This window comes from Mesorhizobium sp. ES1-6 (assembly GCF_020164775.1).
In the GTDB taxonomy this organism is placed as follows: Bacteria; Pseudomonadota; Alphaproteobacteria; order Rhizobiales; family Rhizobiaceae; genus Mesorhizobium.
This window is the reverse complement of the sequence record NZ_JAIUGU010000003.1, coordinates 556,128-610,937: the sequence shown is the minus strand read 5'-3', so window position 1 is coordinate 610,937 and position 54,810 is coordinate 556,128. Positions and strand designations below refer to the sequence as shown.

The following is a 54,810-nucleotide window of genomic DNA, read 5'->3' as shown; positions in this document are numbered from 1 at the left end:
GCTTCTGGAACACCATGCCGATCTTGGTGCGCAGCAGGTTGAGGTCCTGCGAGCGGTCAAGAACGTTCTGGCCATCGAGCAGCACCTGGCCCTCGGCGGTCTGCTTGGGATAGAGCTCGTAGATGCGGTTGAAGACGCGCAGCAGCGTCGACTTTCCGCAACCCGAAGGGCCGATGAAGGCTGTGACGCTGCGCTCGGGCAGCGACAAGGTGATATCCTTCAGGGCCTTCGACTGCCCGTAATAGAAATTGAGGTTCTTGACCTCGATCTTGGATTTGGCGGCTGCCTCTGTGGCGATCGTCATGTCTGGAGACAACATCTGGCTCATTTGTCCTCTCTGCGTCCGGTCAGGCTGCGCGCAAAGATGCTGAGCGCAAGAACCGTCAATGTGATGATGAGTGCACCGGTCCAGGCCAGTTGCTGCCATTCCTCATAGGGGCTGAGAGCGAACTGGAAGATGGTGACAGGCAGGCTGGCCATCGGCGCGTTGAGATTGCTCGACCAGAACTGGTTGTTGAGCGCGGTGAACAAGAGCGGCGCCGTCTCGCCGGAGATGCGGGCGATGGCCAGCAATATGCCGGTGACGATGCCCGACATCGCGGCGCGATAGGCAACCGAGCGGATGACCACCCAGCGCGGCGCCCCGATCGCGGTGCCGGCTTCGCGCAAGGCGTTGGGCACCAGGTTGAGCATGTCCTCCGTGGTGCGCACCACAACCGGGATGACCAGGATGGCAAGCGCTACGGCGCCGGCGATCGCCGAGAAATGCCCCATCGGCCGCACCATCAGTTCGTAGACGAATAGGCCGATGATGATCGACGGCGCAGACAGAAGGATGTCATTGATGAAGCGCACCACGGTGGTTAGCTTCGAAAAGCGGCCATATTCGGCCATGTAGGTGCCGGCCAGCACACCGATCGGCGTGCCGACGATGATGCCGATAATGGTCATCACGATGCTGCCGTAGATGGCGTTGAGCAGGCCGCCGGCATCGCCGGGCGGCGGCGTCATTTCCGTGAAGACCGCAAGATTGACGCCCGAGAGGCCCTTGTAGAGCAGAGCGCCAAGGATGAGCGCCAGCCAGGCAAGGCCGATGCCGGCGGCGATGACGCACAGCGTCATCATCACGCCATTTCTGCGTTTGCGGCTCTGGTGAAGCGATGCGGCTGTCGACATCGGTCAGGCTCCGGTGCGGGCGTCTATGCGCATCAGCATGTAGCGGGCGATGGCAAGGATGATGAAGGTGATGACGAACAGGATCAGGCCGAGCGCGACCAGCGAGGAGGTGTAGAGATCGCCGACGGCTTCGGTGAATTCGTTGGCGATGGTCGCCGAGATCGTCGTTGCCGGCGCGAACAGGGAGGTGCTGATCCGGTGCGCGTTGCCGATGACGAAGGTCACCGCCATCGTTTCACCGAGTGCGCGGCCAAGCGCGAGCATGACGCCGCCCATGATGCCGATGCGCGTGTAAGGAATGACGACGCGGCGCGTGACCTCCCAGGTCGTGCAGCCGATCCCGTAAGCCGATTCCTTCAGCACCGACGGCACCGTATCGAAGACGTCCTTGGTGATCGAGGTGATGAAAGGCAGGATCATGATGGCCAGGATCATCGCCGAGGTCAGCAGCCCGATACCGTAGGGGGGGCCGGCGAACAGGCTGCTGAGGCCCGGGACACCATGGAACACGGCGATGATGAAAGGCTGCACCGTCGTCTGCAGGAACGGTGCCAGCACGAACAGGCCCCAGATGCCGTAGATGATCGAGGGGATGCCGGCCAGCAATTCCACAGCCATGCCGATCGGGCGCCGCAGCGGGCGCGGGCAAAGCTCGGTGAGGAAGATGGCAATGCCGATGCCGAGCGGCACGGCTATCAGGATGGCGATCGCGGACGTGATGATGGTGCCATAGATCGGCGCCAGTGCACCGAATTTCTCCGTCACCGGGTTCCAGCTTTCGGTGGTCAGGAAGGAGAAGCCGAAGGTCGACAGCGCTTGCCAGGAACCGGCAAACAGCGAGATCGCAACACCGCCGAGCAGGACCAGCACCAATATCGCGGCGGCGCGGGTCATTCCATGGAAGATCGAATCGGTCAACGCGAACCGTCGAACGGTTGCATCGCGCGATCCTTTAACGGCTGGCAAGGCTTCCTGGACAGCGCTCATATCAAGCTCGGCTCTTTCAGGTTGATGAGAAAGGAGCGCCGCTGATGCGGCGCTCCTTCGAGAATATTACTCGCCGGCGTAGACGGGCTTGCCGTCGGCCTGGATGTCGGCCTTCCACGAAGCCTTGATCAAGTCGACGACGCTGTCGGGGATCGACACGTAGTCGAGCGCCTTGGCGGTTTCCTTGCCGTCCTTGTAGGCCCAGGCAAAGAACTTCAGCGCTTCGCCGGTGGCAGCGGCATCGTTCGGAGCCTTGTGGATCAGGACCCAGGTCGAAGCGGCGATCGGCCAGGTGGCGTCGCCGGGTTCGTTGGTGATGATGACGTTGAAGTTCTTGGCAGTCTTGAAGTCGGCGTTCGAAGCGGCGGCGCCGAAGGATTCGAGCGACGGCTCGACGACCTTGCCGGCGGCGTTCAGCATCTTGGAGTAGGAGAGATTGTTCTGCTTGGCATAGGCGTACTCGACATAGCCGATACCGCCGTCCGTCTGCTTGACGGTGTTGGCAACGCCTTCCGAACCCTTGGCGCCGACGCCCGTGGGCCATTCGACGGCGGTGTCCGAACCAACCTTTTCCTTCCAGTCCGGCGAGAGCTTCACCAGATAGTCGGTGAAGTTGAAGGTGGTGCCCGAGCCGTCCGAACGATGCACGACGGCGATCGCGGTCGACGGCAGCTTGAGGTCGGGGTTCAGCGCCTTGATCGCGGCATCATCCCAGGTGGTGATGGCGCCGAGATAGATCTGGGCAATCGTCTTGCCGTCGAGGACGAGTTCGCCCGGCTTGACGCCGGAAAGGTTGACGATCGGCACGATGCCGCCCATCACCATCGGGAACTGCACGAGGCCGTTCTTTTCCAGATCGGCGTCGGACATTGGCTTGTCGGTGGCGCCGAAGGTCACGGTCTTGGCGATGACCTGCTTGATGCCGCCGCCGGAGCCGATCGACTGATAGTTGAGGCCGATGCCGGTGTCCTTCTTGTAGGTGTCGGCCCATTTGGCGAACACCGGATAGATGAAGGTCGAGCCGGCGCCGGAAAGGTCAGCTGCCATTGCCGCGGAAAGGGTGAGGGTGGACGCCGCAGCCATTGCAATCGCAACGGCCGCCGAGCGGATGAAATGTCTCATGTGGCCTGCTCCTGTTCGGAAGATGGTCTCTCGGCGCCATTTCCTCCGGCGCCCGCTGAGGCCAATAGCCTTCGATTATAACAGTCGCATGACAGTTTCGTGTCAGCCCGGTAACGCGTCGCCGGCACCGGGAAAGGCGATGATGCCAGACGTTCGCCGAGCGAGCCGGGTTTACCGCCGGAATCAGGGGCTTGAGCCCGTCCGAGGTTAGGCAGCGCCCGCGATTCGACGGGACTTTCCAAAGCGAAGAAAATCCGGACGGGAGCGCGTTGCTCCAAGCCAGAGCGTATCATGGCCGGGCCATCGCCAAAAACAGGTCCGTTGGGGTAGAGTGACGCTGTTTCTTGCTGGCGGTCGCTGCTCCCGCCCGTAACCGAGAAGAGCGGATTCGATTTCGCCATTGTCCCGGCTGGTCACTGTCTTTGATATGGCGCGATCGCACCATAGTCATTGCACGCGGCGGTAGCGGCACATCCCCGCTGATTCCCTGGATTTGCCTCGTGAACCCGGCAATCCGAGCGACGCGGGTGCTATCCCGCGTTGCGATGGGCCTCGCGGCCGGCGCCGACCCAGCGCTCGACCTTCTCGAGCAGGGCCCTTGGGCTGATCGGCTTGGGCAGATAGTCGTCCATGCCTGCCTCCAGGCAGCGTTCGCGATCGCCCTTGAGCGCATGCGCGGTGACCCCGACGATCGGCACATGCGTGCCGGTCTCCTGCTCCAGCCGGCGGATCGCGGCCGTCGCTTCGAGACCGCTCATCTCCGGCATCGAGACATCCATCAGGATCATGCACGGATTGAGCTTGCCGAAGGCGTCCAGCGCCTTGCGGCCATTGCCGACGATCTCGAAACCATAGCCGGTCTCGCCGAGGATCTGGGTGAAGACCATCTGGTTCACCTCGTTGTCCTCGGCCACCAGTATATCCAGCCTGTGCCCGTCGCCGCCAATGGCGGGCAGCCTGGGCCGAACCGGCGGCGGCTGCAATTGCGCGCGCTGCTCGGACAGCGCCAGAGGCGGCGGCCGGGAAGCCTCGATCGTCTCGCCCGCCGACGATTGAACGGCCTGGCCGCCCGTGGTGTGGCGATGGCGCTGGATGGTCGCGACCAGCGTCTCCAGGAGCACCGAAGAACGCGCCGGCTTGATCAGCTGGGCGTCGATGCCGAGATCGCGGTAGCTGGTGTTGGCAAGCGACTGGTCGACCGAGGTCAGCATGATGATCGGCGTGTCGGCGAGGCCCTCGGTGTTGCGCACGATGCGCGCCATTTCGGCGCCGCTCATCCCGGGCATCTGGTAATCGAGCACGACGCAGTCGACCGGCACGCCATAGGCTGCCGCGGCGATCAGCACCTTGAGGCCTTCGGCGCCGCTTTCGGCCGCGCAGGAATCGAACGTCCACGAGGTCATCTGCTCGGTCAGGATGGCCCGGTTGACGGCATTGTCGTCGACGATCAGCACGCGTGCGCCGGTCACGTCCACCGGCGTGATGCGTTGCCCGTTCTGCTGCCCGGCCCCTGGCAGCGTCACCGTGAACCAGAAGGTCGACCCCTTGCCTTCGGCGCTCTCGACGCCGATGTCGCCGCCCATCAGGTCGACGAGCCGCGAGGTGATGGCAAGGCCAAGCCCGGTGCCCTCGTGGCGCCGTGTCGACGACGTGTCGACCTGGCTGAATTTCTCGAACACCAGTTTCAGTTTTTCCTCGGGGATGCCGATGCCGGTATCGGTGACCGAGATCGTCAGCCTGGTTCCCGTCGGAACCCGTTCGCCGGTCACATCGACCAGCACGTGGCCTTCATCGGTGAACTTCACCGCATTGCCGAGCAGGTTGGTGACGATCTGCCGGATACGGCCGACATCGCCGATGAACAGGCTTTCGAGCCGCGGCTCGATGCGCACGATGAGTTCGAGATCCTTTTCCTTGGCCCGTGTCGACACCAGCGTCGCCACGTCCTCGATCGCCTCGGCGAGATTGAAAGGCGCCGGGTCCAGCACCAACTGGCCGGCATCGATCTTGGAGAAATCCAGGATGTCGTTGATGATGGTGAGCAGCGCGTTGCCCGATTTGACGATGATGTCGGTGAACGTCTTCTGCTTCGGATCGAGATTGGATTTGGCGAGCAGCTCGGCCATCCCCAGCACGCCGTTCATCGGCGTGCGGATTTCGTGGCTCATATTGGCGAGGAATTCAGACTTGGCGCGGTCAGCGAGCACGGCGCGCTGGCGCGCCTCGCTGAGTTCAGCCTCGCGCTGCTTCAGTTCGGTGATGTCGGTGGTCGAACCGATCAGGTAGAGGGAACCGTCGGAGGCGATCATTGCGCCCTTGCGGGCGAACTGATGCCTGACGCTGCCGTCGGGCAGGCTCACCGTTTCTTCTATCTCCTGGGTCTCGCCGGTCCGCAGCACGGCGAGATCGCTGGCCACGAAGGCCTCGCCATCCGGCCCGAAAATCTCGACGTCGGTCTTGCCGATCGCCTCCTGCTTGCTGAAGCCGGTGAGATCGCACCAGCCCTTGTTGACATAGAACTGCCTGAGATCGGAGCGCTTGGCGTAGATCGACACTGGCACGTTGTCGATCAGGCTGCGGAACACCTCGTTCTCGCGCATGCTGTCTTCAAGCGCCCGCTCGCGCGCCTTGACGTCGGTGATGTCGGTGCTGGAGCCCACCAGATGCACAGATCCGTCCGTCGCCACGAGGCGGCTCTTGCGCGTCATCAACTGCCGCACCGTTCCGTCGCGATGGGTGACCGGCTCCTCGACCTCGCGCACATTGCCGTTCACCACGACATCGGTGTCGTCCTGGCTGAAGCCCTCCGCTTCCTCGCCGCTGAACAGCTGGCGATCGGTCTGGCCGATGACATCGTCCTTGGCGAGGCCGGTCAGCGCGCACCAGGCCTTGTTGACGAACTCGATGCTCAGATCCTGCGCCTTGATGAAGGCGGCCACCGGCAGTTCGTCCATGACGTGCCGGAAGAGATCGATCTGGCGCATCGAGTCGCGAAGCGCCGCCTCGCGGCTCTTGATCTCGGTGATGTCGACACGCACGCCGATGAACGTGCCGTCATCGGTGCGCATGTCGTAGACCTGGTACCAGCGGCCGTCGGCATTGAGGCGCTCATAGGATGAATTGGGCAGGCGATAGCGGGCGAGAATGCCATCCAACCAGGCATCGCGATCGGTGTCATAGAGCGCGTCGACCCGCGGATCGCCGCTCGAGCGGAAATAGCCGGCCGAATGACCGAGCGCGAGCGCGTCGCGGAAGGTGCGGCCGGGCTGCCATGCCGGCTTCAACGCCGGCAGCGTGTCCTGCAGCTTGTGGTTGGCGAAGACGAAATTGTCGTCACGGTCGTAGATGATCACGGCGGCCGGCAGCGATTCCAGCACGCTGGCGAGATGCTTGCGTGCGTCCTGCGCCTCGATCTCGCGCCGCTTCATGTCGGAAATGTCGAACAGAAAGCCGGCTACATAATTGCGGCCGCTCGCCATGCCGATGCGGTTCTTCCTGACGATACGCGAACGGTTGGCGCCGTCCGCCTCGAAGCTTTCTTCCACTTCGTACTGCCGCCCGCTGGCCAGCACGTCGCGTTCGCTGCTTTCAAACAGCGCGACTTCGGCCGGCCCGAGAAAATCGCCGCCCGCCTTGCCAAGCATGGCTCGCGGGGTCTGGCCGAACAACGACGCGAATGCTTCGTTGACGAAGACGAAGCGCAGATTGTCGTCCTTGACGAAGATCGGATCCTTGACGCCGTTGATCACCGCCTCCGCCAGCCGCGCCTTTTCCAACGCCTCGGCGAGTTCGGCCTCGCGGTCCTTCATGTCGGTGACATCGACATAGGAGATGAGGCGCTTGCCGGCGCCCAGCGGCGCCATCGACGAGATCAGCGTCCGGCCGTCATTGCGCGGGAACTGCCGCGATCCGGCCTTGCCGACTCTGATTTCGGCCTCCCGCTCGGCAATGTGCCGCTGCCATGCCGCGTCTTCGGAACCATACGGGTCGATGTCGCGGCTGGCTTCCATAAGGTCGCGGAAGCTGCACCCGATCTCGGCGCGCCGGGCATCGATCTGCCAGAAATCGTAAAAGGCACGGTTGATGATTTCGGTACGCATGTCGGCATCGACGACAAGGACGCCGATCGGCATCTGGTCGACCATGGTGCGCAGATCGGCGAAAGTCTCGGCGATCTTGGCATTGGCATTCTCGATCTCGGCGTCCCGGCGCTTGACCTCGGTGACCTCATAGTAGGTCAGCAGGCGTTTGCCTTCCGAAAGAGGCGTGACGGAGAACATCATGGTCCGCCCATCGGCGTGGACGAACTCCCGAGGCGCGACGGAACCGCCACGAATCTCCTCGATGCGCGCGGCGAGGTAGCGCTGCCATTGCTCTTCCTCGACATCGCCATAGATGCCGTTGCGGCGGTTTAGCTCCATCAACAGGCTGAACGGAGCGCCGACGCTGACGGTGCCGTCCGGGATCCTGGAAAGGTCGCGATAGGCCTTGTTGACGATCAATGTGTCGAGGCGAGCATCGAGCAACACGACGCCCATATGCATGGCATCCATCGTCCGCTCGAGATCGGCAAGATGCTGGGCGGGCTCGCCCCCCGCCGCCGGTCCCTGCCTTGGCTCCATGTCCTCGAAGGCGCTGGCCAGTGCCGTGACGTTGCGACCGATGCCGCGATAGCCGGCGAATTTTCCTTCATCGTCGAACCGTGGGAAACCCGACGTCAGCACCCAGCGGCAGTCGGCACGACCCCCCTTCAGCTCGTAGACGAAGTCGCGGAACGGCCGGCGTGCCTGCAGATCCTCCAGATGCGCCGACGCATCGCGGTTGCCCTTCAGGACCTGGCTGAGAAAATCGAAACGGAACCGGCCAAGCGCGGCAGCGGGATCGATACCCGTCGCCGCCTGGTAGCCTTGTGAAAGCCAGGAAAAGCGCAATTCTGCATCGGTTTCCCAAATCCAGTCCGAGCCCGCTTCAACGAGCTGGCGAAACGCGTCGATGTCCTCACGGGACGATTCATCGCCGCCGTGCACGGCTGCCTTGCCGGGCCCGCGCTTGCGGCGCGCGCCGATTGCTTCGTCCGCTTCCGCCATGCTGTCCCCACCCCGAAAATCAAGCCCGAACCCTCCCTCCGCGGTTCGTCGGCGGAATGTGCCGCAGAAGCATTAACGATCCGCTAACCTTAATGACGCAACCGGCCTATTCCTCCTGCGTTATTCCGCCCGGTTGTCGCATGGAGCAAGGCCGCGCTATAAGCAGGCCAGGGGTGTTGCTTATGTCTGGACGGATCGGGCCTTTTTTGCTGGGCATGGCGTTGCTTTTCGGCAGCGGTTGTTCGCGCAGCTATGACGGCACGGTGATTATCCCGCGGCCGCTCGACGCCAGGCGCTTCTGGGACCGGCCGCCGCCCAATGTCGACTACCAGCCTCAGATCGACAACGGTGCCTTTCCCGGGCCGCCGCAGCCACCTGGACAAGTATCCGAGCGCAAGGCCGGGAAGCCTGCCGTACACAGGCGATATCGAACCAGGGTATCACGGCCCTCGGCACCGCCGTCGGCGCCCGAGAAACAATTGGCATGCAGGAATGTGAGCGCGCCCGGCCAAAGGGTTCGCATGGTCTGCGATTAGTTACACGCCTCTCGCCGGAGTTGCTCTCCAGGCCCCGCCACAAGCTTCTGGGGGAGACCTGTCCCTAAAGCGACGCCGCGCCTTTTCTCGGTTCCTTTGCCCCGAGCTTGTCGAGCGCCAGCCGGACCTGGCGCAGATCGTCCTGCCAGCCGTCATCGCCGCCCATCGGGCTCTCCGACGCCGCCCGCTGCAGCCCGCGCGCCTCGGATTCGATCTTGCGCAATTCGGCGATTTTCTGATCGGACGTCAGCGCGCTGTCTTCGACGATCTCCAGAACCCTCATTTCCCTGAACGTGGCCATGGCGTTTCTCCTGCCTGATGTCGACCACAACGTTGGCAGCACGCCCCTGTTCCAGTTGGATCGTGGTTCCAGCAGGCGGGCGGCAGGTTTCATCGAGACGCCGCTGCAAAACGCTTGCCATCATTCAGCCGGAAAGAAGGCGGGACCGACAACGCGGACCGTTCGCTTGTCGGCCTCGATCGCCTGCAGCTGGGCGGCACCAGAAACCTCGGTATCCGATTTTGGGATTGCCGCGACGTCGCCGAGGTCCGGCTTGGGCTGAGGCAAGGGGATGATGGCGTTGGTCATGTTCGTCGGCGTCACCGTCCTCGCCCTCAGTTCCGCAACCCGCTGGTAATAACGCTTGACCTCGCAGGCCTTGAAATCGGCGTCGTCACGGTAGCGGAAAGCGGTCGGCAGTTCGGTATACGGCTTGCGCGTATCGAGCGACACCATGCTGTCGGTTTCCTGGCTGATATCGCTCAGCGTGTAGAGATCGACCGCCGGATCGTCGCAGATGTACCGGCATTGATCGGCCATTTCCTTCAGATCGCCGCTGCCGGCGAATTGCGACTTCGGCGCGGGGAAGAAATATCCATCCGACAGGCGGACACAAAACAGCATCGCATTGCCGCCCGAAATTGCCCCGGCCGCCGATTGAGTCTTCGATGCCGGGCGCTCCTGCCTGGCCTGCGATGAACAGCCGAGGGCCGCGAACCGCGCCTGCAGGCCTGAATTGTCCCGCCCGGAATTGGACGCGGCCGCGATCTGGCGTTGCACCTCTGTCCGGTTTCGAGCCAGGTCGGCGCAAGCGTTGAAGAAGCCGCCCGCCGCGCTTTGCGCCGTGCATTTGCGTTGCCTCTCCAGGCCCTGGATTGCAGCAAGCTGGCGGCGAAGCTGAGCCTGTGCCGGACTGACGCCTCCTCCGCGGCCCGCGGAGAGCAATTGGCTTTTGATCGCACCGCAACTGTCCGCATAGGAAGAGGTCGTGCCGAACGCAGAGGCAGCCACCATCGCCAGCGCGATCATCATGAAGACATAGAAACGGGTCATCTGAACGCCATGATCCTTGTTGCCGATAGTCCGGAACCACGCTCTTTCGACTTGGGAAAAATACCACTAAATGAGCAATACCTAATATTTTAAGACTATTGGCCGGAAGAGACTTCTATCTAGTGTAATATAGTCCCGCCTGTAAATTCGATATTACATTTTTATTTCAAGATTGAGACGACCCGGAAAACAACGGAGATAGGCCCGCAGGCCAAGGCCGACGCATCGGGCCATGCGACAAATCCTGCCTTACCGGCGTCCGGCCTTGAAACCTTTGCCCGGCCTGCAGCGTTGAAGGGCAGAGGAGAACGCAGATGTCGATCCACTTCACGGTATCGGAACTGACAAAAAACCTTTTTCACTCTCTAGGGCTGGATCACGAGCGGGCGCCACGGCCGCTCAATCCCGAGCAAAGCCTGTTGCTGGAGTGCTATCTGGCCGGGCAGATCCCGGAATCGGCCTGGACCGACTATGTCTTCGAGGCGCCGGATCTGGCACGGCATGCCGCGGTACGGCGGCTCAGCTATTGATCGGCGGCGATCAGGAGGAAGACGCCCGACCGGTTCTCCAGTTCACCCGAGCTGCCGGTACTCCGTGCAGGCGTTTTGGGCATACCGCTACGGTTTGGGCGAAACGAATTGCTGCGTGAACACGTTGCCGGCAATTCCTTGAGACAGCTTCGGCGATAAACTCAGCCGTGTGCAACTGGTGACGGCGGCAACGGCCGCATCGATGAACGACCTGCGCGCCTTTTCGTCGCCCGCCACCTTGGCGGCGGTCGCCCGCGGCGGACCGATCAAGGTCCCGTCGCGCTTGAAACTGAAGCTCAGCGTCACGGAGGAATTTCCGGCACCGGCAGGTGGTGTCCAGCACGACTGGATCGCTGCCCCGACATCAGCCATGGTGTTGAGCGTTGCGGCAGCCGATGTGCACACGAAACCTGCCGACATCACAGCCGCAATCATCAGTTTGGCAACGCGTTTCATCGCAAACCTCATCGTCACGAACAGCGCGGCAACCCGTGCGGACTGCTGGGATCGATGGTAGAGCCGGCATGGGCAATGGCAATATCCCTTGCCGAAAAGTTGTTCGAATGGGCCGACGGCAAAGCCGCCCTGGCGCCTGGCTGAGCCATATCCCGAAAAACAAAAAGGCCGGCATTGCGCCGACCTTTCCTTTCCGCCTCGATCATGCGCCAGTACATCCGTGGTCGCGGGTCGAAAGCGAATTGCCTCCAGTAGACAGCTTATTGGTAAACGAAACCTTAACGTGCCTGCTGTTCCATCGCGTCGGGCGGATAGCCGTGAAGGCCATCATCTTTTGCGACCGGACGGGCCTAGGCGACAGCCCTGAACTCGGCTTCCCGCATCGTCCCAACGCCGGCACATTCCGGGCACGCCAGGGTCTTTCCGGGGCAACCACCTTGATGCGTCCCTTGCGGGCAGCAATATCCTCTCGACGCACGCCATCTGGAGCAATCGAACACTTTGCCGCCGCCATGGCAGTGCGTGCATGTCACCTTCAAAACCGTCATTCCAGACTGTACCCGACCCAAAATCCGCGTCGCCGCGGAAGCTATCCCACAGCGCAAGTACCAGAGATCGCAGAGCTTTCAAGCGCCGCAGCCTGACTTAAATTGGGTAGATTCGAGAACAGAACGTCAGGGCTCTCGCAGGCATTGTGCGGTCCCGAGGCAAGCCCATGCCCGAGGCAAGCCCATGCAAGCACCCGCCCGAAGGAGTTCGACTGCCTGGAGATCAACGACCGTCGTTGTTTGGTACGCCCAAGGGGAATCGAACCCCTGTTCCCGCCGTGAGAGGGCGGTGTCCTGACCGCTAGACGATGGGCGCGCTCAAGAAGGGGCGATATAGGCTGGCGGCCGGCAAAAAGCAACTGGGCTTTCCAGACTTCGTGGACTTTGCCAAACCGCTCTGATCAGCCCTGCCGTTTCGGCTCGATCAGGTCCCACAGATTGCCAAGGAGGTCGGCGAAAACCGCCACGGTGCCATAGGGCTCGAAACGCGGTGCCTCGCGGAATTCGACGCCCTTGTCCAGCATCATTGCGTGGTCGCGGGCAAAGTCGTCGGTTTCGAGGAACAGGAAGACCCGGCCGCCGGTCTGGTTGCCGATGCTTTGCCTCTGCGTCTCGTCGGACGCCTCGGCAAGCAGCAGCCTGGCGCCCTGCCCGTTTGCCGGCGCCACCGTTACCCAGCGCTTGCCGCCACCGAGATCGACATCCTCGAGCAGCGCAAAGCCCAGCCGCCCGACATACCAGGAGATCGCATCGTCATAGTCGGCGACGACCAGCGCCACGGTGGCGACACGGCGATGTCCGGTGAAGCCGGTCATGTCAGCGGCAAACTTGTTTGCTGCATCGCCGCCCGCCTATTTGTTGCGGATCGCGAACTGGCCGAGCAGGCGGCGTTCGGCGAGATCGTAGAGGAAGATGGCGCGGCTGCCGTCGGCAAGCTCGGCATCGATCGAGAGACGATCACCCGACAGCGACTGGCTGACCACCCTGGCGCCGACCGGCAGCACGATATCGCCGCTGGCCGGGCCCGCCGGAGTCTGGATGTCGCCGGCCAGCGGCGGGGTCACCGACGGCGCCTTGCGGGCTTTGTAGACAATAGCGCCGATCACCACCATAAGAGCGACAAACAAAAGGCCGAGATTGATGACCATGAAGCGGATGAGCTTGCCGCGCAGTCTGTCGACCTCGGGATCGAGCGGCTTTTCCTGCTCTTCGTCGGCATCGGGCCGGGCCATGGCAAATATTCCGGAATGGTTTTTCGATGAGCGCTCATAGCGAAGAGGTCCCCGAATTGATAGAGGACCTGTTGACAGAGGCCGCGCCCACCGTGCTGGTCACGGGCGCGGACGCGGCCGGCCAACGCCTCGACCAGTGGCTGGCATCAGCCCTTGGCCCGGACATGTCGCGCAGTCGCGTGCAGATGCTGATCAGGCAAGGCGCCGTCGCCATTGACGGCAAGCGGGTCGACGAAACCAAGCGCAAGATGAACGCCGGCGAAAGCGTGTCGGTCGTCATGCCGGAACCGGAGCCGGCACAGCCCCAGGGCGAGAACATTGCGCTCGACGTGCTCTACGAGGACGACGAACTGATCGTCATCAACAAGCCGGCGGGGCTTGTTGTGCACCCTGGCGCCGGCAATTGGACCGGCACGCTGGTCAATGCGCTGATCCACCATTGCGGCGACAGCCTGTCCGGGATTGGCGGGGTACGCCGGCCGGGGATCGTTCATCGCCTCGACAAGGAGACCAGCGGCGTCATGGTGGTCGCCAAGACCGACCGCGCCCACAAGGCGCTGTCGGAGGCCTTCGCCGACCACGGCCTGACCGGCGACCTCGAACGCGCCTACCTGGCGCTGGTCTGGGGCATACCGCAGAGACCGACCGGAACAATCGATGCGCCGCTTGGCCGCGCCGCCGACCGTATCCGCCGCGCCGTCGTGCCGGAAGGCCGCGACGACGCACGCCACGCCGTCACCCGCTTTGCCGTGCAGGAACGTTTCGGCGAAGACCAGCGGGAGTTCGCCACCGCAAGCCTGGTCGAATGCCGGCTCGAAACCGGCCGCACCCACCAGATCCGCGTCCACATGGCCCATATCGGCCATCCCGTCGTCGGCGACCCGGATTACGGCCAGGCCTTCCGCACCAAGGCAAACAGGCTGCCCGACCCCCTGAAAAGCCAGGTCAAGGCATTTTCCCGGCAAGCTTTGCACGCCTGGCTCCTTGCATTTCGGCACCCCACTACCCATCTAACGATGAGGTTCGAGGCGCCGATACCGGGGGACATGGAGGAACTCGTCGGCGGCTTCCGCAAACTCTGAACCTGCCATCAAAAAACCTGAGTGGCATTGTTCACTTCAACGTGACACACTGTTTCGTGTTGAACAAATGGCTGTCTTTTCTGGTTTTGTTCCTGTATAAGTTCTGATGTCGCGAGCGAGCCTTTTGGTGCTCGCGTCACATGCCCGCCGCGTTTCGGGGGCATCACTCCAATAGAGAGGGGGCGCTATCATGGCCCAGTCATTACCCAGTATCGTTTCCGGCGAAGGCGGCCTCAGCCGCTATCTGGAAGAAATCCGCCGCTTTCCCATGCTTCAGCCGCAGGAAGAGTACATGCTCGCCAAGCGTTATGCCGAGCATGAAGACACCACGGCCGCTCACAAGCTCGTCACCAGCCATTTGCGGCTCGTCGCCAAGATCGCCATGGGCTATCGCGGCTACGGCCTGCCGATCGGCGAGGTGATCTCGGAAGGCAATGTAGGCCTGATGCAGGCCGTCAAGAAATTCGAACCCGAGCGTGGCTTCCGCCTCGCCACCTATGCCATGTGGTGGATCAAGGCCTCGATCCAGGAATACATCCTGCGCTCGTGGAGCCTGGTCAAGATGGGAACGACCGCCAACCAGAAGCGTCTGTTCTTCAATCTCCGCAAGGTGAAGGGCAAGATCCAGGCGCTGGACGACGGCGACTTGAAGCCCGACCAGATCGCCGAGATCGCCACGCGGCTGAACGTTTCCGAGGCCGAAGTGGTGTCGATGAACCGCCGCCTGTCCGGCGACGCCTCGCTCAACGCGCCGATCCGGGCGACGGAAGGCGAGTCCGGCGAATGGCAGGACTGGCTGGTCGACGACCACGAAAGCCAGGAAGAGATGCTGATCGAGCAGGACGAGCTGGAAAACCGGCGCGGCATGCTGTCGGGCGCTCTGGCCGTGCTCAACGACCGCGAGCGGCGCATCTTCGAGGCGCGTCGCCTCGCCGAGGAGCCGCTGACCCTGGAAGAACTGTCGGCCGAGTTCGACATCAGCCGCGAGCGCGTTCGCCAGATCGAGGTGCGCGCCTTCGAGAAGGTGCAGGATGCCGTCAAGGCCGCCGCCAAGCGCCAGATGCAGGCGCTGCGCACCATCGAGGCGCAACCGGCGGCTTAAAGCCGGCTTCGGCCAGGACATATCAGGGCGGCGTCAGGAAACTGGCGCCGCCTTTTTGTTTGGCGAAGCCGACGACACAGCCCTTTCTCCCCGTCACTCTACGGGGAGAAATGTCCGGCAGGACAATGAGGGGCGGCGCTGAGGTTGCGAGGTTCTTGCCAGAGCAACAGCACATGCCGGACATCATCATGAACGCTGGCTCCGCCCCTCAACCGGCTGCGCCACCTTCTCCCCGTATAGTGACGGGAGAAGGAACTAAACCTCACAACCCATCCAGCGGAAATTTCAGATATCGCCGGCCATTGGCTTCCGGCTCCGGCAGCCGCCCGCCATTCATGTTGACCTGCAACGCATGCAGGATCAGCCGCGGCATCGGCAATGTGCGGTCGCGCGCCTCGCGCAGGGCAACGAACTCGGCCTCGGTGCGTGCGGCGACGAGATGGACGTTGGTGGATTTCTGTATCGCCACGGTACTTTCCCACAGTGGCTCGCGGCCACTGGCCTGGTAATCGTGGCCGACGAAGACGCGCGTCTCGTCGGGCAGAGCCAGTATATCCTGGATCGAGCGCCAGAGCCGCGTGGCGCTGCCGCCGGGAAAATCCGTCCTCGCCGTACCGCTGTCGGGCATGAAAACCGTGTCATGCACGAAGGCCGCATCCCCGACCACATAGCTGATCGACGCCAGCGTATGCCCGGGCGAAAACAGCACCTTGACCGGAAGGGTTCCGATCCGGAACATCTCGCCCTCGGCGAACAACCTGTCCCACTGCGCGCCGTCGGCGGGAAAATCCGGCCAGTTGTAGATGACCTTCCACAGCGCCTGGACGTCGACGATCCTGTCGCCGATCGCCATCGGGGCTCCGGTCTTCTGTTTCAGGTAATGCGCCGCCGAGAAATGGTCGGCGTGGGGATGGGTATCGAGAATCCACTCCAGCTCCAGCCCGTTTTCCCCAATGAAATCGAGCAAGCCATCCGCGCTCTTCGTACTCGTCGCGCCGGATTTTTCATCGAAGTCGAGGATAGGGTCGATGATGGCGCATCGGTTCGTCGCGGGATCGGCAACGATATACTGGATGGCCCCAGTCGGCTTGTCATGGAAGCCGCTGACCTGCGGCTTCGCCAAAGCTATATCCACGTCCGGCTTCCCCAAGCTTTCCCGGCAGGAAGGATTTTCTCCGCCGGCACCCCACCGGAGCATGGTTGTCCGCCCCGGCGAATCAGTCAAGCATGACTTGGCCCACAGGAGCGGAAAACCCGAAAACCGTTCCGGCGCGCTGGCTTCAGGCGGAAGGCTGCTTGGTCTTCCTGAGATAGGGCAGGATGGTGTCGTAGGCGCCGAAGCGCTTGATCGCATCCTCGTTGGAAACGGCGGCGGTGATGATGACGTCCTCGCCCTGCTTCCAGTTCGCCGGCGTCGCCACTTGGTGCTTGGCGGTGAGCTGCATGGAATCGACCGCGCGCAGGATCTCGTCGAAGTTGCGCCCCGTCGTCATCGGATAGGTCAGCACCAGCTTGATCTTCTTGTCCGGTCCAATGACGTAGACCGAGCGCACGGTGGCGTTGTCGGCGGGCGTGCGGCCTTCCGAGGTCTCACCGGCGCCGCCTGGCAGCATGTCATAGAGCTTGGCGACCTTGAGGTCCTTGTCGCCGATCAGCGGATAATGCACGGAATGGCCGGTCGCCGTCTTGATGTCGTCCTGCCATTTGCCATGGCTTTCGACCGGGTCGACCGAAATGCCGATGATCTTGACGTTGCGCTTCTTGAACTCGCCCTCGAGCCCCGCCATCGTGCCAAGCTCGGTCGTGCAGACCGGCGTGAAATTCTTCGGATGGCTAAACAGGATCGCCCAGCCGTCGCCGATCCAGTCATGGAATTTGATGGCTCCCTGCGTCGTCTCGGCGGTGAAGTCCGGCGCGATATCGTTGATACGAAGACTCATGACCTATCCCTACCCCTTGTGAAATGTAGCCGGCATTCTTCAGCCGCCCGGCCCCGGCGCCTAGTCGTAGCACCGCAGCATGACGGATTAAAAGCTGGAGATGACGGCTATTCGGCCGGCGGGTAAAAATTTTTCGCCGCCGCCGGGATCGAGGCGAAAAATAAGGCGTGATCTCGGGCAGGAGACAAACGGCGGGGATCGGCGAGGCTTCAGGCCTTGTTGATTGCCAGCGTCGCCGTCAGATCCTCCATGCGCTGCGCCAGGGCGCCAAGCGCGTTGGTCAGCACGCTGTCGCTCTTGTCGGCCTTGGTCAACGCCTCGTCGCGCGTCTTGCGCAGGGTCAGCACTTCGCTTTCCATGCCCTTGACGCGCTTCTGCAGCTCGGAAAGCTCGTCCATCACCATGATGCCGGCCATGACGGTCAGCCGCTGGTCGCCGATCTCGCCAAAAGAATCCTTCAAATGCGAAACGTAGCGGTCGAAGCGCTCGGCGAGATCGATCAGATGCTCTTCCTGGCCCTCGTCGCAGGCCATGCGGTACTGCTTGCCGTCGATTGAAACCGTGACCTGTGCCATCGGGCCAGCTCCTATCTGTCCAACACGGCGCGGATGGTTTCCATCGCGGTCACCAGCCGTCGCGAGACTTCCTTGTTGGCGTCTTCCAGGCGTTCGGCGCGGGCTTCGGAATTGTCGAGCTCCTGCGCCAGCCGCGAGCGATCGGCATTCATCCGCTGCACCTCGGCCTCGGCTTCCGAATAGTCGCGTTCATGCTCGAGCTTGGCCGCGACGGCGTTTTCCAGCCCCTCGATGGCCTTGCTCAGCCTGGCGATCACTTCCTTGAGCGTGGTTTCCCCGGTCATGGCCTTCGTCCTGTGCCCTGCCCATCACCGAATCGTTCGCGTTCAGAACGCGTTATGTCGGAAACATTAGGCACCGGGTGAAGGCGACGTCAACAAAGCTCTCGCGACTGTCCCCCGCTAACGCTAAAGTAGGCCCGCCGACGGCATCACAAGACCGGCAAATCTGCACCCGATTTGTTGACTAAAAGCCCGCGCCTGCTATGTGTCGCGCACCCTTTTCAAGGGCTCTCCCAAGCCCGCAAACCCCCACCTCGGAGGAACCATGACGTCGCGTGAACAACATGACCGGATGGCCAATGCGATCCGCTTTCTCTCCATGGACGCCGTCGAGAAGGCTCAGTCCGGCCATCCCGGCCTGCCCATGGGCTGCGCCGACATCGCCACGGTGCTGTTCACGCGCTTCCTGAAATACGACCCCAAGACCCCGCACTGGGCCGATCGTGACCGCTTCATCCTGTCGGCCGGCCATGGTTCGATGCTGCTCTATTCGCTGCTGCATCTGACCGGCTACGAAGACATGACCATCGACCAGATCAAGCACTTCCGCCAGTTGGGCTCGAAGACCGCCGGCCATCCCGAATATGGCCACGCCACCGGCATCGAGACCACGACCGGCCCGCTCGGCCAGGGCCTCGCCAATTCGGTCGGTTTCGCGCTCGGCGAGCGCATCATGAACGCCGCCTTCGGCAACGACCTTGTCGACCACTACACCTATGTGCTGGCCGGCGACGGCTGCCTGATGGAAGGTGTCTCCCAGGAAGCCATCGCGCTTGCCGGCCACCTCAAGCTCAACAAGCTGATCGTCTTCTGGGACAACAACAACATCTCGATCGACGGCCCGGTGTCGCTGGCCGACAACACCGACCAGGTTGCCCGCTTCCAGGCCTCCGGCTGGAACGCCAGCCATATCGACGGCACCGATCCCGAAGCGATTGCCTACGCCATCGAGGCGGCGCGCCATTCCGACAAGCCGACGATGATCGCCTGCAAGACGACCATCGGCTTCGGCGCCCCGACCAAGGCCGGCACCAACAAGGCGCACGGTTCGCCGCTCGGCGCCGACGAGATCGCCGGCGCGCGCAAGTTCTTCAACTGGGACTCGCCGCCCTTCGAAATCCCCGCCGACATTCTCGACGCCTGGCGTACCGCCGGCAAGGCCGGCGCCAAGCCGCGCACCGACTGGGAAGGCCGCCTCGCCAAGGCCGATCCGAAGCTGAAGGCCGAGTTCGAGCGCCGCCTTGCCGGCAAGCTGCCGGCAAATTTCGACGCCGTCATCGCCGACTACAAGAAGAAGCTCTCGGCCGACAAGCCGAAGGTCGCCACCCGCAAATCCTCGGAAATGGCGCTGGAGGTCATCAACGGCGCTGTGCCCGAGACCATCGGCGGCTCGGCCGACCTGACCGGCTCCAACAACACCAAGACCAGCCAGACCAAGAACATCACGCCGGACGACTACGGCCAGCGCTATGTCCATTACGGCATCCGCGAGCATGGCATGGCGGCCGCGATCAACGGCTTGACGCTGCATGGCGGCCTCATCGCCTATGGCGGCACCTTCATGTGCTTCTCCGATTACGCTCGTCCATCGATGCGGCTTGCCTCGCTGATGGGCATCCGCTCGATCTTCGTCATGACCCATGATTCCATTGGTCTGGGCGAAGACGGCCCGACCCACCAGCCGGTCGAGCACATGGCGGCATTGCGCGCCATCCCCAACCACAATGTCTTCCGTCCGGCCGACGCGGTGGAAACCGCCGAATGCTGGCAGATCGCGCTCGAATCCGAAAAGACGCCGTCCACCCTGGCGCTGACCCGGCAGAACCTGCCGACCGTGCGCACCGAGTTCACCGAAAAGAACCTCAGCAGCCAGGGCGCCTATGAACTCGCCGCCGCCAGCGGTGAAGCCACGGTGACGATCTTCGCCACCGGTTCCGAGGTAGAGATCGCGCTCGGCGCCCGCGACCTCCTGGAGAAGCATGGCCATCCGACCCGTGTCGTCTCGGTGCCTTGCTTCGAACTGTTCGACAAGCAGAGCGAGGCCTACCGCAAGAAGACGATCGGCAACGCGCCGGTCAAGATGGCGATCGAGGCCGGCATCCGCCAGGGTTGGGATCATCTCATCGGCTCGGACGGGATCTTCATCGGCATGACCGGCTTCGGCGCCTCGGGCACCATCGAGCAGCTCTATCCGCATTTCGGCATCACCGCCGATGCGGCCGCCAAGGCGGCGGAAGCCCGCCTGCACGGCAAATAAGGGCTGGTTCCCACGCCGTGGCGTCGCCCCGGGCGACGTCCCGGGCCTGGACCAACCTAATCGATTTAATCCATGCCCTCGATGGCTGGATTCTTCGCCCGTCCGCCGCTATGAAGCTGCGGACCAATCATCTGCCTTCCAGCTCCCAGGGAGAGAACAATGACCGTCAGAGTTGCCATCAACGGATTTGGCCGCATCGGCCGCAACATCCTGCGCGCCATCCATGAGTCCGGCCGCAAGGATATCGATGTCGTCGCCGTCAACGATCTCGGCCCGGTCGAGACCAACGCCCATCTGCTGCGCTACGACAGCGTGCACGGCCGCTTCCCGCATGAAGTGTCGGTTTCCGGCGACCAGATCACCGTCGGCAAGGAAAAATTCAAGGTCACCGCGATCAAGGATCCGACCCAGTTGCCGTGGAAGGAACTCGGCGTCGACATCGCGCTCGAATGCACCGGCATCTTCACCGCCCGCGACAAGGCCGCCGCGCACCTGACCGCCGGCGCCAAGCGCGTGCTGGTCTCGGCGCCCGCCGACGGCGCTGACTTGACCGTCGTCTACGGCATCAACCACGACAAGCTGACCAAGGACCACATCGTCATCTCGAACGCGTCCTGCACCACAAACTGTCTGGCGCCGCTGGCGGCCGTCCTGCACGAGACGGTCGGCATCGAAAAGGGCATGATGACGACGATCCATTCCTACACGGGCGACCAGCCGACGCTGGACACCATGCACAAGGATCTCTACCGCGCCCGCGCCGCCGCCCTGTCGCAGATTCCGACCTCGACCGGCGCCGCCAAGGCCATCGGCCTCGTCCTGCCCGACCTCAAGGGCAAGCTCGACGGTATCTCGATCCGCGTGCCGACGCCGAACGTCTCGGTCGTCGACTTCAAGTTCATCGCCAAGCGCTCGACCACCGTGCAGGAGATCAACGAAGCGGTCATCGCTGCTTCCAACGGCAAGCTGAAGGGTATCCTCGGCGTCACCCATCATCCGAACGTGTCGATCGACTTCAACCACGATCCGCGCTCTTCGATCCTGGCGCTCGACCAGACCAAGGTGATGGACGGCAACTTCGTCTCGGTGCTGTCGTGGTACGACAATGAGTGGGGCTTCTCCAACCGCATGGGCGACACCGCGGTCGCGTTCGGCAAGACCATCGCCTGATTCAGGATCCGTCTTCTCGACACTTGAAACGCCCGGCTTCGTCCGGGCGTTTTCGTTTGCCGAAGCAGCAACGCGAAAGTCAGCGGCGCGGGGCAAAAAACCACCCTCCCGCCTTGCACTGGTCACGCCTTCGCCCCACTCTCCCGTAAAGCCAGCAGGCAGAGGAATTCGAGGGGCAAATCACGGATGGAGCATGCGATCTATCTCGTTACGCTGGTCGGCACGGCGCTGGTTGTCGCCGCCGCGTTTTCGAGCCTGATCGCCTTCCGCTTTGGCGCGCCCCTCCTGCTCCTGTTTCTGTGCATCGGGCTCGCCACCGGAACCGACGGCCTCGGCATTCAGTTCGACAATGCCCGTATCGCCTATTTTGCCGGCTCACTGGCGCTGGCGGTCATCCTGTTCGATTCTGGCTTCGGCACGCCGCTCAACGCCTTGCGGCAGGCGGCCGGGCCGGCCCTGTCGCTGGCGACCTTCGGCGTGCTTCTCACCACCGGACTGTTCGGCGCCGCCGCCTACTATCTGCTCGACCTCAGCTGGCTGGAATCCTTCCTGCTCGGCGCCGCTGTCGCCTCGACCGACGCGGCGGCGGTGTTCTTCCTGCTGCGCGCCGGCGAGATCAATCTGCGCGAGCGCGTGCGCTCCACGCTCGAGGTGGAATCCGGCACCAACGATCCGATCGCCATCTTCCTGACCATCACGCTGGTCGAGATCATCGCCGCCCACGCCAATCCCGAAGCCAATGTCCTGGTCACCAATCTGATCCTCGGCTTCCTCGTCAACATGGGCCTCGGCGCCATCGTCGGCGCGCTTGGCGGCCTCGCCATCGTGCGCTTGGTCGATCGGCTCAACCTCGACCATGGCCTGCTGCCGATCTTCGTGCTGACCCTGTCGCTGATGGTCTTTGCCGCCGCCGGCGCGATTGGCGGCTCCGGCTTCCTGGCGGTCTATATAGCCGGCCTGATCGCCGGCAATTCCGACATCCGCGCCGTCACCATTCTGAAGCGCTTCCAGGACGGCATGTCGTGGCTGGCGCAGATCATCATGTTCCTCATCCTCGGCCTGTTCGCGACGCCCTCGCAATTTCCGGCGATCATGGTGCCTGCGATAGCGCTTGGCCTGTTCCTGATGTTCGTCGCCCGCCCTGTCGCCGTGTGGCTCTGCCTGATCCCATTCCGCCTGCCGCGTCCCGAAGTCGCCTTCGTCTCCTGGGTCGGCCTGCGCGGCGCCGTATCCATCCTGCTCGCCATCACGCCACTGCTCGGAGGGCTGGAGAACGGCCGCACCATCTTCAACGCCGCCTTCATCATCGTTCTGGTGTCACTGGTCATCCAGGGCTGGACCGTCGGCCCGCTGGCGCGTCGCCTCGGCCTGATCGTGCCGGCGCGGCTCGGGCCGCTGGACAAGGTCGAGCTGGAACTGCCCGGCTCCGCCCATCACGAACTCCTTGCCTATCGTGTCGCGCCGGGCAGCCCCGTGGCGCGCGGCGAGCGCATCCCGCGCTGGGCGCGGCCCTCGCTGGTGCTGCGTGACGGCCGCTCGATGCGTTTCCAGGACATGGGCCGGCTCGCAGCCGGCGATCAGGTCTACATCTTCGTGCCCGACCGCTATCCGCGCCTGCTCGACAAGCTGTTCGCCAGCCGGGCGGTCGTCGACCCGGAGGATGCCGATTTCTTTGGCGCCTTCGCCGTCGACCCGGCTCGCTCCGCCGCCGAACTGGAAGCCGCCTACGCGCCCGGTCTCACCGAGGCCGAGCAGAAACAAACCGTCGGCGCGCTGGTCACGGCGCGGCTCGGCGGCCATGCCGAATATGCCGACCGCGTGCTGCTCGGCCCGATCGAACTGATTGTGCGCGACGTCGACGACAAGGGCAAAATCACCGGGCTCGGCCTGTCCTTCGAGCCGACCGCGCCGGTGGCACGCGTGCCTGTCTTCCTCAGCGCCGGCGAGATGGGCGACCGACTGAGTGCCTTTATCCGCAACTGGCGCAAGCCGGCCGAGGCGCGGGTGACGACAGGGACGGAGGTCCCCGAGCCTGCGGTCGAGAAGGCATCGACCGAAAGCTGACAGGACGATCGTTTACACAGCCTGGCATATGCCGGTTGGTCTTCACGGACTATGTTCCCGCCCGTCTCAAATTTCGCATCCGACCCCAGCCAAAGCCTTGCATCGTCATTGATGCGAGGTATGGTCCCGGCGATTTCTAATGCATGTCGCCCAAAAGTGACCTCGGTTTGGGAGAACGACATGCATCAAAACAACGATCTGAAGCGCGTCGCATGAATCGGCTTCGGCGCGACACGCTTTAAGGGAAAGGGACCAGCATGGCTGCCTTCAAGACTCTGGACGATATCGGCAACATCAGCGGCAAGCGCGTGCTGGTTCGCGTCGACCTCAACGTTCCCGTCGCCGACGGCAAGGTCACCGACGCCACCCGCATCGAGCGCATCGCGCCGACCATCGCCGAATTGTCCGGCAAGGGCGCCAAGGTCATCCTGCTTGCCCATTTCGGCCGACCCAAGGATGGCCCCTCGCCCGAATTCTCGCTGGAGCCGATCGCCAAAGCCACCGCGCAGGTGCTCGGCCGCCCCGTCGGCTTCGCCTCGGATTGCGTCGGCGACACGGCGGGCAGCGCTGTCGCCGCCATGGACAAGGGCGACGTGCTGCTCTTGGAAAACACCCGCTTCTACAAGGCCGAGGAGAAGAACGACCCCGCCTTTACCGAACGGCTCGCCGCCAATGGCGACATCTTCGTCAACGACGCCTTTTCAGCGGCCCACCGGGCGCACGCCTCGACGGAAGGCCTGGCGCGCCTGTTGCCCTCCTTTGCCGGCCGCACCATGCAGGCCGAACTCGAAGCGCTGGAGAAGGGTCTGGGCAATCCGGTGCGTCCGGTCGTCGCCATTGTCGGCGGCGCCAAGGTCTCGACCAAGATCGACCTGTTGATGAACCTGGTGAAGAAGGTCGACGCGCTGGTCATCGGCGGCGGCATGGCCAACACCTTCCTCGCCGCGCGCGGCACAGATGTCGGCAAGTCGCTGTGCGAGCATGACCTTGCCCCGACCGCCAAGCAGATCATGATCGAGGCGGCCGAGGCCGGCTGCGCCATCATCCTGCCGGTTGACGGGGTCGTCGCCAGGGAATTCAAGGCGGGTGCGGCCTGCGAGACCGTCGCCATCTCCGACGTGCCGGCCGATGGCATGATCCTCGATGTCGGCGAAAAGACCGTGACGACGATCGGCGAATGGATCGACCGCGCCGCGACGCTGGTCTGGAACGGTCCGCTCGGCGCCTTCGAGATCGAGCCGTTCGACCATGCGACGGTGGCGGCGGCCAAGCACGCGGCGGCGCGCACCAAGGCCGGCAAACTGGTCTCCGTCGCCGGCGGCGGCGACACGGTGGCCGCCCTCAACCACGCCGGTGTCGCCGACGATTTTACTTATGTCTCGACCGCCGGCGGCGCCTTCCTGGAGTGGATGGAAGGCAAGCCGTTGCCCGGCGTCGACGTGCTGAAGCGCTGAGGCGTTCGGCAGCCAAGGCAGACGGTCCGATCAACTCAAGTAGAGCCGGCGGCAGCGCCGGCGACTTTCAATCGATTCGAGCTTCCCGGCGCCATTCCTTTGGCGGTAGAGTTCCGTTAAGCGCGGAACAGACCCTTGAGGAGAAGCAAAATGAGCGAACGTCTCGAAGACATTGCCGCCGCGATCGTGGCCAACGGCAAAGGCCTGCTGGCCGCCGACGAAAGCTCCGGCACCATCAAGAAGCGCTTCGACGTCATCGGGGTCGAATCGACCGCCGACAGCCGCCGCGACTATCGCGAGATGATGTTCCGCGCCAAGGACGCGATGACCAAGTACATTTCCGGCGTCATCCTCTATGACGAGACCATCCGCCAGAATGCCGCCGACGGTACGCCGCTGGTCGATATCATCAAGGCGGCGGGCGCCATCCCCGGCATCAAGGTCGATGCCGGCGCCAAGCCGCTGGCCGGCTTTCCCGGTGACACCATCACCGAAGGCCTCGACGGCCTGCGCGAGCGCCTTGCCGACTATTATAAACTCGGCGCCCGCTTCGCCAAATGGCGCGCGGTGATCGACATCGACACCGCCAAGGGCGTGCCGTCGGCGACCTCCATCGGTTCCAACACCCACGCGCTGGCCCGCTACGCCGCCCTTTGCCAGGAAGCCGGCATCGTGCCGATCGTCGAACCGGAAGTGCTGATGGACGGCGCCCATTCGATCGACACGTGCTACGAGATCAGCAAGATGACTTTGCTTAAGCTCTACAACGAGCTCTACGCGGCACGCGTGGTTCTGGAAGGCACGATTTTGAAACCCAACATGGTGCTGTCGGGCAAGAAGTCGGGCACGGTGGACAGTCCCGAAAAGGTCGCCGAAATGACCATAAAACTGTTCCGCGAGACGGTGCCGGCGGCGGTGCCGGGCATCGCCTTCCTCTCCGGCGGCCAGGAGGACGAGGAGGCGACCGCCAACCTCAACGCCATCAACGCCATCGGTCCGCATCCGTGGAAGCTGACCTTCTCCTATGGCCGCGCGCTGCAGGCCGCGCCGCAGAAGGCCTGGAGCGGCAAGGCCTCGAACATCGCCGCCGGCCAGGCCGCCTTCACCCACCGCGCCCACATGAATTATCTGGCCGCGCTCGGAAAATGGCAGCCGGCCTTGGAGACCGCCGCCTGAGCCCAGCCTCTCTTTTCGCATCCGGACCCGGGCCATGTGCCCGGGTTTTGTTTGCAGCACCCAAGGATTGGGCCAGAGCTTGGGATAGCGCCCGACCATCCTTATGTCCTCTCCGGTGTTTTCGGCGGCGATGTCGGATTACGCCCATCCCGAACGTCCTTGGGGGTGATCGACAGGGAGAGGCATATGCATCGCAACAAGGTCGTTTCGCGTGAAGACTGGTTTCAGGCGCACAAGGCCCATCTGGCCCGGGAGAAGGAACTGACCCGGCTTCGCGAGCGTGTCGCGGCGGAGCGGCGTGAATTGCCTTGGCTGAAGATCCGGAAGGACTATGTCTTCGAGACGGAGCAGGGACCGAGGAAGCTGGCCGATCTCTTCGCCGGCCGCAGCCAGTTGATCGTCTACCATTTCGTGTTCGCGCCGGGCTCGACGCATCACTGTGAGAGCTGTGCCTTCGTCGCCGACCACATCGATGGGGCCAACCAGCACCTCAGGCATCATGACGTGTCGCTTGTCGTGATCGCGCGCGCGCCGCTCGCCGAGCTGCTGCCTTACAAGCAGCGCATGGGCTGGAAATTCGACTGGATGTCATCCTACGCCTCGGATTTCAACTTCGACATGCAGGTGTCCTTCACCGACCGGCAGCTCGCGTCGGGCGAAGCTGTCTACAATTTCGAAACACCTGTCACGACGTCGAAGGACCTGCCCGGCACCACCGTCTTCTACAGGGACGAGACCGGCGACATTTTCCTGACCTTCATGTCGCGCGCTCGCGGCAGCGAGCAGCTCATCGGCGCTTATCAATATCTCGACATGGCGCCGAAAGGCCGGGACGAACCCGGTCCCTACAGGACATCGATGGATTGGGTACGACTACACGACGAGTACGAAAACAGGTCGCGGTCTGGCGGCGCATGACCGAAGGTCATCTCCGGGTGATGCAGCAATCCGTTCACCCCGGCCGCAACATGCGCTAAGGCTGCCGCTGGTCATTTTACGGTTAGCCCATGCGTTTCCCGACCGTCCTCACCTGGCTCGCTTTCCCCGTCTATGTCTGGCAGGGGTTGGGCGTGCGTCGCCGCACTTCGCGCATGCTGCCGGCGCAGGGACCGGTCATGCATGAGATCGCGGGCAAGGCCCCGGTGATCTCGCTGCTGGTGCTGGGTGATTCCTCCGCCGCCTCGGTCGGCATCGGCAATTCCGAAAACGGCCTTGCCGCGCAGCTCGCCACGCTGATTGCGCAGCGCACCGGCAGCGCCGTGCGCTGGCGCGCCGCCGGCTTCAATTCGGCGACATCGGGCCAGATCCGCGACCATGTGCTGCCCAACCTGTCGGCCGATCCGTGGACACATATCGTGCTCGCCATCGGCACCAACGACACCAAGAATTTCCATTCCGTGCCGCGCTTCAAGAAGGAGTTCGGCGGCCTGCTCTACGCGTTGCGCGCCAAATGGCCGGAGGCGCGCGTTGTCTGGTCGCCGGTGCTGGAGTTCACGCGGGCGCCGGCCATGCCGTCGCTGCTCGGCGAGATTCTCGAAATCCGTGCCACAGCGATGAACCGGATGGGTGAACGGCTGTGCCTGGAACGCGGCGCGGTGCCGGCGCCACGCCTGCCGATCACCAATCCCGAAGCCGGTTTTGCCTCCGACGGGTTTCATGCCTCGGAGGCCGGCTACCGGGCCTGGGCCGAGCATCTCGTCGGCCCCGTGCTTGGAGACTGAAAGCCGACGGTAGGTGCTGGCCTATGTCAGATGCCCGAGCACGGCCGCCAGCGAGATCGCTGCCATGGCGAGCAATGCCAATTTCCAGAAATCGCCGCGACGCTTGAGCCCGGGCCAGCCGAGCGGCTTGATCAACTGGATGACCATGAACCCGACGATGACAAGGGCGAGGAGTTTCGTCATGCCGCCTTTGACCAGCAACGCCGCCACCTGTCAAAGCGGTTCGTTCGGTCTCCGGAAAGAAAAGGCGCCGCGATCCCGAACCGGGACGCGGCGCCGCTTAACCGCGCAGCGATCTACTTCAGCGGCTTGAGGCCGGCCTCGATCGAAGCACGCTTCGGTTCGAGGAAGGGCGGCAGGGCGAGGCTTTCCCCCAGCGTTTCCAGCGGCTCGTCGGCGGTGAACCCCGGCCCGTCGGTGGCGATCTCGAACAGGATGCCGTTCGGCTCGCGGAAATAGAGCGAGCGGAAATAGTAGCGCTCGACCTCGCCGCTCGACGGCAGCCGGAATTCCGCCAGGCGCGCCGTCCATTGATGCAGCGTCTCCTGGTCGGGCGCCCTGAAGGCGACGTGGTGAACCGCACCGGCGCCCTGCCTTGCGGGTGCCAGCCCAGGCTGCACGGCGACATGAAGCTCCGCCGCCGGCCCGCCCGCGCCCATTTCGAAGACGTGGACCTGGCCCTCGCCGTCGGGCGAGGCATAGTCGCGTATCTTGCGCATGTTCATCACTTTGGTCAGCACCGCCTCGGTGTTGGTGATGTCGGGGACACTGATGACGATCGGCCCGAGTCCGCGGATCTGATGCTCGGCCGGCACCGGGCTTTGCGCCCAGGGATGGCTGCCGCCCTTTCCGCCATCGCTGACGAGCCGCAGCCGCTGGCCTTCGGGGTCCTCGAAATCCAGCGATTTGTAGCCGCCGATATCGGCAATCTCTCCTGTCACGACGCCTTCGCTGGCAAGGTGCTGCTTCCACCAGGCAAGGCTCTCCTCGCCGCCGACCCTGAGGCTGGTCCGCGCGATGCTGTGCGTGCCGCGCCGTTCGCGGCCGATTGGCCAATCGAAGAAAGTCAGGTCGGTGCCCGGCGTTGCCTCGCCGTCGGCATAAAAGAGGTGATAGGCCGAGGTATCGTCCTGGTTTACCGTCTTCTTGACCAGCCGCAGGCCCAGTACCTTGGTGTAGAAATGAAGATTGCCGGGCGCATTGGCCGTGATGGCAGTCAGATGGTGGAGCCCTGTCAGTTGCATGCTCATGGTCGTCTCCCTTGTTTTTGGGGAAGAATTTTCTCCCTTCATATCAGAACTCCGGTCACGCCGCTGAAGGCCGCTTATCCCGACAGTCCGTCATGCCAGGATGAACAATACGAGCTCGATTAGCTCTCCGTGAGTGAACAATCCGCGAGCGCTTGCCGCGTCACGACAGGAACGGAACTGCCATCGCTGGAGCTGACATCCTCCTGACAGACTGCTGTCAGGAGGGGTATGCGATACTGCCTCCAGTTAGAGAGAGGAGACAGGTCATGAACGGTTACACCATTCTGCGTGGCATGCAGCACTATGTCGGCAAGATCCGCACGATGCGCAACGAGATCCGCACCCAGCGGTTCATGAACGCGCTGCCCGCCGACATTCGCAAGGATATCGGCTGGCCCGACATGTATGCCGAGCGTCGCCATCACGGCAATTGAGGCAGAATTTTCAAGCCGGCGGTTGGAGGCTGATCCGTCAGCACCCAGATATCAGGTCCGGCGCGCGAGGGATGGAGCGAGCTCATGCCCGACAGCAAGACAATCGGCTTTCTTTTCATCGAGGGTTTCGCCGACTGGGAATATGGGCTGCTGGCGGCCTCGGCGGTTGAATGGTTCGAGGCCCGGGCGGTGTCCTTGACGCCTGGCGGCAAGCCGGTGACCGGAATCAGCGGCTTTCGACTAACGCCGGACCGCTCGGCCAGCGTTGATGAGAATGCCGATCTCGATGCTATCGCCGTCATCGGTTCCGACCAATGGGCGGCGAAGGCCGCGCCGGATGTCGCTGGATTGCTAAGCGCCGTCGCAACGCGCGACGGTGTGGTCGGCGGCATCTGCGCCGGGACGCTGGCCCTGGCCCGCGCCGGCCTTTTCGAGAACGCCAGGCACACCAGCAACGGCCGTGACTGGATCAACCGCCACGAAGCCGGCTATGCCGGCGACGGCAATTATCAGGACGTACCGCATGCCGTGGCCGATGGCAAAATCGTGTCCGCGCCGGGTTTGGCGCCCGGCACCTTTGCCCTTGCCTTTTTGCAATCGCTCTATCCCGAAAAAAGCAGCGATCTCGCGCGGATGCGGGCGCTGTTCGCCAAGGAATATGCTGAAGCCTCCTGACAGTATGCTGTCAGGAACGGCGTGCGATGGTGACAATGCGCATGGCCGGCCGAGAGGACGATCGATGAAAAGCTGGAACGACAGGCTGAACACGCCTGGTATCAATGGCGTGAAACCAACGCCGCGCACGATGGGCGACGTCGTCGAGGGCCAGCCGATGCTGGTGCCGACCGCGCGCCAGGTCGATGATTTCATCCGCTCGATCCCCGAAGGCGTCGAAATGGATGTTCGCGCGCTGCGCACCGCGCTGGCCGTCGAGCATGGCGCCGAAGTGACATGCCCGGTCACGATAGGCTATCATCTGCGCACGGTTGCCGAAGCCGCCAACGAGGATCTTGAGTGCGGCATGACGCTGAGCGACGTCGCCCCCTTCTGGCGCGTGCTCGATGAGAAGACGCCGACAACGAGGAAATTGTCCTTTGGCGCGGAATTCGTTGCCGCGCAGCGCAAGCGCGAAGGGCTGAAACCATAATGCATGCCGTTTGGAAGTGGATCCGGTCCGGGAGCCACGGCATGCATAGGGAAAACACTGGGGAAGCAAACGATGCGCCGCGCCGACAGGCTCTTTCAGATCGTGCAGCATCTGCGTGGTGGCCGTCTGGTCACCGCCCAGAAGCTCGGCACATGGCTCGAGGTTTCCGAGCGAACGATCTATCGCGACATAGCCGACCTGCAGTCGACCGGAGTGCCGATCGACGGGGAGGCTGGCGTTGGCTACATGATGAGGGAGGGTTTCGACCTTCCGCCGCTGATGTTCACGCGTGACGAGATCGTGGCGCTGGTCGCCGGCGCCCGCATGGTGCGCGCCTTCGGCGGTGCCGCCATGGCGCGCGCCGCCGACGAGGCGCTGGTCAAGATCGGTGCCGTGTTGCCCGACGCCGAGAAGGACCGCATCGCCCGCACCGAGATCCATACGCCGATGTGGGTGGTCAGCGACGCCGCCCGCGAGGCGATCGACCTGATCGAACGCGCGGTTGAAAAGCGCCAGGTGCTGACCATCGACTATTCCGACGAAGCCGGCCGCGGTACCGCGCGCGACATCAGGCCGCTCGGCCTGTGGTTCTGGGGCAAGGTGTGGACGCTGGTCGCGTGGTGCGAGATGCGCGATGATTTTCGCGCTTTCCGCATCGACCGCATCGCCTCGGTTGTCATCGCCGGCCGCATCTTCAAGCCGGAACGCGGCAAGCAGCTCGCCGATTTCTACCGGGCGGTGGAGCGCAGCGAGGACTACGGCATGGCGCCGGACCGCGCGGCGCGAAGCTGAGATTTGCCGGATCGCACAAAAAAGCCCGCTCGAAGCGGGCTTTTTTGTCGAACAGGCGAAAAACAGCCTATTCCTCGTCGTCCGTATCGGTGTCCTTCGACTTGAGCGCCGACAGCTTGGCGAAGACGGCGTTGGCGTCGAGCTCCGCGTCCTCGTCCTTCGGCTTCTCCGGCGCCGGCACCAACCGCTCGGTCAATGCCGCCGGCAGCAGCGTGTCGCCGACCGGCTGCGCCTGTTCGCGGCCACGCGAGGCGCGGTTTACTTCCATGTCGAGGTCGATCTGCGAGGCGAGACCCAGCGTCACCGGGTCCATCGGCTGCAGATTGGCTGAATTCCAATGCTTGCGTTCGCGGATCTGCTCGATCGTCGACTTGGTGGTGCCGACGAGGCGCGAAATCTGCGCGTCCTTGAGTTCGGGATGATTGCGCACCAGCCACAGAATGGCGTTGGGCCGGTCCTGGCGCTTCGACAGCGGCGTGTAACGCGGGCCCTTGCGCTTGGATTCCGGCACCCGCACCTTGGGGTCGGAAAGCTTCAGGCGCTGGTTCGGGTCCTTCTCGGCGCGCGCGATCTCGTCGCGCGTCAGCTGCCCGGTCATGATCGGGTCCATGCCCTTGATGCCTTGCGCCGATTCGCCGTCGGCGATCGCCTTGACCTCGAGCGGATGCAGCCCGCAGAACTGCGCGATCTGCTCGAAGGAGAGCGCGGTGTTGTCGACCAGCCAGACGGCGGTCGCCTTGGGCATCAGCAGCGTATTGGCCATGTGCAAAAATCCTTCTCGTTCGCCCGCGTTCCCGCGCGGGCGGTGGTTTAGAGCCACCAAAATGGGAAATTCGCGGCCTGTATAACCGTTCCCTGCCTGCTTCGCAACGTTTTTGGATACACCCGCCTGAAACCGCGCACCGGTCGCTAGCGGAATGGCTCCGTGCCCTTGAGCAGCGCGACAAGCTGGCTCTGTTGGCGTGTTCCGGTCTTGGCGAATATCCGTTCGAGATAGGTTCGCCCGGTCTTTACGGTGATGTTGGCGCTTGCCGCCGCCTCCATCAGGGTTCGCCCTTGCGAAAGCGCCGAAGCCAGGCGCGCCTCGGCTGGCGTCAGGTCGAACAGTCCGGCGAGCAGCGTTGGCGACGGCACCATGGAACTGGCGTTCACCGCCGTCGCCGCGACCAGGATGTCGGCACCCGAGAATATCTCGTGTGCGGAACGGCGCAGCGGCAGAACATGAAGGATCAGTGGCGCCCTGTCGGCCGCGGCCGGAACCGGGATGGACCGTACCGAGGGTTCGGTTTCCCCGCGCGCGGCCAGGACGGCCTGCTGAAACAGGCGATTGGCATCAGCATCGGCGATTGCCATGCCGCCAAAAGCGACCGGCAGGAAGATCGAGCCCATGCTCTCGAACAGCGAATTGGCGGCGAGCACATACCCCCTCGACGAGAGAATGGCCGCCGGCAGCCCCATGGCGGTCATGACGGCAACGGTTCCCTTGGCGCGCTCCAGACCAAGCCGCGCGGCGATCAGGCTGGCGCGCGCCATGGCGGGCCGCAGACTATCGAGCACATCGAAACTCGCCGCGTCGTAGCGACCCTCGCCAAGCCTTCGCTGGAAGACAAAGATCGCCAGTTCGCCACTCGGCATCGGGATCGCGGTACAGGTATGCGCGCCGATGCCAAGCGCGCGCAGGCGGACCCGGATCGGGTCGTTCTCGATTTCCTCGGCTGTCAGGAAACCCTCGACATCGACGAAGCTCGCCGGCTGCACCGCGCACATGCGCGAGACCGCCGTGGAGAACTGCAGCGTATCGCCCAGAAGGAATTCGTTCAGCAACTCCTGCAGCAGCGGCACCGTCCTTCCGCGTACCGGCTGCTCATCGGCAAACAGGAACACGGCGCCACCCACCGATGCGGAGACGCTATTTATGCCTTCCAGCACCTCCGGCCATAGGTCCGGAACGAAAGCAGCCTCGTAGATCTTGTCGTTAAGATCATCCAACATGGGCGTGGAAGCCTCTGGCGATGCCTGTCTGCCGGCGTGATGACCACGCCCTCACGCAGCCGCCGGTCCCCGCGCGGCAAGATGCCATGTTGAAAACAGAGGTCAAGCCGCCTGATGCTTGACAGGGATGACAGTGGCTCAAGCCGACTACCCCCAAAAGACAAAACCCGCCGGACAGGGTCCAGCGGGCTCGGAACCGGCGACGACAAGCGTGCGCGGCGGCTCTGCATTGCGACCCCTGCCTTGCGGCGGGGTCGCGCTTGCAATCAGATCGCCTGGCGGGCGATCCGTTCGATGTCGGCGCGGTTGATGCCGAGGTCGCTGAGCTGACGTGCGTTGAGGCGGTTCAACTCGCGAACGGTCTCGTTGTACATGCGCCAGTTACGGAAAGCGCGGATCGGGTTCATGGTAGTCCTCCTGAATTGGGTTCGTTTCGATGTTGCTTAAATAGTGATCATCGATGAGGACTTGAACGGCTGATTTTGCATGGCAATGATGCAAATGCTGCATTGCACCATTAAGCTTCTGTTCATCTTGTGGGCAGGGGACGACGGGCGCTGAACCCGGCCGTGTGGAGATTCAGGTCAGGCCGAGCCGAGAATGGTGGCTTCCGAGAACCGGAGCGGAGTGTACTTAAAATACGTGAGCACCGGCCTACGCCGGCCGAAGCCTTATCTTACTCCCTCGCCACTATCATGAATGCTGCGGCCGGCGAAGGCCGGAAGCGCAAGAGGCCGCCTTTCGCAGGCCGGCCTCGCCTGAATATCGGCACGGCCTAGCCCACGTCGAGCACGATCTTGCCGATATGATCCCCGTCCTCCATCCGCTCGTGCGCGCGCCAGGCATCGGTGAGCGGGTAGATCATGTCCATGACCGGCGCCACCTTGCGGGTGCCCAGCAGGGGCCACACCTGCGCCTCCAGCGCCGCCGCGATCGCCGCCTTGAATTCGACGGTGCGCGGCCTCAGCGTCGAACCCGTATGGGTCAGCCGCTTGACCATGATCTTGGAAAAGTCGGCGCTCGCCACAGCGCCAGCCTGGACGGCGATCTGCACGATACGGCCCTCGACCGCCGCGGCCTCGTAATTTCGCTGGACATAATCGCCGCCGACCATGTCGAGGATGACATTGGCGCCCCGGCCTTCGGTCGCCTCCTTGACGGCGGCGACGAAATCCTGCTCGCGATAGTTGATTGCCCGGTCGGCGCCGAGTTTCAGGCAGGCGTCGCACTTCTCCTTGCTGCCGGCGGTGGAGATGACATAGGCGCCGAAGGCCGAGGCAAGCTGGATCGCCGTGGTGCCGATGCCCGACGAGCCACCATGCACCAGCAGCGTCTCACCCTTCTTCAGCCCGCCCCGCTCGAACACATTGTGCCAGACGGTGAAGTAGTTTTCCGGCACCGCCGCCGCCTCGGTGTGGGTGAAGCCGGCCGGCAGCGGCAACACGCTGCCGGCATGCACCTTGACATATTCGGCATAGGCGCCGCCGGGCGTGAGCGCGCAGACCCGCTCCCCGATGCGCCAGCGCGATATCTCGTCGCCAAGGGCCGCCACCTCACCCGATGCTTCGAGACCCGGCAGGTCCGATGCGCCGGGCGGTGGCGGATAGGCGCCCTTGCGCTGCTGGACGTCGGGCCGGTTGACGCCGGCGGCATGCACCTTGATCAGGATTTCGCCGGGGCCGGGCAGCGGCACGTCGCGCGTCTCCGGCTTCAATACCCGCGGCCCGCCCGGTTCCGAGATCGCGATCGCCGTCATCCGTGCCGGAATTTTCTGTCCGCTCGCCATGAAGTTTCCCGTCTTTCCTCGCCAGCTTTTACCGGCTGTTTGCATCGACACCCCTGCCCTATGTATGCTGATTGCCAAATCAGGCAAATGGCCAATCTGGTCTGGCGGAGGAGGAGCGACGATGGCGATCTTCGACGACGAACCCAAGAAAAAGGCACGCCCGCACGAGATCGGGCAGGATCTGTCGCTGCTGTCCGTCGATGAATTGTCCGAGCGCATCGGTATTCTGCGCGACGAGATCGCCCGGCTCGAGGCCGAACGCAAGACCAAGGACAACACCAAGTCGGCCGCCGAGGCGCTGTTCCGCCGCGGATAATTGCTGACGTGGCCGTCCGCCGCCGAAAAGCCCGAATGCGACTGTCTTCAAACCTGCGTCCCTCCCAGCCCTCAGCCGGATCAAAAAATGCTCGCAGCCTACAGACCGATCCTTTCCCTGCTTCGCGGCACAGCCTTCCTTCTGGCGGCATCGGGACTGCACGGGCTGCTGTTGCCGCTGCGCGGTCAGGTGGAAGGGTTCTCGACCGCTTCGCTCGGCCTGATGGGCACGGCCTGGGCCGGCGGCTTCGTCACCGGCTGTTTCTTCGCGCCGCGCATCGTGCGCCGTGCCGGGCATGTGCGCGCCTTCGGTGCCTTTGCCGCGTCCGGCGCCATCGTGGCGTTGCTGACCGGCCTGGTCATCGATGAATATGTCTGGATCCTGCTGCGCGCCTTCACCGGTTTCACCATGGCCGGCGCCTTCATGGTCATCGAGAGCTGGCTGAACGAGAAGGCCACCAACGAAAACCGCGGCACCGTCTTCGGCCTCTATATGATGGTCACCTATGCCTCGATCATGGGCGGCCAGATGATCGTCGCCGGCGGCGACGTGAAATCGGCGTCGCTGTTCATGATCACGGGGATCCTGTTCTGCCTGTCGCTGATCCCGACCGCCGTGTCGACGGCATCGCATCCCAAGCCGCTGCAGGACGTCAAGCTCGACGTCAAGGGGCTCTACGCCAACTCGCCGGTGTCGGCGATCGCCTGCCTCCTGATCGGCATCGCCAACGGCGCCTGGGGCACGCTTGGCGCGGTCTACGGCGCCCGTATCGGCATTTCCACGGCCGAGATCGCCTTGATGATGAGCCTGGTGGTCGTCGCCGGGGCCGCAATGCAGCTTCCGGCCGGGCGCCTCTCCGACAAGACCGACCGGCGCTTCGTGCTGGCCGGTGCCGCCTTCGGTGCAGCGCTGTTCGCGCTCCTGATCTTCCTGTTCGAACCGCGTTCCGGCGTCTTCGTCATCGTCTTCACCGCCGCCTACGGCGCTTTCGCCTACACGCTCTATTCGATCGCCGTGGCGCATGCCAACGATCACGCGCGGTCGGAGGATTTCGTCAAGGTGTCCGGAGGTCTGCTGCTGCTTTACGGCTTCGGCACCATGATCGGCCCTTTGCTGGCCGCCGCCCTGATGAGCTGGATGCGCCCGGAAGGCCTGTTCCTGGCCACCGCCTTCGCGCATCTGTCGCTGGCGGGGTACACGCTGCTGCGCATCAGCCGCCGCGCGCCGGTGCCGATCGAGGATCGCGATGCCTTCAAGACACAGCCGGCCGACCGCTCGGTGACCCCAGAAGCATTGCGGCTCGATCCGAGAAGAAAAGCAGAAGCAAACAGTTGAGATTTGAAAAACTTTGCCTCACAAATGAGGCATGATGTTTTCCGACGCCTTCATGGCGATCGCCGATCCCAATCGGCGCCATCTTCTGGAAGAACTTCGACGCGGTCCGAAGACCGTCAACGAGTTGGCATCCGGGTTGCCCGTCTCACGCCCGGCCGTGTCGCAGCATCTGAAAGTGTTGCTCGACGCTGGATTGGTCAACGCCAAGGCTGAAGGCACAAGGCGTGTCTATACGGTGAGCAACGCGGGTTTCCTGAAACTCAACATCTGGCTCGATCAATTCTGGGAAGCCTGACCGTTTTCTGGCCGCGGTGCTCGCCCGCCCGGTCAGGATTGCGAATTCACGAAGGCGCCGAGCGCATCGAGCAGCTCGCCCGTTCCATGCTCGCGCGTGGCTGACGTGTCATGGCCGTCGAAGAAGGCGCCCTGCTCGGTCATCACCAGCCGCGTGCCACCGTTTTCCGCGACAAATTCGATGGTCGCCAGCGACACCGAGACGCGGGTTTCGCCAAACAGCAGCTCATAGCTGTAGACGATGCGCTGGTCCGGCACGATGTCCTGATAGACCGCGTTGAAGAAATGCATCTGTTCATCGCTCGGGCAGCCGGCATTGACCTCCTTGCCGCCGACACGGAAGTCCATTTCGTGCCGGCTTGGCGCCGGGTCATGGGGATCGACGAACCAGCGCCGCTTGGCATCCGGGTCGCTGAAGGCGGAGAAGACCTTCGCCGGCGCCACCGGATAACTCCGCTCGACGACAAAGGTGGAATGGACAACGGATCGTTGGCTCACTGAACTCTCCTTCATGTTTCGTCCTTGGTCTCGGCCAGGAAATCGCCGAGCCGATCCAGCCGGCGCTCCCAGGAGAGGCGCCGCTCGTTGATCCAGTGCTCGGCCGCTCGCAGCGCCTTCGGTTCGATCTGGCAGGTGCGTACGCGCCCGACCTTTTGCGTGCGCACGAGGCCGCTCGCCTCCAGCAGATTGAGGTGCTGGACGACCGCCGACAGCGACATCGCCAGCGGCTCGGCCAACTGGCTCACCGAGGCGGGGCCGCGAGACAGCCGGTCGACCATCTGCCGCCGCGCCGGATCGGCGAGCGCCTGGAACATCAGGTCGAGCTGCGTGGGATCGTGCAGCATCGCGGTCAGCCGTTGTTGTAGGGGAAGAGCTTGAAGTAGGGCTGCGCCTCCTCGATCACCCTGGTGAAGGCGGTGCGCTGCATCAGCCGGTCGTGATAGCGCTTCACGGCGGGATATTTGTCGCCGAACGGCTCGACCTTGTTGGCATAGAAGAGCGCCGGAGACGCCGCGCAATCGGCCATGGTGAAGGCATCGCCCACGGCCCATTCCCTCGACCGCATCTCCTGCTCGATGATGGCGTAGGAATTGCGCAACTGGCCGCGCGCCTGTTCGACGCCGAATGGATCGGTCTTGTCCAGCGGCCGCAACCTGTCGCCGACGATCTTCTGCATCGGCTCCTGCACATAGAAATCATAGAAGCGGTCGGCCTGGCGGATCGCCAACGCAAGGTCGATGTCGGCGGGCACGAGGTCGACCGGTCCCGGATAGTGCGCGGCCAGATACTCCACGACAATGGTCGATTCCAGCACCGTGCGGTCGCGTGCATCGTCGCGCAGCGCCGGCATCTTGCCGGTCGGCGAAATCTTCAGGAAGGCCGCTCGCGACCGCTCATCGCCGAGATCGACGATGACGGGCGCAAAGGGCGTGGCGTTCTCATAGAGCGCGATCAGCGGCTTCCAGCAGAAAGAGGCCAGCGGATGGAAATGCAGCGTCAGGGACATTATTGGACTCGTCTGTTTCCGTGGCAACACTGAAGCATTCACTTAACTATTGCGGTGAGCCTCGCTCGTCAAGGCTCACCCGGCAAGTCTCATCCGGCAGATCTCACCCGGCAGATCTCAACTGGATCGGACGTGGTCGACGATGGCCGCTTCCATCTCGGGCCAGTCATCCGCGTGCAGTTCGTGACCACCGCCCTCGACACGAAGGAGTTTCGCGCCCGCAATAGCCTGGGCCAAGGCCTCGCCATGCTCGACCGGAAAGATCGGATCCGACGTGCCGTGGATGACCAGAAGCGGCGCCGCTATTTCGTGCAGGCGGCCCTTCCACTCGTCACTGCCCTTGAGCATGAAATGATTGGTTGCGCTAAGGAAGCCGCCGGACCTGGCATAATCCCGTTCGATGAACGCTCTCGTCGCGGCCTCGTCGAACGGATGGGCGGTGCTGGCGATCGCCCGCGCATCACTGACCATGAAGTCTATGACCTCCCGGCGGCCGGCCCAGTCGACTTTGGCGCCAGCGGCCGAATGTTCCAGATAGGCATCGGTCGTTTGTGGCAGGTGTGACGTGTCGATCCCCACGGGCGAACTGCTGATCACGGTCAGCGACGCGACGCGCAAGGGGTGCCTGAGCGCGACGCGCTGCGCGATCATGCCGCCCATCGACATGCCCGCGACATGCGCCTTGCCGACCCCGTGGCTGTCGAGAACGGCAATCGCGTCGTCGGCCATGTCGTCGAAACTATAAGGCGGCTGGCCCACCGGATATTTGGTCGACCGGCCGGTGTCGCGATTGTCATAGCGGATCACATACAGGCCAGCATTCGCCAGGTTCCGGCAGAAGGCCTCCGGCCACCAAAGCATCGAAGCCATGGCCCCCATGATCAACAGCAGCGCGGGATCCGCCGGATCGCCAAACGCTTCGGATACGATCTCGGGACGGTCTTTGCTCGTCATTTCGTGGTCCTCCTCTTCTGCTTGCATTTTGCAATCGGTTGCACGATAATAAAACCGATACGATAATGCAACTGGTTTTGCGGAGAGAATCGAATGCCCCTCGATCGCCGGTCCGGCTGCCCGATCAATCTCTCGCTCGAGGTGTTCGGCGACCGTTGGAGCCTGATCATCCTGCGCGACATGATTTTCGGCGGCAGGCGCCATTTTCGCGAGCTGCTCAACGGCTCGATCGAAGGCATTGCTTCCAACATCCTCGCCGACCGGCTGAAGCGGCTGATGGAGCTCGGTATGCTGACCAAGGCCGACGACCCCAGCCACAAGCAGAAGGCGATCTACAGCCTGACCGAGATGGCCATCACGCTGGTGCCCATCCTGGCTCATCTCGGCGCCTGGGGCCGCATCTGGCTGCCGACCAGCGAGGAACTCTCGATCCGCGCCGAACTCCTGGAAAAGGGCGGACCGCCCATGTGGGAGAAATTCATGGACGAGTTGCGCCATGAGCATCTCGGCACCCCCGTCGACACAGCGCCCGGCCCTTCTGTCCGCGCGACGCTGCAGGCCGCCTATCAGGCGGTGGTTGCCGCGAAGGCCCTCAACGCCAGCCCGGCCGCCTGACCAACTATTTTCCCCGTTGAAAGGCCGGCTCTGCTACAAGGGGCCAAAATCACACTTGACGGGATTGGATAGACTCTTGGTTGAGAACTCTAGGGACACTGCCCGCGCGCGTGCCGATCTGCGCTTCAAGAAGCAGGAAGAGGCGGCTACGGTTCGTCAAAAAGCCATGGCCGAATATGTCGCGGAGAGCGACGCCCGCAAGGCCAAGACCGACAAGCTGCGGGCGCTGCGGCTCGCCAAGGAAGCCGAAGATCTGGCCAACACGCCTGCCGCGCCTGCCAAGAAGCCGGCCCGCGCCAAGAAAAAGTAACGCCCACCTCTCCGGCAATTTTCCTCACCCTCAATCGAACGATCGTGACGCCATCCGACAGGCGCGCCTTCGTCCCGCTGCTTCACAGGAAGCAATTTCAACCGAAACCGGGATAGCCTTATCAGGCCGACAGCCCATGATCGGGCTGTTCAACAGGAGATTGCCATGACCGCGCTGTCGCTCGAAAAAGCCATCGAGATCATCAATGCAGCCTTCGCCAGGGGCGCCGATCTCAAGCTCAAGCCGCTCGGCGTCTCGGTGCTCGACGCCGGCGGACATCTGGTCGCCTTCCAGCGCCAGGACGGCGCTTCGTTCCTGCGCCCGCAAATGTCGGCCGGCAAGGCCTATGGCGCGCTGGCCATCGGCATGGGCTCGCGCAAGGTCGAGGCCTTCGCCAAGGAGCGCCCGCATCTGGTTGCCGGCATTTCCGACGTGTCGGGGGGACGCGTGCTGCCGGTCGTCGGCGGCGTGTTGATCCGCGACAAGGCCGGTTCCGTCATCGGCGCCGTCGGCATTTCCGGCGACACGTCCGACAATGACGAGGCGGCCGCGATCGCCGGCATCGAAGCCGCCGGTTTCACCGCCGATCCGGGCTGAACCTCAGTTCAAATTGATGTCGCGACTGGCCGACCGCATCGATACCGCGAATCCCGCCAGCACGTCGAACAGCGCGATGATCGTCAGCGTGAAGAAGATGGAGTGCGCGGCACCCTTCACCAGCAGGAACTCGACCAGGAAAGCGACGAAGACCAGCGTCGACAGGAGATGATCCATGATCGAGGCGCTCGTCGTGCGCGCCGACTTCACCATCTCGAGGAACAGGAAGATCAGGCCGATCAGCACGATCAGATCGCCGAGCGTCATCGAGAACACCCCGCCCGACATCATCCTGAACGAGAAGATCTCGCTCGCCCATGGATCGTCGCCGCCGCCGAATATTCCAAGCAGGCCGAGATTGTAGAGCACGAAAGGCACGATCAAAAGCGGGACGGCACCGAACATCTGGCGTCTCCATATGGGGGCACCCTCTGTAAAAGACGCCACGGGCACGGCGTCAAGATTTTTCGTGCGTGGCCGCAAACACGGTCGGAGACCGGATGCAACAACCATGTCAGCCGGGTGCGGAGCAAAGCAGCCTGCCCGCGCGCTGCCGCCCAACGCAAAAAGACCGGCCAGAGGCCGGTCTTTTGTAACTCCACCGCTCGGGGAAAGCTGGTCTCAGCTTTCCTTGGGCGTCAGCACCTGGCGACCGCGATACATGCCGGTCTTCAGGTCGATGTGGTGCGGGCGGCGCATTTCGCCGGAATTCTTGTCCTCGACATAGGTCGGGGCCTTGAGGGCGTCGGCCGAGCGGCGCATGCCGCGCTTGGACGGAGAGGTTTTGCGTTTCGGAACGGCCATGGATATGCTCCACTACATGGTCAAAAGCCCCGCCCGCCCTCGTGAAAGGGCCATGTCGGGGCCTAAATCTGAGAAAGTCGGGTGCCTATACACGCCTGACACCGTTTTGGCCAGCGCTGCGGTGAATCTTTTTTGTACCGGCTAGTCGAGACAGCCGACATAGGCGCCTGACCGGCCGGCGCGCCGTTCGATCAAATTGGCGAGCCGTCTGAGGCCGGGCCCGGGTTTTGCCGGATTGCGGGCGATCGGATTGGGCAGCGTGACGGCGAGAAGCGCCGCCTGCCGTCTGGACAGCTGCTTTGCCGGAATGCCGAAATGGTGCTGGGCCGCCGCCTCGATGCCGTAGATGCCCGGCCCCCACTCGGCAATGTTGAGATAGATTTCCATGATGCGCCGTTTCGACATCACCGCGTCGAAATAGACGGCCAGCGGCAGTTCGACGACCTTGCGCACGCTGCCCAGCGGCCGCGACCAGAGGAAGAGGTTCTTCACCGTCTGCATGGTGATGGTCGAGGCGCCGCGCGTCGCCTCGCCGGCCAGCGCATCGTCGACGACGCCCCTGAGTTCGCCGAGATCGACACCGCGGTGGAAGCAGAACTGCCCGTCCTCCGACATGATGACCGAATTGGCCAGCACCGGCGCCACATCGTCGATTGACACCCAGCGCCGGTCGTAGCCGGAGAAGGTCGCCAGATCCTTCAGCATCAGAGTCGACACCGGATGCACGAAGGACGGCAGGTAGAGAAAGGTCAGCACCACCGGGACAAGCGCCAGCACGGCGGCCACGACGATGCCGCGCCGGACCCAGCGCTTGAGACCGCGGCGGTTCACGCCTCGCGATCTCGTCGCCATGTCCAGCTTTTCGGTTTCATGATCGACGATCGGTTCCGCCAAGCCGCCCAACCCGTGCCTCTCCTTGCTCCGGCATAATGGCGCTTGCCTTCTTGCGCAACGTCTGAGTGTCGGCTACCGGTCCCGGCCATGACGAATGACGACGAAATGGCGTTCGAAATGGCGCTCATCAGACGGGCCGCGGCCGTCGAGGTGATGCTGCGTCGGTTGCTCGACGACCGTCCACTTTCGGGAGAGATCGTACGGCCCGATCGTCTGATGGCGGCGATGCGCCACGGCGTCCTGAACGGCGGCAAGCGCCTGCGCCCCTTCCTGGTCATGGAGAGTGCGGCACTGTTTTCGGCCGATGGCGAGGCGGCGTTGCGCGTCGCGGCCGCGCTCGAATGCGTGCATTGCTATTCGCTGATCCATGACGACCTGCCGGCGATGGACGACGATGATTTGCGCCGCGGCCAGCCGACCGTGCATAGGGCCTTCGACGAGGCCACCGCGATTCTTGCCGGGGACGCGCTGCTGACGCTCGCCTTCGACATTATCGCCGACGAGGCGACCGCTCTGCCGGCGGAGCGGCGGGCAGCCCTTGTGCTGGCGCTGGCCCGCGCCGCCGGCGCCGGCGGCATGGTCGGCGGCCAGAAGCTCGATCTCGAAGCCGAGCAGGCGCGGCCGGACGAGGCTGGCATCATAACGCTGCAGGCGATGAAGACCGGCGCACTGATCCGCTTCGCCTGCGAGGCGGGCGCAATCATCGCCGGCACACAATCGGCAGACCGCGAGCGGCTGGGCGAATTCGGTTCGGCGATCGGTCTTGCCTTCCAGCTCGCCGACGACCTGCTGGACTTGACGGCCGACGCCAGGCAGATGGGCAAGGCGACCGGCAAGGATGCCGCCGCCGGCAAGGGAACGCTGGTGGCACTGCACGGCGCGGATTGGGCACGCAAGCAGCTCGACGGTCTCGTCGGCCAGGCGCACGCGCTGCTCGAACCCTATGGCGACAAGGCGGTACTGCTCAAGGCCGCCGCGACTTTCGTGGCAACCCGCAACAGCTGACGACAGGCCCATATCGGTTGCCCATGGTCGACCGCTCGGCGTCACCGCATCGATCCGATCCGCCGCGACCCGCCAGGGCATGCATTGACCTGCGGTGCGCCAACGAAATCTTAATGTAAATGAAGCGTAATCCCGACCATTAAAATAATGCGTATGTGTTGGGGTTGCGCATGCCGGAATATTCTTCCTTCATCCGGTCCGTCCGGATACGTTATCTCTCCGGATTGTTGGTTTTCGCGCTGGCTTCAGCCGCCATCATGGTTGCGCTCAACCGCGTCAATTCCTTGCGCCATGAAATCGATGCGCTGAGCAGCAATCTCGTCGTCTTTACTCGCGACCTGCGCAACGCCACCAGCTTCGCCGAGACAACCAGTTCCGCCTGGCGGGTCGAGACGCGCGATGCGCTGACAGCCTCGGCGCGCGACCATTCCGAGCGTCTGACCGGCGAGATCGAGACCCTGACCGCCCAGCTCGCCGCGATCCGACCGCGTCTTTCGGCCAAGACCATCAACGAGCTCGCGGCTGCCTCCGTCAATGGCGATCTGTTCTGGTCGCCGCGTGACATGGTCCGCAACTTCAACCTGATGTCGGTGGCGCAAAAGACCGACGAATGGAGTTCTCGCGAAATCCGCAACCAGAACGACCTGTTCGTTCAGCCCATGTTGGTGCGTGTCCGCACCGCGATGGACGACGAACGCCATCTGGCGGACGCCTCCAGCGACCGGCTGCTTTTGTGGGCGAGTGGCCTTTTGTTCGCCGTGCTCGCCATCGTCGCCTTCTGGATCTTCCGACCGATGGAGCAGGCGATCCGCCGCGCCTTTGCCCAGTCGGCCGAATCCTTGTTCAAGGCCGAGGCGGCCGACCGCGCCAAGTCGGAATTCCTGGCCAATATGAGCCACGAGATCCGCACGCCGATGAACGGCGTGCTCGGCATGGCCGAATTGCTGGCCAAGACCGAGCTGACTCCACGCCAGAAGACCTTCACCGACGTCATCGTCAAATCCGGCAACGCGCTGCTCACCATCATCAACGACATCCTCGATTTCTCGAAGATCAACGCCGGGCAGCTGACGCTCGACCCTGCTCCTTTCCGTCTCTCCGAAGCGGTCGAGGACGTGGCGACGCTGGTCTCGGCGCGCGTTGCCGAAAAGAACCTTGAGCTGATCGTGCGGGTCGACCCGCGCCTGCCGGCCTATGTCGTCGGCGACGCCGGCCGCTTCCGGCAGATCGTCACCAATCTGGTCGGCAATGCGGTGAAGTTCACCGAGAAGGGCCATGTGCTGATCGATGTCGGCGGCGAAACCGTCAACGACATCGTCCAGCTCAAGCTGCGCGTCGAAGACACCGGCATCGGCATCCCGGCCGAGAAATTGCAGAACGTGTTCGAGAAGTTCGCTCAGGTCGACGGCTCCTCGACCCGCCGTCACGAAGGCACCGGCCTCGGGCTCGCCATCGCCGCCCGTCTTGTCGACCTGATGGCCGGCAAGATCGGCGTCGAGAGCGAGATCGGCCGCGGCTCCGTCTTCTGGTTCGCCGTGCCGCTGCCCGTCCACCGCGCCGAGGCGCGCGATGCGATCGTGCCGGTGGATGTCACTGGCGCGCGCGTGCTTGTCATCGACGACAATCCGGTCAACCGCGAGATCCTGCTCGAACAGCTCAGAAGCTGGAGCTTCGACTGCGCCGCCGCCGAAAGCGGCGCGGTGGGGCTCGCCTTCCTCGATCGCGCCTGCCAACTCGGCGCCAGCGTCGACTGCATCATCCTCGACTATCAGATGCCCGGCATGAACGGCGCCGATGTCGCCCGCGCCATCGCCGCCGACAGCCGGCTGTCCGCCATCCCGATCGTCATCCTGACCTCGGTCGACCAGGTCGATTTCGGCAAGATGATCATCGACTTCGGCATTGCAGCGCACCTGACCAAGCCGGCGCGCTCCGCTGTCCTGCTCGGCACGGTCATCTCGGTCATCCAGAAGGCACGCTCGCAGGTCGGCAAGGCGCAGTTCATTCGCGAACCGGTCCAGTCATCCCCCCAGCCGCCGGCACCTGCCTTCACCGTCATCCGCGGTCCGGCGCTGCCGGTTGCCGCCGCACCGGAATCGGCCGCCGCGCCGAACAGCCCGATCGACATCCTGATCGCCGAGGACAATGATGTGAACCAGATGGTGTTCGGCCAGATCCTCAACGGACTCGGCCTGAGCTACCGCATCGCCGGCAATGGCCGCACCGCGGTCGAGATGTACCGCTCGCTGCATCCGAGGCTGATTCTGATGGACGTCTCGATGCCGGAAATGAACGGCTACGAGGCGACACGCGCCATCCGGGCGATCGAGGCTTCGTCGGGCGGCCACATCCCGATCATCGGCGTCACCGCGCATGCGCTGAAGGGCGACCGCGACAAGTGCATCGAGGCCGGCATGGACGACTATCTGCCGAAGCCGGTTTCGCCCGATCGCCTGGGGACGAAAATCGGCACCTGGCTCAGCGAGACGGTGGTGGCGAAGACGGCTTAGCCATCCCTTAGCCAGCGGCCTCCAGACGATAGCGGCGCATCCAGTCGAGAGTTGTCTCGTCGGCAAGTTTCGCGACACCTGGCCGCACCGCCTCGGCATCAGGCGTTTGAACGCCGAGAGCCTCGCAGATGCCGAGCAATGCCGCGGCGGGATCGGCGGAAAGGCGTTCATAGCCAATCCGCAGCGGGGTCAGGCCTTGCTCGGCAAACCAGGTGTTCCAGGCCGCGTCATAGGCTTCGAGCTCGGCAAGCTCACCTTTGATCCGCTCGAAATCATATTGAGGTTCTTGTGCCGGCCCGACCCTTTCGATCTCGGTGCCGTCAGGCGCAATGTGCCAAAGACCGGTCTGCTGTGCCTTGATCAGCGAGACAGCCTGCGCGAGCTTGTTCTCGCGCGAAAGGTGTATGTAAAGAACGCGGCCAAAGGCTCTTTCGAAACGCGCTGTGTCTGACGCAAGCCCGGGATAGACCTGGTCGAGGATCGCCGACAACTCACCCAGGTTTTCGCGCATCAGTCGCAGGCCGAAGACATCTGTCCCGCCCTTGCCGGCGGCGATCGCGGCTTCGAGATAGGCAATATTGAATTCACGCTCGCCTATCGTATCGCGACCGGGCAGCTTCCATTCCTCGGCCCACTCGGCCACATCCTGTCGCCGATAGAAGGAGTGAGGAGCGCCTGATCTACCGGTGGATTCCAGCAGCTTGCACAGCAAAGTGCTGCCGGTTCTCGGCGTGCCGCAGATAATGTATGCCTCGAACATCCCGTTGCCCTTGTCGTTCATCGCAGGCAGGGCGACCCCGGCCAGTCCGCCACCGCCTATAATTGAAATCGTTGCTGGATGCGACGGGCGCATTCCAATGGAGAATGCACACTGGTGTCGACTTCGAGATCGTAGCGTATCCCCTCGTGCACGCGTTCGAACTGCCAGCGCGCCAGCCCCGGCAGCCTGTCGGCTCGCAGCGCTTCGCGCGCCTCGAGCACATTGAGGGGCGCCATGACGCCGACCAGATGCAGGTCGAAGTCCGACAGCAGGTCGATATATTCCTGTATTTCGCCATTGCAGAGCACGTCATCGACAATAAGATTGTTGCCCTGCCCAGCCATGGCCGCAACGGCATGGCGCATGCCGCGCAGGGTTTTCTCGCCCACCGGCCCAGTCCTGATGACGACCGAAGGCTTGCCGTCCTGCCGAACGGTTTCGTAGGCAAGGCCGTCGGCATGGTCCTGCAAGGCGTCGGGCAGCATTTCGAGAAAGCTGTCCATCTGAACATGCAGGAACGGCTCGGTGGTTATCCCCTGCAATGCCTTGGCTGTCGAAGACTTACCAGCACTGCCGACGCCGTTGAGCAGAACGATCCTGGCTCTCATGGTCAAAGGCCTCTTTCGGACATGAGCCGGCTACCGGTTGCGCACCACCACGCAGGCGCCGCCGACGCTTTGCAGTTTCTGGCAGATGACATTGGCGGCGGCGCGGTCGTCGATCCCGATCCTGACGGCGTAGATGCCGCGCCGGCCGATCGGCGTGCGCACCCGGCTGACCACCGGATCGTGACCGCTGAGCAATGCCGGAAACCGGCTCCGCACCCTGAGCCACTGGCTGATCGCGGCACTGCGGCGGAAATTGCCCGCCACCTGGACGCCCCATGGCTTGATGTTGATCGAGGCCATCGCCACGGTCTTCGACATGATCACCGGCAGCTTGCGGCAGGCAGTCGCGAAATCCAGCTTGGCATCGAGTGGTTCGACTTTACCGGCATAGGCCCGGTCGGTGAACTTGTCGACCGGCTCGCCCATGACGTCGAAGACATAGCTTTCCGTCTCCATCGGCAGGAAGCCACCGGAGTTCAGCCAGCGCGACACCCGGCTCTCGCCGGCGTTGTAGGCGGCGGCGGCCAGGCCAAGATTGCCATAGCCGGCCTTCATCTCGGCCAGATATCGAGCCGACGCCGGGATCGCCTGGTTGACGTCGAAGGAGTTTTCGAGCCCCCGCATCTTGGCCGTACCCGGCATGAACTGGGCGATGCCCTCGGCGCCAACGGGGCTCACGGCATTGGGATCGAAACGGCTTTCCTTCCAGATCAGGCGGGCCAAGAATTCCCTGGGAAGACTGTTCTGGTCGGCATTGGCCTGGATCAGGTTGCAGACCTTGTCGATCAGCCTCTGCTTGGCCGATTGCGGCGGATCGGCCTGAACGAGTGTCGACCACCCCAACCCACAGAGCAGGATCAGCGCCACCCACGGGAAACGCTGCATCTGGCCTACTCTGCCGCGGCCTTGCCGCCCTGACCGAACCGTTGGTCAATGTAGTCGGCGACCATTTTCTCGAAATCCGCCGCGATCGACGGTCCGCGCAGCGTCGCCGCTTTCTTGCCGTCGACGAAGACCGGTGCGGTCGGCGTCTCGCCGGTCCCGGGCAGCGAAATGCCGATATCGGCATGCTTGGATTCACCCGGGCCGTTGACGATGCAGCCCATCACCGCGACCTTGAGGTTCTCGACGCCCGGATATTTCTCACGCCACACCGGCATGTTCTTGCGCAGATCCGCCTGGATGTTCTGCGCCAGTTCCTGGAACACGGTGGAAGTGGTCCGCCCGCAGCCGGGGCAGGCCGCGACGATCGGCACGAACTGCCGAAAGCCCATCGTCTGCAGCAACTCCTGCGACACCTGCACCTCGCGGGTGCGGTCGCCATTGGGCTCCGGCGTCAGCGAGATGCGAATGGTATCGCCGATGCCTTGCTGCAGGAGGATGCCCATGGCGGCGGAAGAAGCGACGATGCCTTTCGAGCCCATGCCGGCTTCGGTGAGGCCGAGATGCAGCGCATGGTTGGAACGGGTGGCGAGTTCGGTATAGACGGCGATCAGGTCCTGAACGCCGCTGACCTTGGCCGAGAGGATGATTTTTTCACGGCCCAGGCCGATCTCTTCGGCCATCTCCGCCGACAGGATCGCCGACTGCACGATCGCCTCGCGCGTCACCTCCTGCGCCGTCAGCGGAAAACCCTTGTCCTGATTGTCGTCCATCAGCCGCGTCAACAATTCCTGGTCGAGCGAACCCCAATTGACGCCGATACGCACCGGCTTGTCATGTTTGATCGCCATTTCGACGATGTCGGTGAACTGCCGGTCTTTCTTGTCCTTGAAGCCGACATTTCCGGGGTTGATGCGGTACTTGGCCAGCGCCTCGGCGCAGGCCGGATGATCGGCCAGCAGCTTGTGGCCAATATAGTGGAAATCGCCGACCAGCGGCACGTTGATACCGAGCCGCTGCAGCCGCTCATGGATGCGCGGAACCGCGGCGGCACTCTCGTCGCGGTCAACGGTGATGCGCACGATCTCCGAGCCGGCGCGGTGCAGCGCCGCCACCTGCGCGACCGTCTGGTCGACATCGGCGGTGTCGGTATTGGTCATCGATTGCACGACGACCGGCGCGCCGCCGCCGACGACCACGCCGCCGACATCGACGCCGACCGAGGTGCGGCGGGGGAAGGGAAAGGAAAAATACCCGGTCATGCCGGCAGCCTTTGTGTCTCTGGAGCGCTATGCGTCTCTCTGAAGCCCGTGCGTCCGCCTGGACGCACAAGCCGGGTCCGATGCGCTGAAGTCCGGGCATGAGGTGGAGGAGCAAAGATGGCTTGTCAATGGCGACAGGTCGCCACTGGCCGCAATTGGCGCCGGTCGGACCCTGAAACGGCGCACGACCCGGCGGTGGCCGGGCATATCGGGCCTGACGAATATTAGTTTCGGCTTGTGGGAATCGCTGAAATTAAAGCCACTGCACCGGCGGCTGGCGCCGCCGGCAAGGAAGACCGCCAAGTGGTGAGCGGCTATATCAGGTGAGGATCAATGCGTGGTTGGTTGCGCCCTCAGTTTCTCAATCGCATCCTTGAGTGCCAGCTTGCGTCGCTTGAGATTCACGATTTCGAGGTCGTCCACCGACGGGTGGTTCATCGCGTCATCGATTTCGCGTTCGATGTCGCCGTGTTTCCGCTGCAACTCATCAAGATGGGATGCAAGAGACATGATTGGTTCTCCCTTTCATGGTTTCCTCGATTGCAGCCGTCAAAGGCACGTCCACCGCAGGTCGTATCTGTGACGGCACAATGACAGTGTGCCACCATCGGACAGCGATGTCGAATGCTGCGTGGTAGCATTCCACGACAATGAGAAATGTGATAAGGGCTGCAAGCCGGTGGCAGAAATTGCCGCCCCCGCCCAATCAGGCCCAGTTTTGGGCGCCGCAGACGTGCAGACGGTAGAGAATGTCCGATCAGGAACAGGCCGATACTCGCCTCGAATTTTCCCGGCTGAAGCAGGAACACGCCGATTTCGATGCCGCGATCAACGCGATGATCGCCACGAACTGCGACCCGCTGCAGATCCAGCGCATGAAAAAGAAGAAGCTGGCCCTCAAGGACCGGCTGATGAAGCTGGAAGACAGGATCATTCCAGATATCATCGCCTGAGCCCGATCTGGCCCGTCGCCATTCGAGCTCAATACCCTTCCGTCTTGAGCAACTCGATCCGGCTCGACCCGCCGTCATCATCGGCATATTCACGTGCAACGATCATGTCCGCGACCGCCATGGAATGGGCGAGGATGCGCGCCATATCGACCGCGAAGGAGCCCGTCCCGCCGATACCATGAAGACCACCAGCAAGGATCTTCCGGCCGTGTGCGCGAGCCGGATTGAACGCTGGCGGACTGGCAACCCCAAAGGCACGGACGATCACGCGACTGTGAACAGCCGATTTGGGCGCGGCGGGAATAAACCGGCGCTGCGACAAGTCTCCTGTACAGGCGCCACTTCCGGCGTTGAGGAGTTCGGCATGCCCTGTCATTGCGAGCACAGCGATCATGGCAGCGGCATAGGCCGTGCCCGTGCGCTGGCGAGCAGGATCGGCAGCCTCTTCTCCGTGACCCTTGACACTGGTGACGCGGATGCATTCACTTTCAGCAAGGCAGGCGCCTTTGCCTGCTTCGGGGGACTTTGTCCCCATGGGCAAGGCAAGGTCGCCATCGCCTCGTGAGACGGCACGGCCAATCCTTTCCGGAGTGCCGGATCATGGTGCTATTTTGAACGAAAAGGCTTTGGCGGAGCGCTTCAACGAGGTGGTGCTGCCGCATCTCGGCGACGCGCTGGCGCTGGCCCGCTGGCTGACCGGCAATGCCACCGATGCCGAGGACGTCGTGCAGGATGCCTGCATCAAGGCCCATGCCGGCATGCCAGGCTATGCCGGCGGCAATGCGCGGGCCTGGCTGCTTACCATCGTGCGCAACACCTCCTACAGCTGGATGGCGCGCAACCGGCCGCGCGGCATGATGGCCGTTGGCGATCTCGGCGATCTCGACGACATCGCGGCCGCCCATGGCACCAGCCTGCCGGACGAAGACGGCCCCGAGGCGAGCCTGATCGCCAGGGCCGATACGGCCGCCGTCGAGGCTGCGATCGCTGCCCTGCCGCACCCGTTTCGCGAAACTCTGGTGCTGCGCGACATCAACGGCCTCAGCTATCGCGAGATAGCAGTCATGCTCGACGTGCCGATGGGCACGGTGATGTCCAGGCTTGCCCGCGCCCGCGGCCTGCTGGCCTCTGAACTGGGGAGAGCGCCATGACCGGCCATGACGACGGACTGCCCAATGACCCCGAAGGTATCGGACTGATGATCCACGCCCTTGTCGATGGCGAACTCGATGCGGCGGCCGCCCTTGCGGTGGAGCGTCGCATCGCCGCCGACCCCCGGCTTGCCGCCGAGCATGCCCGCATCCTTGCCTTGCGCGGCGCGGTCAGCCGCTTGCCGCGCCCGGACGTCGGCGACGCCTTTCTGGCCCGCATCGCGGCAATCGGCGCGCCGGCCACGCAGGCGCGGGACGAGGAGCCGCAGCGGGGCACGCCGTCGGCGCTGCCGGGATTGATCGCGGGTGCCGGCCCGGGCCAGAGACGGGAAGCGGGGGCGCGTCCTTCGCAGGTGCGGCCTTCGCCAAGGACGCGCCGCTTCGGCTCGTTCGACTGGCGCGCCATGGCCGCGTCGATCATGATCAGCGCCGTGCTGGCCAGCGGCGCGACGCAATGGGTGATGCAGAGCGGCGTGGACGATGGCTTTGCCGCGGCCGTCGCCAGCGGCCATCGCCGCAGCCTGCTTGCCGCGAGCCCGATCGACATCGTTTCCTCCGACCGCCATACCGTCAAGCCTTGGCTCGACGCCAGGATCGGCGTCTCGCCGCCGGCACCCGATCTCGCACAGGACGGCTTCGCGCTGATCGGCGGCCGGGTCGAGGTGATCTCGGGCCGGCCGGTACCGGCGCTGGTCTACCGCCATCGCGAGCACCTGATCACCCTGGTCGCCGAGCCGCGGCAGGGCGGCAAGGCCACCCAGCCCGATGACGTTTCCTCCGGTGGCTTCTCGATGGTGCACTGGAGCGACGGCGCCTTCTCCTACTGGGCGATTTCGGACATGGAGCGGCCCGAGCTCGACGACTTCGTCGCCCGCTTCCGCAAGGCGGCGGTATGAGCTGGATGCGGCCGCCGGCATCTCGCCGATGGCCTGAAATCCTTGCGGCCCCGCGCGAATTCCGCTAAGGCGCGCCTTTGTCGCCGGGGAGCAAAGGCTTGAACGATCAACGCGCCGACGTCGCCATCATCATGGGCAGTCAATCCGACTGGGCGACCATGCGCCAGGCAGCGGAGACGCTTGAGGCGCTTGGTGTCCCCCACAGACGGCTGATCATTTCGGCGCACCGCACGCCCGACCGGCTCTATGAGTTCGCCAAGGGCGCCAAGGCGGCCGGCTACAAGGTGATCATCGCCGGCGCCGGCGGCGCCGCCCATCTGCCCGGCATGACGGCGGCGATGACGCCGCTGCCGGTGTTCGGCGTGCCGGTGGAATCGAAAGCGCTGTCGGGCCAGGATTCGCTGCTGTCGATCGTCCAGATGCCGGCCGGCATTCCTGTCGGCACCCTCGCCATCGGCAAGGCCGGCGCGGCCAATGCCGCGCTGTTGGCGGCGGCCGTGCTGGCGCTTAATGACGACAAGCTGGCCCAGCGGCTCGACGCCTGGCGCGCTTCGCAGACCGCCAAGGTCGCCGCCGAACCGACGGACACGCCGTGAGCCTGCCCGCCGGATCGACGATCGGCATCATTGGCGGCGGCCAGCTCGGCCGCATGCTGGCGATGGCGGCCGCCCGCCTCGGCTACCGCACTATCGTGCTGGAGCCGCAGCAGGATTGCCCGGCCGCCCAGGTGGCCAACCGGCAGATTACGGCCGCCTATGACGATCCGGCAGCACTTGCCGAACTGGCGGCGGCCAGCGCCGTCGTCACCTACGAGTTCGAGAACGTGCCGGTAACCGCCGCAACCGCGCTTGCCGCCAAAGTGCAGGTCTATCCGCCAGCGCGTGCGCTCGACGTGGCGCAGGACCGGGTGAGCGAGAAGACATTCCTCAACGGCATCGGCATCGCCACCGCCGATTTCCGACCGGTCGACACGGACGACGAGTTGACAACGGCGCTCAAGGCCTTCAGCGGCAGCGGCATCCTGAAGACGCGGCGCATGGGCTATGACGGCAAGGGCCAGCGCGTCTTCCGCAACATGGAAGCCGGCGGCTTCGCCGGGACCTGCGAGGCGATGGGCAGCGTGCCGCTGATCCTGGAGAGCTTGGTGCCGTTCGAGCGCGAGATTTCCGTCATCGCCGCGCGCGGGATCGATGGTGCGGTCGCTGCTTACGATCCGGCCCAGAATGTGCACCGCGACGGCATTCTGCACACCTCGACCTTGCCGGCCGCTGTCGCGCTCGCGACCGCGCGCGCCGCGAAGGACGCGGCGACGAAAATCCTGTCCGCGCTCGACTATGTCGGCGTCATCGGTGTCGAGTTCTTCGTGCTGGCTGACGGTTCGCTGCTGGCCAACGAGATCGCGCCCCGCGTCCACAATTCCGGCCACTGGACGGAAGCCGCCTGCGTCGTTTCGCAGTTCGAGCAACATATCCGCGCCATTGTCGACCTGCCGCTCGGCAGCCCCGACCGCCATTCCGACTGCGTGATGGAGAACCTGATCGGCGACGATGTGCTGCGCGTACCGGCCCTGCTCGCCGAGCCCGACCTGATGCTGCATCTCTACGGCAAGGCCGAGTCGCGGCCCGGCCGCAAGATGGGCCATTTCACCCGCATCGGCTCGCGCACTTAATTCCCGAACACCTATTGCACCTCGTCGCTGTCCCCGTCGGGACCGGCGCAACTCACATCACCTTCCTCGCAATTGGCCGAGGCGGCGAGCTGCTTGATGCGATCATTGGTCAACCTGGTCAGGCATTGCGACACCGCCATCGCATGGATGGAACCGCCCTGGCTGGCGGCGGCGGTATGGGCGCATTCGGCGTCGCGGAAGGCGATCCAGGCCCGTTGCGCTGCCTGCAGCAATCTCTTGGCATCGGCGTCATCGGAG

The 54,810-nt window shown here is 63.7% G+C and carries 62 protein-coding genes and 1 tRNA gene (2 of these 63 running past the window's edge); 28 read left to right on the top strand and 35 right to left on the bottom strand.

From position 1 onward, the window contains the following. The 7 genes from pstB to LB564_RS11815 form a co-directional block, all read right to left on the bottom strand. Positions 1-328 carry the 5' portion of a phosphate ABC transporter ATP-binding protein PstB gene (gene pstB, locus LB564_RS11845; RefSeq protein ID WP_140708055.1) on the bottom strand. The gene continues 476 nt to the left of window position 1, outside the view, so 328 of the gene's 804 nt are visible here — the first part of the coding sequence; its start codon is at positions 326-328; the stop codon falls past the left edge of the window. Beyond that, complete coding sequence (gene pstA / locus LB564_RS11840; RefSeq protein WP_140708053.1) at positions 325-1,176, bottom strand: phosphate ABC transporter permease PstA; 852 nt, start codon at positions 1,174-1,176, stop codon at positions 325-327. The genes pstB and pstA overlap by 4 nt, the downstream gene beginning before the upstream one ends. A 3-nt stretch (positions 1,177-1,179) precedes the next feature. Beyond that, positions 1,180-2,163, bottom strand: coding sequence for a phosphate ABC transporter permease subunit PstC (gene pstC, locus LB564_RS11835; protein ID WP_224537724.1), 984 nt, complete (start codon positions 2,161-2,163; stop codon positions 1,180-1,182). Positions 2,164-2,229: 66 nt separating this feature from the next. Then, positions 2,230-3,285, bottom strand: a complete 1,056-nt coding sequence (gene pstS / locus LB564_RS11830) for a phosphate ABC transporter substrate-binding protein PstS (RefSeq protein WP_224537721.1) — start codon at positions 3,283-3,285, stop codon at positions 2,230-2,232. A gap of 530 nt (positions 3,286-3,815) precedes the next feature. Further along, positions 3,816-8,372, bottom strand: coding sequence for a PAS domain-containing protein (locus tag LB564_RS11825; RefSeq protein ID WP_224537718.1), 4,557 nt, complete (start codon positions 8,370-8,372; stop codon positions 3,816-3,818). Positions 8,373-8,972: 600 nt separating this feature from the next. Further along, complete coding sequence (locus LB564_RS11820; RefSeq protein ID WP_140708042.1) at positions 8,973-9,209, bottom strand: hypothetical protein; 237 nt, start codon at positions 9,207-9,209, stop codon at positions 8,973-8,975. A 120-nt stretch (positions 9,210-9,329) separates the two neighbouring features. Continuing rightward, positions 9,330-10,241 (bottom strand): DUF2865 domain-containing protein, encoded by a 912-nt coding sequence (locus tag LB564_RS11815; RefSeq protein ID WP_140708040.1) that lies wholly within the window; start codon positions 10,239-10,241, stop codon positions 9,330-9,332. 314 nt (positions 10,242-10,555) lie between these two features. On the opposite strand from LB564_RS11815, the gene LB564_RS11810 reads away from it, so the two are divergent. Further along, entirely contained in the window at positions 10,556-10,771 is a 216-nt protein-coding gene (locus LB564_RS11810; protein WP_224537716.1) for a hypothetical protein, read from the top strand. 87 nt (positions 10,772-10,858) lie between these two features. On the opposite strand, the gene LB564_RS11805 is transcribed toward LB564_RS11810, so the two are convergent. Beyond that, positions 10,859-11,227, bottom strand: a complete 369-nt coding sequence (locus tag LB564_RS11805; RefSeq protein ID WP_224537714.1) for a hypothetical protein — start codon at positions 11,225-11,227, stop codon at positions 10,859-10,861. A gap of 68 nt (positions 11,228-11,295) precedes the next feature. Between LB564_RS11805 and LB564_RS11800 the strand changes: the two genes are divergently transcribed. Beyond that, positions 11,296-11,871: a hypothetical protein gene (locus LB564_RS11800; protein ID WP_224537712.1), complete on the top strand. Its 576-nt coding sequence runs from the start codon at positions 11,296-11,298 to the stop codon at positions 11,869-11,871. 145 nt (positions 11,872-12,016) lie between these two features. Here LB564_RS11800 and LB564_RS11795 read toward each other — a convergent pair. From LB564_RS11795 to LB564_RS11785, 3 genes are all read right to left on the bottom strand, one after another. Then, positions 12,017-12,091 (bottom strand) — tRNA-Glu (locus LB564_RS11795). A gap of 85 nt (positions 12,092-12,176) precedes the next feature. Then, positions 12,177-12,590, bottom strand: a complete 414-nt coding sequence (locus LB564_RS11790) for a VOC family protein (RefSeq protein WP_224537710.1) — start codon at positions 12,588-12,590, stop codon at positions 12,177-12,179. Positions 12,591-12,626: 36 nt separating this feature from the next. Continuing rightward, a complete protein-coding gene (locus LB564_RS11785) occupies positions 12,627-13,007 on the bottom strand; it encodes a fimbrial protein (protein ID WP_224537708.1) in 381 nt (126 codons plus the stop codon). A gap of 26 nt (positions 13,008-13,033) precedes the next feature. Here LB564_RS11785 and LB564_RS11780 point away from each other — a divergent pair, with 26 nt between their 5' ends. Together LB564_RS11780 and rpoH are read left to right on the top strand one after the other, a co-directional pair. Next, a complete protein-coding gene (locus LB564_RS11780) occupies positions 13,034-14,089 on the top strand; it encodes an RluA family pseudouridine synthase (RefSeq protein ID WP_224537706.1) in 1,056 nt (351 codons plus the stop codon). A 190-nt stretch (positions 14,090-14,279) separates the two neighbouring features. Then, a complete protein-coding gene (gene rpoH / locus LB564_RS11775) occupies positions 14,280-15,191 on the top strand; it encodes an RNA polymerase sigma factor RpoH (RefSeq protein WP_015315375.1) in 912 nt (303 codons plus the stop codon). Positions 15,192-15,453: 262 nt separating this feature from the next. On the opposite strand, the gene LB564_RS11770 is transcribed toward rpoH, so the two are convergent. From LB564_RS11770 to LB564_RS11755, 4 genes are all read right to left on the bottom strand, one after another. Next, complete coding sequence (locus LB564_RS11770; protein ID WP_224537703.1) at positions 15,454-16,326, bottom strand: MBL fold metallo-hydrolase; 873 nt, start codon at positions 16,324-16,326, stop codon at positions 15,454-15,456. Positions 16,327-16,471: 145 nt separating this feature from the next. Continuing rightward, on the bottom strand, positions 16,472-17,131 hold the full coding sequence (locus LB564_RS11765; RefSeq protein ID WP_140707991.1) for a peroxiredoxin: 660 nt from the start codon (positions 17,129-17,131) through the stop codon (positions 16,472-16,474). A 209-nt stretch (positions 17,132-17,340) separates the two neighbouring features. Next, the gene (locus LB564_RS11760) at positions 17,341-17,706 is read right to left on the bottom strand and encodes a cell division protein ZapA (protein WP_056575728.1); all 366 of its coding nucleotides are present in this window, start codon (positions 17,704-17,706) and stop codon (positions 17,341-17,343) included. A gap of 11 nt (positions 17,707-17,717) precedes the next feature. After that, positions 17,718-17,990, bottom strand: coding sequence for a DUF4164 domain-containing protein (locus tag LB564_RS11755; RefSeq protein ID WP_015315371.1), 273 nt, complete (start codon positions 17,988-17,990; stop codon positions 17,718-17,720). A 262-nt stretch (positions 17,991-18,252) separates the two neighbouring features. Between LB564_RS11755 and tkt the strand changes: the two genes are divergently transcribed. The 7 genes from tkt (at position 18,253) to LB564_RS11720 (ending at position 27,829) form a co-directional block, all read left to right on the top strand. After that, positions 18,253-20,244 carry a transketolase gene (tkt, locus tag LB564_RS11750; protein WP_224537701.1) on the top strand — a complete coding sequence of 664 codons (1,992 nt, stop codon included), beginning with the start codon at positions 18,253-18,255 and terminating at the stop codon, positions 20,242-20,244. A 159-nt stretch (positions 20,245-20,403) separates the two neighbouring features. Further along, entirely contained in the window at positions 20,404-21,414 is a 1,011-nt protein-coding gene (gap, locus tag LB564_RS11745; RefSeq protein ID WP_224537699.1) for a type I glyceraldehyde-3-phosphate dehydrogenase, read from the top strand. A 186-nt stretch (positions 21,415-21,600) separates the two neighbouring features. Further along, the gene (locus LB564_RS11740; RefSeq protein WP_224537697.1) at positions 21,601-23,478 is read left to right on the top strand and encodes a potassium/proton antiporter; all 1,878 of its coding nucleotides are present in this window, start codon (positions 21,601-21,603) and stop codon (positions 23,476-23,478) included. A 257-nt stretch (positions 23,479-23,735) separates the two neighbouring features. Beyond that, on the top strand, positions 23,736-24,932 hold the full coding sequence (locus LB564_RS11735) for a phosphoglycerate kinase (protein ID WP_224537694.1): 1,197 nt from the start codon (positions 23,736-23,738) through the stop codon (positions 24,930-24,932). A 150-nt stretch (positions 24,933-25,082) separates the two neighbouring features. Further along, a complete protein-coding gene (locus LB564_RS11730; RefSeq protein ID WP_224537692.1) occupies positions 25,083-26,108 on the top strand; it encodes a class I fructose-bisphosphate aldolase in 1,026 nt (341 codons plus the stop codon). 186 nt (positions 26,109-26,294) lie between these two features. After that, the gene (locus LB564_RS11725; protein WP_224537690.1) at positions 26,295-27,026 is read left to right on the top strand and encodes a DUF899 domain-containing protein; all 732 of its coding nucleotides are present in this window, start codon (positions 26,295-26,297) and stop codon (positions 27,024-27,026) included. An 89-nt stretch (positions 27,027-27,115) separates the two neighbouring features. Beyond that, complete coding sequence (locus LB564_RS11720; protein ID WP_224537688.1) at positions 27,116-27,829, top strand: SGNH/GDSL hydrolase family protein; 714 nt, start codon at positions 27,116-27,118, stop codon at positions 27,827-27,829. 21 nt (positions 27,830-27,850) lie between these two features. Here LB564_RS11720 and LB564_RS11715 read toward each other — a convergent pair whose 3' ends face one another. Together LB564_RS11715 and LB564_RS11710 are read right to left on the bottom strand one after the other, a co-directional pair. Beyond that, positions 27,851-28,012, bottom strand: a complete 162-nt coding sequence (locus LB564_RS11715) for a hypothetical protein (RefSeq protein WP_140707978.1) — start codon at positions 28,010-28,012, stop codon at positions 27,851-27,853. A 113-nt stretch (positions 28,013-28,125) separates the two neighbouring features. After that, positions 28,126-29,079: a ring-cleaving dioxygenase gene (locus LB564_RS11710; RefSeq protein WP_224537686.1), complete on the bottom strand. Its 954-nt coding sequence runs from the start codon at positions 29,077-29,079 to the stop codon at positions 28,126-28,128. Positions 29,080-29,345: 266 nt separating this feature from the next. On the opposite strand from LB564_RS11710, the gene LB564_RS11705 reads away from it, so the two are divergent. The 4 genes from LB564_RS11705 (at position 29,346) to LB564_RS11690 (ending at position 31,452) form a co-directional block, all read left to right on the top strand. Continuing rightward, positions 29,346-29,513 (top strand): hypothetical protein, encoded by a 168-nt coding sequence (locus LB564_RS11705; protein WP_224537683.1) that lies wholly within the window; start codon positions 29,346-29,348, stop codon positions 29,511-29,513. 84 nt (positions 29,514-29,597) lie between these two features. Next, on the top strand, positions 29,598-30,188 hold the full coding sequence (locus LB564_RS11700; protein WP_224537681.1) for a DJ-1/PfpI family protein: 591 nt from the start codon (positions 29,598-29,600) through the stop codon (positions 30,186-30,188). Positions 30,189-30,252: 64 nt separating this feature from the next. After that, on the top strand, positions 30,253-30,660 hold the full coding sequence (locus LB564_RS11695; RefSeq protein WP_224537679.1) for a hypothetical protein: 408 nt from the start codon (positions 30,253-30,255) through the stop codon (positions 30,658-30,660). A 72-nt stretch (positions 30,661-30,732) separates the two neighbouring features. After that, positions 30,733-31,452: a helix-turn-helix transcriptional regulator gene (locus LB564_RS11690; RefSeq protein WP_013529238.1), complete on the top strand. Its 720-nt coding sequence runs from the start codon at positions 30,733-30,735 to the stop codon at positions 31,450-31,452. 67 nt (positions 31,453-31,519) lie between these two features. Here LB564_RS11690 and LB564_RS11685 read toward each other — a convergent pair whose 3' ends face one another. The 4 genes from LB564_RS11685 to LB564_RS11670 form a co-directional block, all read right to left on the bottom strand. Further along, positions 31,520-32,215 carry a DUF1013 domain-containing protein gene (locus tag LB564_RS11685; protein ID WP_015315358.1) on the bottom strand — a complete coding sequence of 232 codons (696 nt, stop codon included), beginning with the start codon at positions 32,213-32,215 and terminating at the stop codon, positions 31,520-31,522. A gap of 146 nt (positions 32,216-32,361) precedes the next feature. Continuing rightward, positions 32,362-33,444, bottom strand: a complete 1,083-nt coding sequence (locus LB564_RS11680) for a helix-turn-helix transcriptional regulator (protein WP_224537676.1) — start codon at positions 33,442-33,444, stop codon at positions 32,362-32,364. Positions 33,445-33,710: 266 nt separating this feature from the next. Beyond that, positions 33,711-33,851, bottom strand: a complete 141-nt coding sequence (locus LB564_RS11675; protein ID WP_064987068.1) for a DUF1127 domain-containing protein — start codon at positions 33,849-33,851, stop codon at positions 33,711-33,713. A gap of 368 nt (positions 33,852-34,219) precedes the next feature. Next, complete coding sequence (locus LB564_RS11670; protein WP_224537674.1) at positions 34,220-35,230, bottom strand: NAD(P)H-quinone oxidoreductase; 1,011 nt, start codon at positions 35,228-35,230, stop codon at positions 34,220-34,222. 121 nt (positions 35,231-35,351) lie between these two features. Here LB564_RS11670 and LB564_RS11665 point away from each other — a divergent pair, with 121 nt between their 5' ends. From LB564_RS11665 to LB564_RS11655, 3 genes are all read left to right on the top strand, one after another. After that, entirely contained in the window at positions 35,352-35,546 is a 195-nt protein-coding gene (locus tag LB564_RS11665) for a DUF1192 domain-containing protein (protein ID WP_224537671.1), read from the top strand. An 87-nt stretch (positions 35,547-35,633) separates the two neighbouring features. Continuing rightward, complete coding sequence (locus tag LB564_RS11660) at positions 35,634-36,881, top strand: MFS transporter (RefSeq protein ID WP_140707964.1); 1,248 nt, start codon at positions 35,634-35,636, stop codon at positions 36,879-36,881. A 31-nt stretch (positions 36,882-36,912) separates the two neighbouring features. Beyond that, a complete protein-coding gene (locus LB564_RS11655) occupies positions 36,913-37,176 on the top strand; it encodes an ArsR/SmtB family transcription factor (protein ID WP_140707962.1) in 264 nt (87 codons plus the stop codon). Positions 37,177-37,208: 32 nt separating this feature from the next. On the opposite strand, the gene LB564_RS11650 is transcribed toward LB564_RS11655, so the two are convergent. From LB564_RS11650 to LB564_RS11635, 4 genes are all read right to left on the bottom strand, one after another. After that, positions 37,209-37,673, bottom strand: a complete 465-nt coding sequence (locus LB564_RS11650; RefSeq protein WP_224537669.1) for an SRPBCC family protein — start codon at positions 37,671-37,673, stop codon at positions 37,209-37,211. 11 nt (positions 37,674-37,684) lie between these two features. Continuing rightward, positions 37,685-38,020, bottom strand: a complete 336-nt coding sequence (locus LB564_RS11645) for an ArsR/SmtB family transcription factor (RefSeq protein WP_224537667.1) — start codon at positions 38,018-38,020, stop codon at positions 37,685-37,687. A gap of 5 nt (positions 38,021-38,025) precedes the next feature. Beyond that, on the bottom strand, positions 38,026-38,682 hold the full coding sequence (locus LB564_RS11640; protein WP_224537664.1) for a glutathione S-transferase family protein: 657 nt from the start codon (positions 38,680-38,682) through the stop codon (positions 38,026-38,028). A 117-nt stretch (positions 38,683-38,799) separates the two neighbouring features. After that, positions 38,800-39,636 (bottom strand): alpha/beta fold hydrolase, encoded by an 837-nt coding sequence (locus LB564_RS11635; protein ID WP_224537825.1) that lies wholly within the window; start codon positions 39,634-39,636, stop codon positions 38,800-38,802. A 93-nt stretch (positions 39,637-39,729) separates the two neighbouring features. On the opposite strand from LB564_RS11635, the gene LB564_RS11630 reads away from it, so the two are divergent. The 3 genes from LB564_RS11630 (at position 39,730) to LB564_RS11620 (ending at position 41,158) form a co-directional block, all read left to right on the top strand. Beyond that, the gene (locus LB564_RS11630) at positions 39,730-40,251 is read left to right on the top strand and encodes a winged helix-turn-helix transcriptional regulator (protein ID WP_224537661.1); all 522 of its coding nucleotides are present in this window, start codon (positions 39,730-39,732) and stop codon (positions 40,249-40,251) included. 76 nt (positions 40,252-40,327) lie between these two features. Beyond that, complete coding sequence (locus LB564_RS11625; protein WP_135863133.1) at positions 40,328-40,561, top strand: hypothetical protein; 234 nt, start codon at positions 40,328-40,330, stop codon at positions 40,559-40,561. A 165-nt stretch (positions 40,562-40,726) separates the two neighbouring features. Beyond that, positions 40,727-41,158: a GlcG/HbpS family heme-binding protein gene (locus LB564_RS11620; protein ID WP_224537659.1), complete on the top strand. Its 432-nt coding sequence runs from the start codon at positions 40,727-40,729 to the stop codon at positions 41,156-41,158. Positions 41,159-41,161: 3 nt separating this feature from the next. Here the strand turns inward: LB564_RS11620 and LB564_RS11615 are convergent, their stop codons facing one another. From LB564_RS11615 to LB564_RS11605, 3 genes are all read right to left on the bottom strand, one after another. Next, positions 41,162-41,563, bottom strand: coding sequence for a hypothetical protein (locus LB564_RS11615; RefSeq protein ID WP_140707948.1), 402 nt, complete (start codon positions 41,561-41,563; stop codon positions 41,162-41,164). A gap of 216 nt (positions 41,564-41,779) precedes the next feature. Beyond that, entirely contained in the window at positions 41,780-41,962 is a 183-nt protein-coding gene (gene rpmF / locus LB564_RS11610; protein ID WP_008834724.1) for a 50S ribosomal protein L32, read from the bottom strand. Positions 41,963-42,103: 141 nt separating this feature from the next. Beyond that, positions 42,104-42,865, bottom strand: coding sequence for a transglycosylase domain-containing protein (locus tag LB564_RS11605; protein ID WP_224537657.1), 762 nt, complete (start codon positions 42,863-42,865; stop codon positions 42,104-42,106). A gap of 78 nt (positions 42,866-42,943) precedes the next feature. Between LB564_RS11605 and LB564_RS11600 the strand changes: the two genes are divergently transcribed. Further along, on the top strand, positions 42,944-43,861 hold the full coding sequence (locus LB564_RS11600) for a polyprenyl synthetase family protein (protein ID WP_224537655.1): 918 nt from the start codon (positions 42,944-42,946) through the stop codon (positions 43,859-43,861). Positions 43,862-44,031: 170 nt separating this feature from the next. Beyond that, positions 44,032-46,371, top strand: a complete 2,340-nt coding sequence (locus tag LB564_RS11595; protein WP_224537653.1) for a response regulator — start codon at positions 44,032-44,034, stop codon at positions 46,369-46,371. A 7-nt stretch (positions 46,372-46,378) separates the two neighbouring features. On the opposite strand, the gene LB564_RS11590 is transcribed toward LB564_RS11595, so the two are convergent. The 5 genes from LB564_RS11590 to LB564_RS11570 form a co-directional block, all read right to left on the bottom strand. After that, positions 46,379-47,152: a Stf0 family sulfotransferase gene (locus LB564_RS11590; protein ID WP_224537650.1), complete on the bottom strand. Its 774-nt coding sequence runs from the start codon at positions 47,150-47,152 to the stop codon at positions 46,379-46,381. Between the two features lie 35 nt (positions 47,153-47,187). After that, entirely contained in the window at positions 47,188-47,739 is a 552-nt protein-coding gene (locus LB564_RS11585; protein ID WP_224537648.1) for a phosphotransferase-like protein, read from the bottom strand. Positions 47,740-47,769: 30 nt separating this feature from the next. Further along, positions 47,770-48,624: a lytic transglycosylase domain-containing protein gene (locus LB564_RS11580; RefSeq protein ID WP_224537646.1), complete on the bottom strand. Its 855-nt coding sequence runs from the start codon at positions 48,622-48,624 to the stop codon at positions 47,770-47,772. 5 nt (positions 48,625-48,629) lie between these two features. Next, positions 48,630-49,883 (bottom strand): flavodoxin-dependent (E)-4-hydroxy-3-methylbut-2-enyl-diphosphate synthase, encoded by a 1,254-nt coding sequence (gene ispG, locus LB564_RS11575; protein WP_224537643.1) that lies wholly within the window; start codon positions 49,881-49,883, stop codon positions 48,630-48,632. A 330-nt stretch (positions 49,884-50,213) separates the two neighbouring features. Next, positions 50,214-50,393, bottom strand: a complete 180-nt coding sequence (locus LB564_RS11570) for a YdcH family protein (RefSeq protein WP_127278461.1) — start codon at positions 50,391-50,393, stop codon at positions 50,214-50,216. Positions 50,394-50,632: 239 nt separating this feature from the next. On the opposite strand from LB564_RS11570, the gene LB564_RS11565 reads away from it, so the two are divergent. Then, positions 50,633-50,836 carry a YdcH family protein gene (locus LB564_RS11565; protein WP_140707933.1) on the top strand — a complete coding sequence of 68 codons (204 nt, stop codon included), beginning with the start codon at positions 50,633-50,635 and terminating at the stop codon, positions 50,834-50,836. Between the two features lie 28 nt (positions 50,837-50,864). Here the strand turns inward: LB564_RS11565 and LB564_RS11560 are convergent, their stop codons facing one another. Beyond that, complete coding sequence (locus LB564_RS11560) at positions 50,865-51,377, bottom strand: hypothetical protein (RefSeq protein WP_224537640.1); 513 nt, start codon at positions 51,375-51,377, stop codon at positions 50,865-50,867. A 70-nt stretch (positions 51,378-51,447) separates the two neighbouring features. Here LB564_RS11560 and LB564_RS11555 point away from each other — a divergent pair, with 70 nt between their 5' ends. The 4 genes from LB564_RS11555 (at position 51,448) to LB564_RS11540 (ending at position 54,552) form a co-directional block, all read left to right on the top strand. Then, on the top strand, positions 51,448-51,987 hold the full coding sequence (locus LB564_RS11555; RefSeq protein WP_224537638.1) for a sigma-70 family RNA polymerase sigma factor: 540 nt from the start codon (positions 51,448-51,450) through the stop codon (positions 51,985-51,987). Next, positions 51,984-52,883: an anti-sigma factor family protein gene (locus tag LB564_RS11550; protein ID WP_140707927.1), complete on the top strand. Its 900-nt coding sequence runs from the start codon at positions 51,984-51,986 to the stop codon at positions 52,881-52,883. The genes LB564_RS11555 and LB564_RS11550 overlap by 4 nt, the downstream gene beginning before the upstream one ends. A gap of 98 nt (positions 52,884-52,981) precedes the next feature. After that, on the top strand, positions 52,982-53,479 hold the full coding sequence (purE, locus tag LB564_RS11545; RefSeq protein WP_140707925.1) for a 5-(carboxyamino)imidazole ribonucleotide mutase: 498 nt from the start codon (positions 52,982-52,984) through the stop codon (positions 53,477-53,479). Beyond that, the gene (locus LB564_RS11540; protein WP_224537635.1) at positions 53,476-54,552 is read left to right on the top strand and encodes a 5-(carboxyamino)imidazole ribonucleotide synthase; all 1,077 of its coding nucleotides are present in this window, start codon (positions 53,476-53,478) and stop codon (positions 54,550-54,552) included. The genes purE and LB564_RS11540 overlap by 4 nt, the downstream gene beginning before the upstream one ends. An 11-nt stretch (positions 54,553-54,563) precedes the next feature. Here LB564_RS11540 and LB564_RS11535 read toward each other — a convergent pair whose 3' ends face one another. Next, positions 54,564-54,810, bottom strand: the 3' portion of a protein-coding gene (locus LB564_RS11535) for a lysozyme inhibitor LprI family protein (protein WP_224537633.1). Its footprint extends 173 nt past the window's final position; the window shows 247 of its 420 coding nt (coding positions 174-420); its start codon lies off the right edge, out of view — the gene reads right to left on this strand; the stop codon is at positions 54,564-54,566.

Bases quoted from the DNA above. Each gene is read 5' to 3' on its own strand.
- pstA (WP_140708053.1), bottom strand. From the start codon at position 1,176: ATGTCGACAGCCGCATCGCTTCACCAGAGCCGCAAACGCAGAAATGGC.
- pstC (WP_224537724.1), bottom strand. From the start codon at position 2,163: ATGAGCGCTGTCCAGGAAGCCTTGCCAGCCGTTAAAGGATCGCGCGAT.
- pstS (WP_224537721.1), bottom strand. From the start codon at position 3,285: ATGAGACATTTCATCCGCTCGGCGGCCGTTGCGATTGCAATGGCTGCG.
- LB564_RS11825 (WP_224537718.1), bottom strand. From the start codon at position 8,372: ATGGCGGAAGCGGACGAAGCAATCGGCGCGCGCCGCAAGCGCGGGCCC.
- LB564_RS11820 (WP_140708042.1), bottom strand. From the start codon at position 9,209: ATGGCCACGTTCAGGGAAATGAGGGTTCTGGAGATCGTCGAAGACAGC.
- LB564_RS11815 (WP_140708040.1), bottom strand. From the start codon at position 10,241: ATGACCCGTTTCTATGTCTTCATGATGATCGCGCTGGCGATGGTGGCT.
- LB564_RS11810 (WP_224537716.1), top strand. From the start codon at position 10,556: ATGTCGATCCACTTCACGGTATCGGAACTGACAAAAAACCTTTTTCAC.
- LB564_RS11805 (WP_224537714.1), bottom strand. From the start codon at position 11,227: ATGAAACGCGTTGCCAAACTGATGATTGCGGCTGTGATGTCGGCAGGT.
- LB564_RS11800 (WP_224537712.1), top strand. From the start codon at position 11,296: ATGGGCAATGGCAATATCCCTTGCCGAAAAGTTGTTCGAATGGGCCGA.
- LB564_RS11790 (WP_224537710.1), bottom strand. From the start codon at position 12,590: ATGACCGGCTTCACCGGACATCGCCGTGTCGCCACCGTGGCGCTGGTC.
- LB564_RS11785 (WP_224537708.1), bottom strand. From the start codon at position 13,007: ATGGCCCGGCCCGATGCCGACGAAGAGCAGGAAAAGCCGCTCGATCCC.
- LB564_RS11780 (WP_224537706.1), top strand. From the start codon at position 13,034: ATGAGCGCTCATAGCGAAGAGGTCCCCGAATTGATAGAGGACCTGTTG.
- rpoH (WP_015315375.1), top strand. From the start codon at position 14,280: ATGGCCCAGTCATTACCCAGTATCGTTTCCGGCGAAGGCGGCCTCAGC.
- LB564_RS11765 (WP_140707991.1), bottom strand. From the start codon at position 17,131: ATGAGTCTTCGTATCAACGATATCGCGCCGGACTTCACCGCCGAGACG.
- LB564_RS11760 (WP_056575728.1), bottom strand. From the start codon at position 17,706: ATGGCACAGGTCACGGTTTCAATCGACGGCAAGCAGTACCGCATGGCC.
- LB564_RS11755 (WP_015315371.1), bottom strand. From the start codon at position 17,990: ATGACCGGGGAAACCACGCTCAAGGAAGTGATCGCCAGGCTGAGCAAG.
- tkt (WP_224537701.1), top strand. From the start codon at position 18,253: ATGACGTCGCGTGAACAACATGACCGGATGGCCAATGCGATCCGCTTT.
- gap (WP_224537699.1), top strand. From the start codon at position 20,404: ATGACCGTCAGAGTTGCCATCAACGGATTTGGCCGCATCGGCCGCAAC.
- LB564_RS11740 (WP_224537697.1), top strand. From the start codon at position 21,601: ATGGAGCATGCGATCTATCTCGTTACGCTGGTCGGCACGGCGCTGGTT.
- LB564_RS11735 (WP_224537694.1), top strand. From the start codon at position 23,736: ATGGCTGCCTTCAAGACTCTGGACGATATCGGCAACATCAGCGGCAAG.
- LB564_RS11730 (WP_224537692.1), top strand. From the start codon at position 25,083: ATGAGCGAACGTCTCGAAGACATTGCCGCCGCGATCGTGGCCAACGGC.
- LB564_RS11725 (WP_224537690.1), top strand. From the start codon at position 26,295: ATGCATCGCAACAAGGTCGTTTCGCGTGAAGACTGGTTTCAGGCGCAC.
- LB564_RS11720 (WP_224537688.1), top strand. From the start codon at position 27,116: ATGCGTTTCCCGACCGTCCTCACCTGGCTCGCTTTCCCCGTCTATGTC.
- LB564_RS11715 (WP_140707978.1), bottom strand. From the start codon at position 28,012: ATGACGAAACTCCTCGCCCTTGTCATCGTCGGGTTCATGGTCATCCAG.
- LB564_RS11710 (WP_224537686.1), bottom strand. From the start codon at position 29,079: ATGAGCATGCAACTGACAGGGCTCCACCATCTGACTGCCATCACGGCC.
- LB564_RS11705 (WP_224537683.1), top strand. From the start codon at position 29,346: ATGAACGGTTACACCATTCTGCGTGGCATGCAGCACTATGTCGGCAAG.
- LB564_RS11700 (WP_224537681.1), top strand. From the start codon at position 29,598: ATGCCCGACAGCAAGACAATCGGCTTTCTTTTCATCGAGGGTTTCGCC.
- LB564_RS11695 (WP_224537679.1), top strand. From the start codon at position 30,253: ATGAAAAGCTGGAACGACAGGCTGAACACGCCTGGTATCAATGGCGTG.
- LB564_RS11690 (WP_013529238.1), top strand. From the start codon at position 30,733: ATGCGCCGCGCCGACAGGCTCTTTCAGATCGTGCAGCATCTGCGTGGT.
- LB564_RS11685 (WP_015315358.1), bottom strand. From the start codon at position 32,215: ATGGCCAATACGCTGCTGATGCCCAAGGCGACCGCCGTCTGGCTGGTC.
- LB564_RS11680 (WP_224537676.1), bottom strand. From the start codon at position 33,444: ATGTTGGATGATCTTAACGACAAGATCTACGAGGCTGCTTTCGTTCCG.
- LB564_RS11675 (WP_064987068.1), bottom strand. From the start codon at position 33,851: ATGAACCCGATCCGCGCTTTCCGTAACTGGCGCATGTACAACGAGACC.
- LB564_RS11670 (WP_224537674.1), bottom strand. From the start codon at position 35,230: ATGGCGAGCGGACAGAAAATTCCGGCACGGATGACGGCGATCGCGATC.
- LB564_RS11665 (WP_224537671.1), top strand. From the start codon at position 35,352: ATGGCGATCTTCGACGACGAACCCAAGAAAAAGGCACGCCCGCACGAG.
- LB564_RS11660 (WP_140707964.1), top strand. From the start codon at position 35,634: ATGCTCGCAGCCTACAGACCGATCCTTTCCCTGCTTCGCGGCACAGCC.
- LB564_RS11655 (WP_140707962.1), top strand. From the start codon at position 36,913: ATGATGTTTTCCGACGCCTTCATGGCGATCGCCGATCCCAATCGGCGC.
- LB564_RS11645 (WP_224537667.1), bottom strand. From the start codon at position 38,020: ATGCTGCACGATCCCACGCAGCTCGACCTGATGTTCCAGGCGCTCGCC.
- LB564_RS11640 (WP_224537664.1), bottom strand. From the start codon at position 38,682: ATGTCCCTGACGCTGCATTTCCATCCGCTGGCCTCTTTCTGCTGGAAG.
- LB564_RS11635 (WP_224537825.1), bottom strand. From the start codon at position 39,636: ATGACGAGCAAAGACCGTCCCGAGATCGTATCCGAAGCGTTTGGCGAT.
- LB564_RS11630 (WP_224537661.1), top strand. From the start codon at position 39,730: ATGCCCCTCGATCGCCGGTCCGGCTGCCCGATCAATCTCTCGCTCGAG.
- LB564_RS11620 (WP_224537659.1), top strand. From the start codon at position 40,727: ATGACCGCGCTGTCGCTCGAAAAAGCCATCGAGATCATCAATGCAGCC.
- LB564_RS11615 (WP_140707948.1), bottom strand. From the start codon at position 41,563: ATGTTCGGTGCCGTCCCGCTTTTGATCGTGCCTTTCGTGCTCTACAAT.
- rpmF (WP_008834724.1), bottom strand. From the start codon at position 41,962: ATGGCCGTTCCGAAACGCAAAACCTCTCCGTCCAAGCGCGGCATGCGC.
- LB564_RS11600 (WP_224537655.1), top strand. From the start codon at position 42,944: ATGACGAATGACGACGAAATGGCGTTCGAAATGGCGCTCATCAGACGG.
- LB564_RS11595 (WP_224537653.1), top strand. From the start codon at position 44,032: ATGCCGGAATATTCTTCCTTCATCCGGTCCGTCCGGATACGTTATCTC.
- LB564_RS11590 (WP_224537650.1), bottom strand. From the start codon at position 47,152: ATGAACGACAAGGGCAACGGGATGTTCGAGGCATACATTATCTGCGGC.
- LB564_RS11585 (WP_224537648.1), bottom strand. From the start codon at position 47,739: ATGAGAGCCAGGATCGTTCTGCTCAACGGCGTCGGCAGTGCTGGTAAG.
- LB564_RS11580 (WP_224537646.1), bottom strand. From the start codon at position 48,624: ATGCAGCGTTTCCCGTGGGTGGCGCTGATCCTGCTCTGTGGGTTGGGG.
- ispG (WP_224537643.1), bottom strand. From the start codon at position 49,883: ATGACCGGGTATTTTTCCTTTCCCTTCCCCCGCCGCACCTCGGTCGGC.
- LB564_RS11570 (WP_127278461.1), bottom strand. From the start codon at position 50,393: ATGTCTCTTGCATCCCATCTTGATGAGTTGCAGCGGAAACACGGCGAC.
- LB564_RS11565 (WP_140707933.1), top strand. From the start codon at position 50,633: ATGTCCGATCAGGAACAGGCCGATACTCGCCTCGAATTTTCCCGGCTG.
- LB564_RS11550 (WP_140707927.1), top strand. From the start codon at position 51,984: ATGACCGGCCATGACGACGGACTGCCCAATGACCCCGAAGGTATCGGA.